Below are 57,671 nucleotides of genomic sequence, written 5' to 3'. Positions count from 1 at the left end.
TGTACTGTTCACCAGAACCGATGTTGAAAAAGTGGTTCCAGAAATCAGCACCGAGTGTGCCTTTTTCGTCTTCAAGTACAAGGTTGCACATAAGTCTGCCCGAGTCCTCAACAGTACACCATTCAAGTACACCGTTAATCGGTACATGGAACATAATAGGGTCCATATTCTTGAGAATGTTTGGATAGAGGATACCGCTCTGACGCATAACAACCCAGTTCTTAATACCGCTTTCTACGAATGTGCGTTCTGCAACAGTCTTTGAAATTGCATAGTGGTCGTAGATAGAGATTTTGATAGGGTCACCACATCTGCCCCAGTGGATAGGATAGTTTCTGTCACCTGTTTCAGCAACAGTACCGATGTAGCAAACCTTAACATCATCAGGATTTGGTTGAGCCAAAACAGCCTTGCAGATGTTCTGTGCAGCACCGATGTTTGTCTTTTGTGTTCTGTATGGCTTCCAGTCAGCTGTCGGAGATACCATACCGCCGATGTGAAGAACATAGTCAGAGCCTGTTACACCCTCAAGGATTGAGTCGTAATCGCCCAAGTCACCCCATACAACCTGAACATTTGGCTTTGCCATGATACCCTTTAATTTTTCTTCGTTCTTTGGGCTCTTTCTTGCAAGCATCTTAATGTTGATTTCGTTTGGATGCTTAATCATTTCCTGAACAGCAGCCCAACCCATGTTACCGGTACCGCCGGTAACGAATACGGTTTTCTTTGCCATTATTTTTCCTCCTTAAACAGCAAAATGTACTTATTAACAATAAGTAAAAATGTTAACGATATAATTATAAACTATTTCTAAACAAATTACAATATAAATTAACAAATATTTCAAGAAAAATTTTGTTGACACGGCATATCTTTTGTAGTATCATAAATATAATGTAGCAAAAGGGAATAGAGATTATCAAGAGTGGTTGAGGGACTGGCCCTGTGAAACCACAGCAACCTGCATTTGTAAGGTGCTAATACCTGCGGTAAGATAATACCGAATGATGAATTATCAGCATACGGTCACCGCTGTATGCTTTTTATTTTGTCTTTTGCAAGAATAAATGCTGTATTTTTTAGAAAAGAGGTAATTAATATGTCACGCTTTTTATTTACAAGCGAATCGGTTACAGAAGGACATCCTGACAAAATCTGTGATCAAATTTCAGACGCAATTCTTGACGCTATGATTGAACAAGACCCACAATCTCGTGTTGCTTGCGAAACAACCTGCACAACAGGTCAGGTTCATGTTATGGGCGAAATCACAACAAAGGCTAATGTTGACATCAACGCTATTGTTCGCAAGACTGTTTGCGAAATCGGATATGACGACAGTGCAAAGGGATTTGACGGCAACACTTGCGCCGTAATCACTTCTCTTGACAAGCAGTCACCTGATATTGCTATGGGTGTTGATAAGTCATTTGAGCTTAAAAATAACGAAGAAGATGAGGACAACCTCAACGGTGCCGGCGACCAGGGTATGATGTTTGGTTATGCTTGCAACGAAACTAAGGAACTTATGCCGATGCCTATCTCTCTTGCTCATAAGCTTGCTCTCAAGCTCACAGAGGTTAGAAAAAACGGCACATTGCCTTATCTCCGTGCAGACGGCAAAACACAGGTTACTGTTGAATATGTGGACAACAAGCCTGTTCGTGTTACAACAATCGTTGTTTCATCACAGCACAGCGCCGACGTTTCTCTTGAACAACTCAGAGAAGATATTATCGAAAATGTAATCAAAACAACTGTTCCTGCCGAGCTTATGGATGAGGATACCGTATTTTATGTAAATCCAACAGGCAGATTCGTTATCGGCGGTCCTATGGGCGACTCAGGTCTTACAGGCAGAAAGATTATTGTTGATACATACGGTGGATATGCTCGTCACGGCGGCGGTGCTTTTTCGGGTAAAGACCCAACAAAGGTTGACCGTTCGGCTGCTTATGCTTCAAGATGGGTAGCAAAGAATATCGTTGCAGCAGGTCTTGCAGATAAGTGCGAGGTTGAACTTGCATATGCAATCGGCGTTGCAAAGCCTGTTTCTGTAATGGTTGACACATTCGGCACAGGTAAGAAGTCTGATGACGAAATCAGCGAAATCGTTAATAAGGTATTCGACCTTCGTCCGTCTGCAATCATCAAGAACCTTGATTTGAGAAGACCGATTTACAAGGCAGTTGCCGCTTACGGTCATATGGGCAGAGAAGACCTCAATGTTCCTTGGGAGCAAACTAATAAGGTTGACGAAATCAAAAAGTATATGTAATATTATATTAAGAAACTATGTAGACTGTTGAGAAAGTTTCTGAATTTCGTTTTCTTTTGCGAAGGAAGATGTATATAAATACCTCGACTGAGCAAAAAACGAAAAACACCAAAATGCTGTAAGTTCAATACTTACAGCATTTTTTAACTCTCTCCGTCAACACTTCATGTTGCACTCTCTCTTAAAAAATGGAAGGATAATTCGGTTGATTATATTTTGGCGTGTTTCAGGAGCTTTATCGACAGTCTAAAACGGCTTGAAAAACTCAAGCCGTTTTTATATTACCATTTTTTAAGTGTATTCTTTGATTTAACAAGTTTCTTTATGCTCTTTGTGTGTTGTAAAGCCTTGTCTTTGCCTTTTTTGCAATAGATTTTGTTGCCTTTGATTGTAACTTTGTTGAACTTTGCTTTTGATTTTAAGTTCCACATTTTAAGTCCGGCTGTGTTGCCATAAATTTTGTTGTTGGTAATTGTTGTATTTGCCTTTGATGCGTTTCCGCCCTTTGGCACGCTGTCAAGACCTACATACATTGCAACCGAACGATAGTCCTTGAATTTCCCCGTGGTTTTGATTGTGCACTTGTTGACATTCAAACCGAGAACATCATACATATTGAGTGCTTCATTTGTTGATGTGATTGTGCAACCCTGAACCTTAATATTCTTGAAGAATGTGTTGCCGACTCTGTTTGTGCCGATACCTCTTGCAAATTTGATTTTGCAGTTTGAAACCGTGATGTTTTCGCAAGCTGTGTCATCCCACGGAGCACCCGATGGGGAATTGCTCTGCTTATATGTGTTGTCAATCTGGATAGCTTCGTTTGAGCCTTCGCCCACATATCTGCTGCCGCTCATTGCCATATTGCAGTTTTCAATTCTTGCATTTTTAACTCCTGCAAATTCAATGAAATGTCCGTTGTAATTGTTCTTGAATGAGCAGTTTTTGATAGTGATATTTTGAGCGTGCATAAATAAAAATGACGAATATCCAACATAAAATCCGTTGTCTTTCAATGTCTTTTCTGTGTTAGGCTCTGCTGTGCCAACCCAAGTTCCGCCGTTGATTACAACATTTTTGAGCGAGCCGTATCCGCCCGAACCTTTTCCGTATGAGCTGTTCATATGAAAACCGTTGATAAGCAAGCCCTTGCCGTTTGTCTTTTGATTGAACACAGCACCGTTGGCATTGAATGTTGTGTTGTCAAAAATCGGCAGGGAATTGGTCAATGTGTATTCGCCGGGTGCAAAGTTAACAACGAGCTTGTCACACATACTCTCTTTGAGAACTCTGCGAATTGAAAGCGTGTCGTCCTCCTCGCCGTTCGGTGAAATGTCAACAATTCTTGTTCCGTCATCGCTTACGATGTCAGAATCAATTTGAGCTGCAAATACGGTTGATGTGCCGAATGCAATAACACAAAACAGACAAATCGTAATTAATAATGAGTATATTTTTTTCATTAGTATCTCTCCTTTTTGTATATGTATATAAATATTTTATCATATTATACAGTCAACTGTCTATTGACAAAACAAATAAAAAAGCACCTGAGTTTTTGATACTCAAGTGCTTTGTTCTTTGCTGAATTATAATTTGCTGTCTTTGTCTACCGCTTTGTCAACCGCTTTGTGAATAGCGGAATTGAAACCGTTTTCTTGCAAAGTTGTGACAGCCTCTATTGTTGTTCCGCCCGGGGAACAAACTTTGTCAATCAAATCATATGGATGCTCGCTGCTTTCAAGAATCATTTTTGCGCTTCCAAGCACAGCCTGTGCGGAAATCTTCAATGCAATATCCTTTTTCATTCCGTTTTTCACACCGGCTCTTGCAAGCTCGTCAATGAACATATATGCAAGTGCAGGGGTGCATCCGCCGAGAACGCCGAATAAAGGGAAGAAGTTTTCATCCAAATAAATAATTTCACCGACTGCCGAAAAGATTTTTTCTGTCAAACTCTTGTCAGCTTCGGTAGCTTTGCCGTTTGTTGTGTATGCGCAAATAGCCTCCGCAACTTTGGCGTTGATGTTTGGCATAACACGGATAATTCTGCTGTCGTGTGAAAGCTGTGAAGCAATAAATTCGGTGCTTTTGCCCGCAGCAATAGAAATAACCAATGCGTCACTTTCGCCGAGTGCACCGTCGATTTTGTTGAGCACCGATGCAAGAACATTCGGCTTAACCGCTAAAACAACAGTGTCGCTGTTTTTTGCAATTTCGATTTCGCTGTCAAAAACATTGACATTGTATTTTTCTTTCATCGCCTGAGTTGCAGGTGCGTAAATGTCAAAAATGTTTACTTCTTCTGCTTTTACAGCATTGCTGTCAATAATTCCGCAGACGATGGCGCTTGCCATATTTCCGCATCCAATAAATCCGATAGACATAGCTTTTACTTCTTTCCTTTTATTAGACGATATTTCTCCCTCGTTGCTTCTCCGCCTCTGATGTGTCGCTGCGATTTATTGCATTGTAAAACATCATTCACTTTGTCGGCAAGCAGGGGAGCAATTTCGCCCAGCCGTTTTGTAACATCTATATGTACCGTGCTTTTGCTTATGCCGAAAACCTTTGCCGTTTGCCTGACGGTTGTTTTGTTTTCAACAATATATTCTCCCAGCTCAATACATCTTGACTCTACATTTTTGGTCATATCAATTACTCCTTCTAAGTAAAAGATATGACCGTTTTTTAGCTTATATTACTTTGTTTTGTTTTGCATATTATTCGTTTGATGAATCACTGTCAGAGTTTTCTTCTTGTGTTGATTCAACTATTGTGCCGAGCAAATCAGTCAGTGATTTCGTTTCGATTCTGTCAACTCTGTTATATTTTGTTGTTTGATTATTTTCAGAAAGCATTCCGTTTTCCTGTACAATGGTCATAGAAAGCGATTTCTTATCAACAGATATCTTGTAAACAACGGTGCTGTCACTTGATGGGTTTGAAAGTGTAAGTTCGTCGCCTTTAAGAGAATAGTCACCTTTGAATGAGAAAGTGCTGAAATAGCTTTCATAAGTACCGTCATCATAGAATTCATAAGCTGAACTTCTTGTTTGGTTTTGCCATTTGCCGATGAGAAGGGCAGAATTGTTTGATGAAAATGTTGAAGAAACCATTTCAACAGGGTTTATTCTTTCAACAGCGCAGTAGATGCCTGTCGGAACTAAAGTCATAACCAAAATGCTGAAGATGATGACAAATATAACTCTGCCAGCCCCTGAGTTTTTCTTGTTAGCCATAATTATTTAAGTCCTTTTTTCTTTAATAATAAATCAATTTTGTTTGAGTTGTCAAGAAGAGAAGATACAGACAAATCGTGATTAATTGTGTCAAGGAAGTATGCAAGATACTTTGAAAGTTCAACACTTTCGTACCAATCTCTTGAAAGAAGCTCAGGTGACTGATAAACACCGTTTGTTGTAAATACTTTTTCAAAAACTCCGTCTTCGTGTGCCTTGTCAAAAATTTCAAGACCGTTGCAGAAAAGACCGAATGCTGTGCAGACAAAGATTCTCTTTGCTTTGAGCTCCTTGAGTTTCTTTGCAACTTCAAGCATACTTTCGCCTGAAGAAATCATATCGTCAACAATGATGATGTCCTTGCCTTCAACGCTGTCACCAAGATACTGATGAGCAACAATAGGGTTTCTGCCGTTTACAACTCTTGTGTAATCTCTTCTCTTGTAGAACATACCGAGGTTTACGCCAAGTTGTGTTGCAAAGTAAATACATCTGTGCATTGCACCCTCGTCAGGTGAAATAATCATAAGATGGTCAGGGTCAACAGACAAATCATCAACGTTGTTAACGATTGCTTTGATCATCTGGTATGTAGGCATAACATTTTCAAATGACTTGTGAGGAATTGAGTTTTGAACTCTTTGGTCGTGTGCATCAAATGTGATGATGTTTTCAACACCCAATGTTGTAAGTTCCTGCAAAGCCATTGCACAGTCAAGTGATTCACGTGATGAACGCTTGTGCTGTCTGCCCTCATAGAGCATTGGCATAATAACATTGATTCTCTTTGCTTTGCTTGATGCTGCCGAGATAACTCTCTTTAAATCCGAGAAATGGTCGTCCGGTGACTTCGGAACATCCATTCCGTACATATTGTAGGTAACGCTGTAATTGAAGCAGTCTACAATGATGTAAAGGTCGTAGCCTCTGATTGAGTCGTTGATAACTGCTTTGCCCTCACCTGAACCGAATCTTGCAATAGATGTGTCGATAAGGTATGAGTCCCTTTGATAGCCATAAAAGGCGATGTTTTCCTTGTGAGCGGCAGCCTGCTCGGCTCTCCATTTTACAAGATAATTATCAATCTTCTGTGCGAGTCCTTCTGTACCCGGTAAAGCGATAATTCCCAATGGTCCGTAAGGGATTGTTTGTACTTCTTCTGCTGTGATTCTTGGCATTTTAAAAATACTCCTCTCAATTTATGCTTACATTTTACAACATATTACACCAAAAATAAACACTTTAATATTATTTTTAATATAAATATTTATTTAGGGGTATAATGAATTTTTATATATAATCAACAAAACCGTTGAATTATAGCTGTTCCTGTGATTTTTTTGACTTTTTAAATCGTCTGAGCAATTCGTATCCAAACACTCCGACCCACGCACAAGCGGAGATTGGCAAACCGTAGGTTAATCCTTTTGGTGAGTAAACAAGCTTGATTGTGTGTTCGCCGTGTTTGATTGTTGTGGCAAGCTGGCTGTCACCGATTTCAAAGGTCTTTACTTTGTGACCGTCAATATAAATCTTCCATCCCTCGTCATATGGAATTGATGTGTATAAATAACCGTCATATCCTGCATTTATTGTGCCCTCAAGCTTTGTGTCACTGTGCTTTTCAATCTTCATTTGACCGAGCGACAGCATTTCATAAGCAGAATCAAGCACGGTCTTGTCAACATTATAGGCATAGATGTTGAATGATGCACTCGAAGATGTGATTCCGTTCAAATCAAGAATTGCCTTGATTTCGTCACCTGCTTTGTGGTATCCGAGGTCAAGAATATACGGTTCAACAATGCTTTGATAGGTCGTCTTTGTTCCGTCACTCCAATAGTAATTTATGTTTTCGATTTCGTTTGATGTAACATAAATATACACATTTCCGTCTTTTACGGATTTGAACAAAACATCAACGCTTGCACCTGTGTTTTCCTCAATGCCGTCAACAAAGAAAGCACCGTTTTGAGTAACTTCCTCACATTCGGCATTGTAACTTTCTGTGCCTGTGTATTTAACGGGAACAAAAATATTGCTGACTCCCGTTGCCTTGTCAATCAAATCTTCCTGAACATCAAACGGGTTGCCTTCTGTCGTGTCCCATTTCTCAATGGTTTTTGATGCAACAAATGCAATAGGCAGGCTGTATTTGTTTTCAAAAACAGGGGTTTTGTCCTTGTCTTTTGTAGTGTAAATTTTCTTGTAGTATTCATCAGACAAGTCAAGACTGCTCGAATCTTTAATCAAATATTTAATGCCGTACATCATATTGTACACAGGCGTTTGGGTGTTATAAGTGTATGAGTTTATTCTGTTGCCGAACATACCAAGACTGTATTGTGTTTGACTGTATTTCTCATAAGCCATTGAAGAAAAGGTTGACATACCGTTGTAATTATAAATACACGGGTCCATACGAGTGTTGAGATAGGTCAACTCTGTTCTGTAAAAACCTTTGTCTTTTTCTTTGAGATAATTCACGGCGTTTGCCATCGTGTCCATTTTTTCAACATACGGAGTTTGCTCTTGAGTAAACAAATACGACTTGCTGTCGCCGACAATTACCTCGCAAAATGTCATACAAACAATCGTAAGACCGATTACGAATTTTGAAAAGTTTTCTTTCTTTATAACGAGCAGAACAAGTGTCCACACGATTATGAAAATCAATGAAGTATAGATTGTGAACCCGCTGATTTTGTTTGTCGGATTTTTTTGAAAATACAGCACAAGGAATATAAACGCTATTCCCGTCACCATAATATCTCGGTATTCGATTCCTTTGAAATTCATCAAGCATCTGAAAGACATAACAAGCAAAATGAATATATACAGGAATGAATATCTAAACGGCAAATCGTTCGGTGTGTGGAACGCGTGCCACATAAAGTCAATAACATTGCAGTTGAAACTTACGATGAAGAACAAAATCAAAATTACATAAGAGACCTTTTCTTTAAGTCCGATTTTTTTGTTGATTAGATATAACGGTAGCAGTATTGCCGGCAATAGTCCGCAGTAAATGTTCGGCAAAACATCGTCACCCGAAGAACGAATTGTTGTTTCAAGTCCTGCAAGGTGAGATGACAACATATCTATCAAATTGAAATTTTGCTCAAATGACGACGGAAAAGTGTCTGATGTTGCCGAGCAAGATTGCAAAATGAAATAAACGGGAATAAGAAAGCATGCACAAAGCATACCTACAAACAGCGAACTGAAGCCGAATTTAACAACACTCATAACAAATCTGTTGTTAAAAAATTCTTTTATAGGTTTTTGCTTTTCGCTGTAAATATTGATTTTTGAAGCGAAGTCCTTGTTCGCAATAAAGTAAACAAAAAAGTACAAAACCGAGAAAATACAGGTCATATAACCTGTGTAGTACGAGCTGAACAAAAGAACAGATAAAGCAATAATGTATCTTTTGCATTTTCCTTTGTTAATGATTTCTTCAATTCCGAGTGCAACGAGCGGCAACCAAATCATACCGTCAATCCACATAATGTTCCAATAGTAAGCAAGGAAGTAGCCCGAAAAAGCATAAAACACACCAAAGCACGCAGAAACATATGAGTGCGCATTAAAACTGTTTTTTAGGAAATATGTGAATGTTCCGGCAGATAAAATGCCTTTAATCAGAACTAAGAATGTGATGGCATAACCGATTTGATTTTTGTCAAACAGGAAAATTAAAAATGAAAGCGGACTTGAAAGATAATTAAAATAATTGCCCAAAAAACTTGAACCGCCGCCCGATTCCCAAGAATACAAAAAACTTTTGAAGTCGGAAACTCTGTCGTAGAATTCAACAAAAAGAGGACCGTATTGATGATATAAATCCATCCTTAAAACGGTTGTGTCACCAAACGGAAACAGCTTGAATATCATAAAAACAAAAAGTATTCCAACTGCGGCAAGACACATTGAAAGCCACACAAACCTGTTTGCAAAAAATGAACGATAGAGTTTTGTGTCGCCGTTGTTTTCAGCCTTTTCGGTGTTGTCAAAAACTATGAGCCTGTCAAAGTAAAGGTTAAATACAAAAATCAAAACAGCCGAAAATGCGTAAACGAGCATAACACTCATTTCAAGCATATCGTTTAGTGTAAAGTCGAGTATTTTGAAAAATCCCAAGTCTACCAAACATCTGAATAAATATGCCAAAATTTGCTTGGCCGATTTTGAATTTACGCTGTTTGCAAATACGAATTTTTTTTCGCAAAAAAATAAACTAAGCATAACTGCAACAAAGGATATCGACATTGATGTTCCTGCCGATATTCCAAAACCCTTGAGCATCTGCTTAATTATCAAAAAAGCAACAAATCCGATTGAATATACAAGGCTGTATGCAACGGGCTGTGCGTTGAAAATTTTGTTTGTTTTTATTATGTTTCCTGATTTGGTAATGTCCATATAGCACCTAAATTAAATAATTTTTATATATTTTAACATATTATATGTCTTGCTTCAATCCATTTTTGAATTTTTAACTTCTTTGTAATAATTTTCTTCAACAATTCATAATGTTTTATAGGTGATAGCTTGAAAGTTTTTGATTATGTAAAAAAATATTTGCCCCTTGATGTTGTTAAAACTCTTGATAAGCTCAATTCATTACAGCAGCAGGGGATAACCGAAATCCGTATTCGACGTAATATGCCTGTGACTTTTGTTATTGACAATCGAATAAAATTTGCGGACAGGTTTTGCCAAACTCTCGCGGTTCTTCCGAGAGAACCGCTGATAATATCATCATCGGAATTTGACGATATGTTAAATCGCCTGTGTTCGTATTCAATTTATAGCAATATGAACAATCTTAAAAACGGATACTTAACACTTGAAAACGGTTCACGTGTGGGCGTTTGCTCAACCGCTGTTTATGAAGATGATAGTTTGGTGTCAGTCAAGGATGTTACTTCGGTCAATATTCGCATACCTCGTCAGGCGGTGGGTTGCAGTCGAGATATAATAAATAAAGTTTTTGCAAACGGTTTTTGCAGCGTAATTGTTGCTGGCAAGCCGTCAAGCGGAAAAACAACTCTCTTGCGTGATATGGCAAAGGAAATTTCAAACGGTATAAACGGTGAATATAAAAAGGTTGTTGTGATTGACGAACGCAATGAGATTGCAGGCAAGATTGGCGATGAATTTACACTTGATGTCGGAATAAACACAGATGTGATAACGGGTTTTGCCAAACCAAAGGCAATAGAAAACGCCATCCGAACAATGTCACCGCAAGTTATTGTTTGTGATGAAATTTCTGCTCCCGGAGAACTTGACAGTATTCGTTTCGGCTTTGCTTGCGGTGTGAATTATTTGCTTTCTGTTCACATCGGCAGACGGCAGGATTTGTATACAAAACCGATTATTCGTCTTATGCTTTCAATGGGTGAATTTGAAAAAATAATATTGCTTGATGAGTATTACACCGCAAAAATTCTTGATGCACGGGAGATATTAAATGAAATTCATAGGCGTAGTAATAATAGTTGCGTCATCATTGACGATGGGAATTTATATGAGTAATTCGATAAAAAAGAAAATCAATTTATGCCGTGCGTTGATTGATGTTGCAAATTATATCTTGCCCGAAATAAAGCTTAAACAAACCCCACCGTGCGAAATTCTTGCAAGTGAACGGCTGAAATCTCTTGATTTTGTGGGACAAGATATGCTCCTTGCCGAGCAAAAAGCAAATACTCCCCTGAATGATGAGGAAAATGAAACAATAGGCAGATTTTTTTATTCTCTCGGAAAATATGATGTGCATAATCAAATAAAACAAATTGAAGAATTCAAGGAATATATGGCATCGGCTATGCGTAAATATGAAGAGGAATATAAATCAAAATCGAAAATATTCATCAGCGTTGGTTTTTCATTCGGTACAGTAATAGCGTTGGTGTTGATTTAGAGGTGTAACATTATGGAAGTGAACTTTATATTTAAAATAGCGGCAATCGGAATTATTGTTGCCGTGCTTAATACCTTGCTTGTGCGTTCGGGACGTGATGATCAAGCTATGCTTACAACTCTTGCAGGAGTCATTGTCGTTCTTATGATGCTTATTCCGCAGATTAAAGAACTTTTTTCAACGGTCAAATCTCTGTTTAATTTGTAGTTATGGCAAAGGTTATAGGTGTTTCATTTTGTGTGCTGATGTGCAGTTTGATAGTCAGGGAGCACAACAGAAGCTTTGCACTCATATTGTCGGTTGCGGGCGGTGTTCTCTCGTTCCTTGCAATATCGGACAAGGTGTCTGAACTGTACTCCGCTTTGATAGAACTTTCGGGCAGCGTTCCTTCGGGCATTGTTTATGTCAAACTTATGTTAAAGACATTATTTATTGTAATCATAACACAGTTTACCGTGGATATTTGTAGGGACAATGGTGAAAATGCACTTGCTTCTCTTACGGAAATTTCGGCAAAGGTGCTTGTACTTTCTCTTGTTATGCCTCTGATAGAAACGGTGATTTCAATGGTGGTAGGGCTTGTTAAATGAAAAAGATGATTTTATTTTTGTGTGCATTGATTTTCTTCTTGTCCTTTACCGAAACCGCTTATTCAAAGGATTTTAGCAAGGAAAAATATGATAAAACACTTGAAGCGTACGACTTGTCATCATTCGAAAATGAACTTGATGACGACACTCAAAAAATGCTTGAGGAACTTGGTTTGCTTGATTTTTCATATGACAGTATAACAAAACTTTCACTTGACGATGTTGTAGGTTTAATCAAGTCGTTGTTATCAAAAAAAGCGGAATTACCGATAAAATCAAGCGTAACCGTGCTTGTTTTTATTCTGCTGTCCGCATTGCTTCAAAGCCTGAAAAACGATTCGGACAGCTCGGTGAATACGATTTATTCAACGGCAACGGCAATCCTCATTTCAACGGTAATTCTTGTAAAACTCACAACAACAGTTTCCATGGCTTCAATGGCAATATCCGTTGCGTCAAATTTTGTATATGCTTTTATTCCTGTGTTTTGCAGTATTGTTGTCGCTTCTGGCGGTATTACGACAGGTTTTTCAACAAACACAACACTTCTTGTTTTGGCGCAGGCATTGTCATTTGTTTCGTCAAATGTGTTTATGCCGATTGTCAATTGCTATCTTGCTTTGGGTGTAACTTCGTCACTTCGCTATGAGTTGAATTTGGATAAATTGTTGTCGTCACTCAAAAGAATTATAACAACTTGTATATCTTTTTCATCCGGTGTTTTCGTGTCGATATTGTCGTTGAAAACAGCCGTGGCAGGCAGAGCCGATATGCTCGGACTCCGTTCGGTTCGCTTTGCAATAAATTCTGTTGTGCCCGTTATCGGTTCGTCAATCAGCGAGGGCTTGTTATCTATTCAAGCCTATTCGTCACTTATCAAAAGCAGCGTCGGCGTGGTTGGCGTGATTGCGGTTGTACTTGTGTTTTTGCCGTCAATAGCTGAGGTCGTTTTGTGGCGAATTTCACTGACGGTTTGTGCAATAGTATCCGATGTTTTCGGCGATAAATCAGTATCTGCGGTGCTTAATGCCTTTTTGAATACCTTGCTTTTGATGAATGTAATTTTGATTTTGTCAATGGTTACAACGGTTATATCATTTGGAATTTTAATTGCGGCAGGCGGAAGATAATGGATTTTTTTAAACAGTGGACAATCTTTGTTTGTATGACGGTTTTGATGTGTGTCGTGTTTTCGTTTTTGACTCCGAAAGGGAGTATGGGACGGTTTTATAAAATGATTATTTCGCTTTTCATTTTTCTGTCTTTTCTCTATCCTTTTTCACAGTCAAAAATCAATTTTGACCTCCCTAAAATCAAAACGGTAAATACATATAGTATAAATGATGGAATGATAGAAAACCAAATTAAAACCTGCTTATTAGAGAATAATATCATAGGTGCAAATGTGAATTGCCGTTCAAGTATTAATTCGGACAATGAAATTGTTGTTGAAAAAGTAGTTGTTTCGGTGAGTGATGATTACGACACAGCAGAGGTTCAAAAAATCATTTTTGACAATTTGTCAATCAATGCGGAGGTGGTGCATATTGGACAGTAAAATCAAATCGTGTGTTGAAAAATTCAAACAAATGAAGCATAAGGAGAAATTTCTCATTGTTGCTTGCATATTCGGTGTTGTGCTGATTTTGTTGTCTGAAATTAAACCGCCTGCAACCGCTTCAAAACAGTCTGCCCAAACCGATTATCAGCAGTATATTTCAACATTGGAGGACAAAACGGAAAGCATTATTTCATCAATTGACGGTGTTGGCAAGTGCAAAGTGATGATTACTTTGCAGGAAACCGATGAGAACTTTTACGCTCAAAATTCAGACGAAAACACAAACAGCGGTTATATTTCTAAAAAGAGCGAATATGTATTGTATGAGGATAACAACAACGATTCTCCCGTGCTGATTAAGCAGTCGTTCCCAAAGGTTATGGGCGTTGTGGTTGTTTGTCAGGGTGGCAACAATGCCAATGTAAAGGAAAAAGTCATTTCTGCCGTGTCGTCACTTTTTGGCATATCAACGGCAAAAATCAGCGTATCAAAACTTAACAGGTGATTATATGAAAAATAAAAAAGAACAAACCAATCCGCTTGATGAGCAAATCAAAACAGAAGAAGATGAATTTGCGGAATTCGAAAATGAATTCAACGCAGAAAATGTTGAAGATCAGTCGGTTGAACTCGTCAATCCCGAGGATAAAAAAGACCGCAAAAAGCGTAAAAAATACATATCAACCGTTGCCGCCTTTGTGTTGATTTTGGGTATTGGCGTTGTAGGCAATTGGTATTATCAAAACACGGATGTAGGCTCAACTATTCGGCCTCTTATTGACTCGGCAACGGAAAAAACTCTCGGCAAGGCAGAACTTGTGGACGCAACAACCGATGTCAAAGAAAACGACACTTATTTTACAAAGGCTCGTATGGAGCGTAATTCTGCTCGTGACACCGCACTTGAAAAGCTCCAAGCTGTTGTTTCCGACACTTCCGAAAACGAAAGTGCAAGAACAGTTGCGGCGGAAAACATCACAAGAATATCAAACTTTATCACTATCGAAAACAAGATTGAAACCCTTGTGTGTGCAAAAGGTGTTGACAATTGCCTTGCTGTCATCAAAGAGGACGGTTCGGGTGTCGATGTGATTGTTGATTGTAAAACACTCGATGATACCACGATTATGCAAATCAAAGACATTGCAATGTCACAGCTTCAATGCGGTTTTGAGGATGTTTCTATAATTCAGTCTAATAATAATTAAATATATCTTGTATATTCTTTTCTTTTGTGTTATAATGACAACACCAAAGGAGTTATGTATATGGAAATTACAAGTTCAAACGAAAAGGGCAACCTTATCATCAATGAAGAAGCAATTTCATCAATCGCAATCAATGCCGCAAAGGATGTTGACGGCGTGAGTTCTTTTTCAAGCAAGCCGATGGATGTTGTCGGCACAATCAAAAAGGGTAGCCTCAAGGTTATGAGTCCCGTGCGAATCACACAGGATGGCGAGGATATGGATATCAGCATCTATATCAACCTCCTTCCAAATAAAAAAATCAAGACAGTGTCAGAAAATGTACAACGCAATGTACACGAGGCAATTCTCAATATGACCGGCAAGGAAGTTTCCAAGGTTAATGTTATTATTGCCGGTATTGATTTTCCGGAGAACGGCGACTCCAATGCACCTTTAACAAGTGAAAACTGATTAAACTGCCGACTCAATACTGTTGTTATATGAGTCGGCTTTTTTATAGGAGAATATATGAACAGGACAGAACAAAGGGAACAGGCTTTTTGCCTTGTGTTCCAAAATCTTTTTAACAACGAAGAAACTCTTGCTATTTATGAGGAAAATGTTGCCAAGGTCGGCAAATATGCAAAGGAACTTTTTGAGGGCGTGGATTCCAAAATCGAGGAATTGGACGAGGTTATCAATGCTTATTCAAAGGGCTGGAAAACAAACCGACTTCCAAAGGTAAATCTTGCCATTCTTCGCCTTGCAATTTACGAAATCAAGTATGTTGACGATGTTCCTGCAAGCGTTGCAATCAATGAAGCAGTCGAGCTTGCAAAGAAGTATTCGGGCGAGGGCGACTATTCATTCATCAATGGTATTCTCGGCTCTGTTGCCAATGGAGTAGAGTAATGTATATCGGCTTTGACACAAGCAATTATACAACTTCAATTGCAACCTATGACGGCAAAACCGTTCGTCAGGCAAAGCAGGTGCTCACCGTCAAGCAGGGAGAACGGGGACTTCGTCAAAGTGATGCCGTTTTTCAACATACGGTCAATATGCCGAGGCTCTGCAAAGAATTAGAACTTGATGTGCCAAAGGCAGTCGGAGTCAGCACACGTCCGCGAAATGTAGAAGGCAGTTATATGCCGTGCTTTTTGGTTGGCGAAAACGTTGCAACCGTGCTTTCAAGCGTGAATGATGTGCCTGTGTACAAAACTTCACATCAGGTTGGGCATATCCTTGCTGCACTTTATTCGGCAAATATGCTTGAACTTATCAATCAAAGGTTCATTGCGTTTCATTTGAGCGGAGGCACTACCGAGGCGCTTGTTGTTGAGCCTGATGATGAAGAAATAATCAAAGCAACCGTTGTTGCTCAAAGCACGGATTTAAAAGCAGGACAGGCTGTTGACAGGACAGGTGTAATGCTCGGTATGACTTTTCCGTGCGGTAAAGAACTTGATGCTCTTTCACAAAAAAGCGAAAAGAATTATAAGATTAAACCCACTATGCTTGACGGCGATTGTTCGTTGAGCGGTGTTGAAAATAAAGCAAGAAATATGATTGACAAGGGCGAGCCGGCACAAGATGTTGCCAAGTTCGTGCTTACTTACATTGCCGAAACCGTGTCGTCAATGCTTGGCGGTGTTGTCGGCAAATACGGTGATTTGCCTGTTGTCTTTTCAGGCGGTGTTGCGTCAAATTCCTTGCTTCGCAAAATAATCAACGAAAGATATAAAGCGTATTTTGCCGAAAGTGAATTTTCTCTCGACAATGCGGCAGGCACTGCTATTTATGCTTATTTGAAAGATAACAGATAATGACCACACTTACAGTTTCACAAATTAATAGATATATCAAATCGTTGTTTGATGAAATTCCGCCTATTCAAAACATTTACGTAATGGGCGAAATTTCCAATTTTAAGCATTATCGTCAAAGCGGACATATGTATTTTACTTTGAAGGATAGCACTTCTCAGCTGAAATGTGTTATGTTTGCAACCGATAACTATAAATTGAAGTTCGTTCCTAAAGACGGTATGAATGTTGTTTGCTTCGGTCAAATCGGAGTGTACGAGCGTGACGGTGTTTATCAACTGTATGTTCGTGACATTCAACCAAAGGGAGCAGGCGATTTAGCTGTCGCTTTTGAACAGCTAAAGGCAAAACTTGCACAAAAAGGATATTTTGACGAGGATATAAAAAAGCATATTCCCGAATATCCCGAAAAAATCGGTGTTGCCACTTCAAATATGGGTGCTGCCGTCGAGGATATAAAAAATGTCCTCTCTCGCCGTTATCCGCTGTGTGAGATAATTATCGTGCCAACTGTTGTTCAGGGCGATTTGGCATCGAAGGATATTGCTTCGTCAATTCGTTTTTTGGATAATCTCGGCGTGGACACAATCATTGTCGGCAGGGGCGGTGGCTCAATCGAAGATTTGTGGGCGTTCAATACCGAAGAAGTAGCCGATGCGGTTTATAATTGCAAAACTCCGATTATTTCCGCTGTCGGTCACGAAACGGATTTTACCATCTGCGATTTTGTTGCGGATTTGCGAGCACCGACTCCGAGTGCAGCGGCAGAACTTGCTGTGCCGGATATAAACAACGAATTTGTCAATCTTCAAGGACTTGAAATGATGCTTGAAAGAAATATCAACAGTATTGTTCAGGATGAGGAAGCAAGGCTTGATTATATTATGAAAAAGTCACCACTTGCCAATGTTGACAAACTGTTTGATTTTCATTCATCGGTTATTGAAAATTATCAAAAAACCATTACGATGCATTTTGAAAATGTATTAAAAAGTAAAGCATATGATTTGCAAAAAAATTCTGCTATGCTCGACGCTCTCAGCCCGCTTGCCGTAATCGGCAGAGGCTACACTATAACAGAAAAAGACGGCGCTGTGCTGACTGATGTGAAAAATATCAATGTCGGCGACAGCATTGTAACAAGGCTAAAGAACGGAACATTGGTTTCCGCAATAACAGAGGTTAATGCTGATGGCAACTAAAAAAGAAATGACATACGAACAGGCAATTTCCCGACTTGAAGAAATTGTTTCAATATTAGAAAAAAACGAGGTTTCACTCGATGAGGCTTTGGGACTTTTTGAGGAGGGTACAAGACTCACTTCGTTGTGTGCCGAAAAACTCAAAAACGCAAAGTCTAAAATTACGGAAATTAATAAGGAGTAAATGATGTTTACTGTTGATTTGAAAAAGCAACTTGAGCAGTATAGCACCGACGTTTCGGAGCATTTGGTGGAGTTCTTGCCAAAGGCAAATGACGGTCAGGCTCAGGTTGTAAAGGCTATGAGATATTCTTTGCTCAACGGCGGCAAAAGATTAAGACCGATTTTTGTTCTTGAATTTTGCAAGATGTGCGGCGGAGATGTCCAAAAAGCAATGGCGTATGCTTGTGCAATCGAATACATACACACATACTCTCTCATCCATGATGATTTGCCGTGTATGGATGATGACGATATGAGGAGAGGCAATCCGTCTTGTCACAAAATGTATGGCGAGGCTACTGCTCTTTTGGCAGGTGACGCACTTCTCACTCACGCATTCGAGATTTGCGCAGGTGCAGATTTTGACGACACAAAAAATGCGACTGCTGTCAGTCTTTTGGCGCAGAATGCAGGTGTCGGAGGAATGATTGGCGGTCAGGTTATCGATTTGAAATATGAAGCTTGCGACCCAACCGTTTCAGAAATTCTGACTGTTCACAAACTAAAAACAGGTGCACTTATTTCCGCTGCTTGTTTGCTTGGTTGTATTGCTGCGGGAGCGGATGACGAAAAGATAGCACTTGCTTCAAAATATGCCTATCTCATCGGCACAGCGTTCCAAATCAAGGATGATTTGCTCGATATTTACGGGGATGAACAAAAACTCGGCAAGCATATAGGTTCGGATGCAGAAAATGACAAAACAACCTATGTTACCCTTGTAGGTGCCGAAAAAGCACAAAAGGATGTTGAAACTCTCACAGCTTCGGCAGTTGAAATTTTAAAGAACTTTGATAATAACGAATTTATGGTGGCACTTTCAAATTATCTCACCACCAGAGAAAACTGAGCACTTCGCTCATAGAAAAGAGTTGAGCTTATGTCGTATCTTGAGAATGTCAATTCTCCAAAAGATATAAAAAAACTTAATATTGACGAGCTTGACGCACTGTGTGATGAAATCAGAGAATTGATGATAGAAACCGTGTCAAAAAACGGAGGTCACCTTGCTTCCAATTTAGGTGCGGTTGAATTGACTGTTGCGATGCACAAGGTCTTTAATTCACCGAGTGACCAATTCGTTTTTGATGTCGGTCATCAGTGCTATACTCATAAGATACTTACGGGCAGAAAGGACAGCTTTTCCACCTTGCGTACTGAGGGAGGAATCAGCGGATTTACCCGTCCTTGCGAAAGTAATCACGATATTTTTTCATCAGGACATTCGTCAACCTCGATTTCAGCCGCTATCGGTCTTGCAAAGGCAAAGACTCTTAACGGTGACAAAGGCAAGGTTATTGCGGTTATCGGTGACGGTGCGCTGACAGGCGGTCTTGCTTATGAGGCGCTCAATAATGCAGGCAATGAGCATAACAATCTCATTGTTATATTAAATGATAATAATATGTCTATAAGTGATAATGTCGGCTCTATGGCAAAGAATTTGAACCATATCCGCATTTCACCAAAATATTTTACTTTTAAATCTAAAATTCAGCACGCACTTTCCAGAGTGCCGAAAATCGGTGCGCAGGTTCAAAGACTGATTACTATAACCAATACAAAAATCAGGAAAATACTTTATCATTCAACAATGTTTGAGGATTTGGGCTTTAGATATTACGGACCTATTGACGGTCACGATTTGGAAAGTCTTATTGATGTTTTGACGGTTGCAAAAGCGCATAACAACAGCGTGCTTATTCATGTTAACACTTTAAAAGGCAAAGGTTATGAGTTTGCAGAAAAAAATCCGTCAAAGTTCCACGGAATAGGAAAGTTTGATATTGAAACAGGCGAACCGCTTTCGTCAGGCGAAAATTATTCTTCTGTTTTCGGCAACTATCTTTGCGAACTTGCAAAGAAAGACAGGAGAATTTGTGCTATAACCGCCGCTATGAGCACCGGCACGGGACTTGTTGATTTTTCATATAAGTATCCCGAAAGATTTTTTGATGTCGGTATAGCGGAGGAACACGCCGTGACCTTTTCATCGGGTCTTGCAAAGAATGGTATGATTCCGTTTTTTGCCGTGTATTCAACATTTCTTCAAAGGTCGTATGACCAACTTGTGCACGATGTTGCAATGCAGGACTTAAAGGTTATTTTCGGCATTGACCGTGCAGGCTTTGTCGGTGAGGATGGCGAAAGTCATCAGGGCGTTTTTGACACGGCTTATCTTATGAGCGTGCCAAATCTGTCGGTGCTTGCTCCGTCATCATTTGACGAACTTCGCGAAATGATGTATCAGGCTGCGTACAGAGAAAATCACGCTGTCGCAATTCGCTATCCGAGAGGTGGTCAAGGCAAAATTATTGACGGCTACAAATACGAACGTGCGGATTTTGACACTTTTGGTGACATCGATGCAGAAAAATGTGTTGTCGGCTACGGCAAGGAATTTTTGAATGTTTATGACGCACTCGGCGAGCTTGACAATACGTTTGCAATAAAACTCAACAGAATTAAACCTATCAATCCGAATGTGCTTGAACTTTTGAAAAATGTCAAAACAGTTTATTTCTTTGAAGAAGGCATAAAATCAGGCGGCGTAGGCGAATGTTTTGGCTCAATGCTTGCAGAAAGTGATGTAACGGCAAAATTCCGCCATATCTGCATAGAGGATGAATTCATCAAGCAGGCAAGCGTTGAAAGTCAGTTGAAAAAATACAGACTCGACAAGGAGTCAATAATCAATATAGTAAATCAGGATTAATTATGCAAAAGAAAACAAGACTTGATGTTGCCGTATTTGAGCAAGGCTATGCTCCGAGCAGGGAAAAAGCCAAGGCAATAATTATGGCAGGTATAGTATATGTAAACAATCAAAAGGTGGACAAGGCAGGCTTTGAACTCAAAGAGGGCGATGTGCTTGAAGTCAGAGGCAAAACCCTTCAGTATGTGTCGCGAGGCGGTTTGAAACTCGAAAAGGCTATGCAGGAATTTCCTATAATTCTTGACGGCAAGGTTTGTATGGATGTAGGTGCTTCAACAGGCGGTTTTACCGATTGTATGCTCCAAAACGGTGCAGTAAAGGTGTATTCCGTTGATGTCGGCTACGGTCAGCTTGCGTGGAAACTTCGCACCGACGAACGAGTTGTCAACCTTGAACGAACAAATTTCAGATATGCAACGCGTGAACAAATCCCCGATGAAGTGGATTTTGCTTCGGTTGATGTGTCGTTTATATCTCTTAAACATATTTTGCCGAATTTGAACACACTTCTTGCATCGGACGGACAAGCTGTTTGTCTTATCAAACCGCAGTTTGAGGCAGGCAAGGAAAAGGTCGGCAAAAAGGGTGTTGTCAGAGATTTAAACGTTCATCTTGAGGTTGTTGAAAATGTAATCAATCTTGCCGTTGAAAACGGTTTCAGCGTTATGGGACTTCAGTTTTCACCGATTAAAGGTCCTGAGGGTAATATTGAATATTTGATTTATCTTAATAAAACGGAACAACCGATTGTTTCAGAAAATGTAAATGCTAAAGAACTTGTAAATATGTCACACACAGAACTTGATAAGTAGGTGAGAAAATGAAAATTGCGATTTTTCCTAATGTATATAATAAGGATGTTTCCAAACTGACCGACCAAATTGTCGCAGTCCTTTTTCAACTCGGTATTCAGGTTGAAATTGCAAAATGCAACAAGGATATTGAGGACATTTCAAAGCCTCTTTTTGCCAACCAGGAAGAACTTATCAAAAGAAATGATATTATGATTGCTGTCGGCGGTGACGGAACAACGCTTAATATTGCAAAATCATCTGCATTGCATGACAAACTGACTCTTGGTATAAACGCAGGCAGACTCGGTTTTATGAGCGGACTTGAAAGAGATGAACTTGCCCTTTTAAAATGTCTTTCAACCGGTGATTACGAGGTTGAAGAGCGTATGATGATTCGTGCGGTTGTCACCGATAAAAACGGCGTGCAAAGCGAATATCAATGCCTTAATGATGCTGTTATTTCAAGAGGCGACCTTGCAAGACTTATTGATATTTCCGTTATGTGCGGCGGCAGACTTGTGTCGGATAATAGGGCTGACGGAATGATTTTTTCAACTCCGACAGGCTCAACCGCATATTCAATGGCAGCAGGCGGACCTGTTGTCAGCCCGGATAATTCATGCGTTGTGGCAACTCCTATTTGCCCGCATTCATTAATCAATCGAAGCATTGTTTTTTCACCCGATAAAACACTTGAAATTTCCGTGATTAACGATAGGAATAATAATGCTTATCTCTCGATAGACGGCAAGGAGTCCATTCCTATTGATGAGGAAACAAAAATCACTATTTCTAAATCATCTTATACAGCCAAGCTGATTAAGATTAAACCCGATAATTTTTACGAAATTCTCAATAAAAAATTGCTCGAAAGGAGAATTTTACCTTGAAAAAAAGAAGACAGGCAAAAATTATAGAGCTTATTACACAAAATGAGATTGAAACCCAAGAGGAACTTCAAGATATGCTTGACAGCTTCGGTTTTGAAGTTACACAAGCAACTATATCCCGTGATATAAAGGAACTTCGACTTGTAAAGGAATTGTCATCAAAGGGTAGATATGTCTATTCAACAGGCAAAAAAAGTGCCGATAATATTGCTCACAGAGTCGGCGGAATTTTTAATGAAACAATTATCAGCATTGATTTTGCAATGAACATTATTGTAATCAAATGCTTTTCAGGTATGGCAAATGCCGCCTGTGCCGCAATTGATTCAATGAACCATGGTGAAATCCTCGGCACTATTGCAGGTGACGATACTATTTTTATTCTTTGCAGAAGCGAGGAAATTGCTTCACAGTTTACAGACAAATTGAGGACTATGTTAAATGCTTAAAACTTTGAGTATCGAAAATATTGCTGTTATCGAAAAGGCAGAAATAGAATTTTCAAACGGCTTCAATGTTCTGACCGGTGAAACCGGTGCGGGTAAATCCATTGTAGTCGATTCTATCAATGCAATTTTAGGCGAGCGAACATCAAAAGAACTTGTCCGTGCGGGTAGCCAAAATGCTCTTGTCACAGCATATTTTGAAGATATAAACAAAGAAGTTGAACAAAAACTTAATGAATTTGACCTGCCTTGTGATGATGACGGTGCTCTTGTTCTTTCAAGAAAAATCTCCGCACAGGGCAAATCAACTTGTAGAATTAACGGCAGCGTTTGCACCGTTTCGATGCTCAAAGAGGTTGGCAATCTTCTTGTCAATATCCATGGTCAGCACGACAGTCAAACTTTGCTTAATGCCGATTATCACTATAAATTTGTTGATATGTACGGCTCTCTTGACGGTGTTCTTGATGAATATAAGCAGTCGTTCAGACAGCTTTTGTCGGTCAGAAAGCAGTTAAAGGCTTTGACCTTGAACGCAGATGAACGAGACAGACAGATTGAACTTTTGGATTATCAAATCAAGGAACTTTCCGATGCCGAAATCAAGGTTGGCGAATGGGACGAACTCAAAAAACGCAAAAATATTATTTTGAATTCGCAAACCCTTTTGCAGTCGCTCAATTCTGCCTTGTCGGCGTTTAACGGCAGCGATGAGTATTCCGGCATTTCAACTTTGCTTTCAACAGCGGTTAAGGAAATCGGCTCTGTTTCGGATGTTGACAGCGATATAAAGGCTGTTTATGACAAGGCGGAGGCGCTCAATGACAGCGTAGAGGTTGTAAAAGATGCCTTGCTTGATAAGATTAACAGCATTGAATTTGAACCCGAAGAACTTAACAGAATAGAAGAACGGCTTGATTTGTACTATACTTTTTCAAATAAGTATGGCGAAACCGAACAAGATATGCTATACTATCTTGATGAAGCTGTAAAAAAACGAACAGCGTTTGAAAACTCCGAGGAGGAGCTTGAAAAACTTAATGTTCGGTATGACGAGATTTTTAATCAAACCGTTGCACTTGCACAAAAGCTTACCGATTTGAGAAAATCGACGGCTGAAAAGCTCGGAAACGAAATTTGCAAACAACTTGAATTTTTGGATATGCCTAAAATTAAGTTTACTACTTCGTTCGAAAAGGGTAATTTGTCGGCTAATGGCTGGGATAAGATTGAATTCCGTATTGCAACCAATGTCGGTGAAACGGCAAAGCCTCTTGCAAAAATCGCTTCGGGCGGTGAACTTTCAAGAATTATGCTTGCCATCAAGAGTATTATTGCTCAAAAAGACAGCATCGACACTCTGATTTTTGATGAGATTGATACGGGCGTCAGCGGTAAGGCGAGCAGAAAAATCGGCTTAAAATTGAAAGAACTCGGTGCATTCACACAGGTTATCTGTGTCACTCATTCCGCACAGATTGCTTCTGTTGCCGACAGTCATTTTCTTATTGAAAAGAATGTTGAAAACGATAGGACATATACTAATGTAACCGTTCTTGATTATGACGGCAGAAAGAACGAACTTGCAAGAATTATGGGTGGTATCAATGCTACCGAATCATTGCTAAAATCAGCGGAGGAATTGCTTAATAATTATGGGAATTAATGTGGAGCAAAAGGTAAAAAACGGCACATGTGCTGTTTTGTCGGCTTGATTTGTAATATATAATTTTATTTTTTGGAGGATATATAAATGGGAGTTTATGAAGAACTCGTTGAGCGTGGACTTATCGCTCAGGTAACAGATGAAGAACATATCAGAGAGCTTGTAAATAACGGTAAGGCAGTATTCTATATCGGCTTTGACCCAACTGCCGATTCACTTCATGTCGGTCACTTTATGGCACTTACACTTATGAAGCGACTTCAACAAGCAGGCAACAAGCCTATCGCTCTTATCGGTGGCGGTACTGCAATGATTGGTGACCCGTCAGGCAGAACCGATATGCGTCAAATGATGACAAAAGAAACTATCAATCACAACTGCGAATGTTTCAAAAAGCAGATGTCAAGATTTATCGACTTCGGCGAGGGCAAGGCTATGATGGTCAACAATGCCGATTGGCTTCTTGACCTTAACTATATTGAGGTGCTTCGTGAGGTTGGCGCTTGCTTCAGCGTAAACAGAATGTTGAACGCAGAGTGCTATAAGCAAAGAATGGAAAAGGGACTTTCATTCCTTGAATTCAACTATATGATTATGCAGTCTTACGATTTCTATGCTTTGTACCAAAAGTACGGTTGTAATCTTCAATTCGGCGGTGACGACCAGTGGAGCAATATGATTGGCGGTATGGAACTTATCCGCAGAAAACTCGGCAAAGAAGCAAATGCCATGACTATCACACTTCTCACAAACTCCGAGGGTAAGAAGATGGGCAAAACTCAAAAGGGCGCTGTTTGGCTTGATGCAGAAAAAACAACTCCTTATGAGTTCTATCAGTATTGGAGAAATGTTGATGACGGCGATGTTATCAAGTGTATGAAACTTCTCACATTCATCCCTATGAGCGAGATTAATGAGTATGCAAAACTCGAGGGCGCAGAGCTTAATAAGGCAAAAGAGGTTCTTGCTTATTCTCTTACAGAACTTGTTCATGGCAAGGAAGAGGCAGACAAGGCTCAAGCAGCGGCAAAGGCTCTTTTTGCAGGCGGTTCAGATGACAGCAATATGCCGACGACAACTGTTGACGATGCAGATTTCGAGGACGGCAAAGTAACTGTTCTTTCTCTTATGATTAAGGCAGGTATGATTAAGTCAAACGGCGAGGGCAGACGCCTCATTCAGCAGGGCGGTATCAGCGTAAACGATGAAAAAATCACCGATGTTTTCACCGCTGTATCAAAGGACGACATCGCAAACGGCATTGTTGTTAAGAAAGGCAAAAAAGTATTCCACAAGTTCACACTTGCATAATTGAATAGTTTTAAAATCTTTTGTGTGTCGAAAAGATTTTTCTGGCGTGTTTCAGGAGCTTTATCGACAGTCTAAAAATACCATTTCAGAAATGAAGTGGTATTTTTTTATGCCGTGTAGGTTGATAAAATGTCCTTATAATGTTATAATAATTATAATTATTGCTTTAAGGTGATTATATGGAAAATATCAAGCAAAAAATTGATGAATTAAGAAAAACTCTTCGCTATCATTCCGACCGTTATTATAACGATGACGCACCTGAAATTGAGGACTACGAGTACGATATGATGATGCGTGAACTTAAAGAATTAGAAGAAAAATATCCCCAGTATGACGCTGTTGATTCTCCGACGAAAAGAGTCGGAGGTAAAGCGGATAATTCCTTTGAAAGCGTTGAACATACTGTCAGAATGGAAAGTTTGCAGGACGCTTTTTCAAAAGAGGAAATCTTTGATTTTGACCGTAGAGTAAAGGAAAGTGTTTCGGATGTTCATTATGTTGTTGAGCCGAAAATTGATGGCCTTTCCGTAAGTCTTGAATATGTCAACGGCGAGTTTGTAAGAGGTTCAACCCGTGGTGACGGAAATGTTGGCGAGGATGTTTCGGGCAATTTGCGTGTAATTCATAACATTCCGCTCAAACTCAATGTTGCCGTTCCTTTTATTGAGGTCAGAGGCGAGGTCTATATGCCTAAAAAGAGTTTTGAACGAGTTGTTGACCGCCAGCTTATCAATGACGAAAAGCCGTTCAAAAATCCTCGAAACGCTGCCGCAGGCTCTCTCCGTCAAAAGGACAGCAGGGTTGCCGCCGAGCGTGGACTTGATATTTTCGTTTTCAATATTCAGCAAATCGAGGGCGTAACCCTTAATTCTCATAAGGAAAGCCTTGATTATCTCAAAAAGCTCGGCTTCAACACAATTCCTTATTATGAGAGAGTTGACGATATTCAAACTGCATTTTCAAAGGTTGAGGAAATCGGCGAAAGACGAGGAAGCCTCGAATTTGACATTGACGGTGCGGTAATCAAGGTTGATGATTTTGCTCAAAGAGAGATTTTGGGCTCAACCGCAAAGTTTCCAAAATGGGCAGTTGCTTTCAAATATCCGCCCGAGGAGAAGCAGACAAAAATTATTGATATAGAAATTACTGTCGGCAGAACGGGCAAACTCACTCCGACAGCAGTTCTTGAGCCTGTTCACCTTGCAGGAACAACAGTTTCGAGGGCAACGCTCCATAATCAGGATTTTATCAACGAAAAAGGCGTTAATATCGGCGATGTTGTTACTGTCAGAAAAGCGGGCGATATCATTCCGGAAGTCCTGTGCGTGAATGAAAAGCACAGTGACGGCAGTTTTGTTTATCCCGATACTTGCCCGTCTTGCCACGAAAAGGTTATCAGAGAAAACGGCGAGGTTGATATCAGATGTATCAATCCCGAATGTCCGGCACAGCTTCTTCGCAATTTGATTCACTTCTGTTCTCGTGATGCGATGGATATTGAGGGACTCGGTCCGAGTATTATTGAAACCTTTGTAAATGAGGGTATGATAAACAAGGTGACCGATATTTATCATCTTGATAAAGAAAAAATTGCTTCGTTGGACGGGTTTAAAGAAACAAGCGCAAACAACATCATCACTTCTGTTGAAAACAGCAAGAACAATGATTTGGGCAAATTGATTTTTGCTTTTGGTATTCGTCATATCGGCGCAAAGGCTGGAAAATTGTTGGCTGATGAATTTAAAAATATCGACAATATCATCAACGCTTCAAAAGAAGCAATCCTTGATATAGACGGATACGGCGATATTATGGCGGATGCCGTGTATGACTTTTTCCATACAGAAAATGCGATTGAACTTGTTAATGAACTAAAGGCGGTTGGTGTGAATATGCAGAGCAAAACCGTTGTAGTTGACAAAAGATTTGACGGTATGACCTTTGTTTTGACAGGCACATTGCCAACCTATAAACGCTCGGAAGCTTCAAAGATTATTGAATCCTTTGGCGGCAAAACTTCATCATCTGTCAGCAAAAAAACAAATTATGTCCTTGCAGGTGAGGCAGGAGGCTCAAAACTTGATAAAGCTGCGGCTCTCGGTGTTCCTGTGATTGATGAAAATGAATTTAACGAAATGATTAAGTGATATGAGAGAATTTAGAAAAATACAAAAAAGATTAAAAAAAATAATGAACTCCGTTGTCATTGTAACAGCCGTTTACCTTTTTGTTTATATCGGCGTTGAGCCTGTTATGGCTAAATCACTCGGTGCAACGGTGACTATGATTGCCGCTTATTTGAGTGATATTCTTGTCGTTGCGAGTATGGCTGTTCTGTTCCTGTATTTTTCAAAATACGGCAAGAGCGATAAATTTCTTGAATCTGTTGAGAATGAACTGTCCGACACCGGATATTATTTCACCGCAAGGCAGGAAAAGGATGTAGACAGCTATTACAACGCTGTTGTTGAGAATTTGCGACTCAATTCTTTTTCGGTTGACGAAAAGGTTGTTGTTGATGATTTTGAGTTCCCTGCTCGTGCAACAAAGGGCAAGAGCGTAATCTATATTCTCAAAGAAGATGAAGTTGACAAAAACGATTTGATTGCTTATCAAGAATCGGCAATTTATGATTTGACCTCAATCAACCTAAAGCGCAAGGCTGATGTTGTTATGCTTTATATTTGTGACCATGCCGATGACGGTGCCGTTTCGCTGTCAAAAATGATTACTCCGCTTGGCAGAAAAGAGCAAATAAAGATTGCAAATGCCGTTGTTGAGGTCTCAACTTCACGCTGTTATTTCCTCGGAAATAAAGCAACGAAGTGCCAACAGTTGATTGCAAATTATGCTATGAATGTTGAAGTTCCAATCAAGGACGAGTTCAAAGGTAATGAGCAATTGCCATTTCAGGCAGAACTTGAAGAACATATGAAAGAATTTAACATAAAAGACTTTAAAAACGGTACTTTCTATGCACATTAATTGCTGATAAAGCACCTTAATCGTACCATAAATATATAGACCGATTTGAGCTTCCTTTGAGTAAAGCAAGGTGGCAAAATTATGTGTTGACGGAGGGATTGTAAATATATTTTGTGCATCGAGCACAAAATATATTTGGTACTTTTCGTTTTTTACTCAGTCGAGGTACCATCGTACATCTTCCTTCGTAAGAAAACGAAATTTAGGCACTTTCTCAACAATCATTATACAACTTATCCGACTACAATAAGTTGTAAAATTATATATTGTAGTCGGAAAGGATAGGCGGTTTTATGACACCGGCTGAAGAGTATATTAATTCAATAAAAGGCAAAAAAGTTGCATTTGTGGGTATGGGAGTTGCGAACACTCCGTGTGCTGAATTTTTGGCAAAAAACGGGATAGAAACCTATGCTTGCGATATGCGAGACAAAAAGTATATCGGTGAGGAGGTTTGCAAGCGCCTTGAAAGTTTGGGCGTTCATTTCTCACTCGGCGAACATTATCTTGATGTTTTGCCACAGATGGACATTGTTTTTCGTTCTCATGGAATTTTGCCGTTTCAAAATCCTTGGATTGGCGAATGTATCAAAAGAGGACAAACTGTCACGACTGAAATGGAAGTGTTTTTCAAATACTGTCCGTCAAAGATTTTTGCGGTAACAGGTTCAAACGGAAAAACAACCACAACAACACTCATTTCAAAAATGCTTGAAGCAGAGGGATACAAAGTGTTTCTTGGCGGAAATATTGGCAAAGCACTTATGCCGTGCCTTGACGAAATCACAAAAGACGATATAGCCGTTGTTGAACTTTCGTCATTCCAACTTCTTACAATGGGCAATATGAAAAACAAGCCTGATGTTGCGGTTGTGACAAATATCGAGTGTACTCATCAGGACCATCACATCAGCCTTGATGAATATGTTGACGCAAAGCGTAATGTTTTGATTTATCAAAATGCTTCGCAACGCACCGTGCTCAATGCGGATTGTGATTATTCAATCGGCAACAGCGTTTATCACGATATGAGATATGATGTAAGAGGACAGCTTTTCGAATTCTCAATCAAGCACCCTGTTGAAAACGGCGCTTATATGGACGATAATGACGATATTTATTATGTTGAAAACGGCAAAAAAACACTTGTTATGAACAAGTCGGATATCATCATTCCGGGTATGCACAATGTTGAAAATTATTGCACCGCAATTTCTGCCGTTTGGGGAATGGTCGGAGTTGACACAATCAAAAAGATTGCGCAGACCTTCGGCGGTGTTGAACACAGAATTGAATTCGTCAGAGAGTTTGACGGAGTAAGATATTACAACGATTCTATTGCAACATCTCCAAGCCGTGTAATCAGCGGATTAAAGGCGTTTGGCACAAAAATAATCGTCCTTATGGGCGGAAGCGATAAGGGCAACGATATGTCAGAAATGGTGCCTTATATTTTGAAATATGTAAAACTTCTTGTTCTCAACGGTGCAACCGCAGATAAGATTTACGACACAATTATTGCTGACCCGAATTATAGGAATAGCGGTATTGTTATCGAAAAAGTGCCGACTATGGCAGAGGCTCTTGAAGTCGCAAAGTCTAAGGCACAGCCGGGTGATATAGTTTCGCTCTGTCCTGCGTGTCCTGCTTTTGACCAGTTCAAAACATTTGAATACAGAGGCAGAGAATTTAAAAGAATGGTTAACGAGTTTTAATATGAATACTATTGAACTATTGAAAAAACTGACATCTGCAGTCGGTGTTAGCGGTATGGAAAAAAATGTGTCGGTTTTGCTTGCCGATATGCTCAGGCAGTACGGTGAAGTTACGGTTGACGATATGAACAATGTTGTTTGCATCTTTGGCAGCGGAAAACACTTTTTGCTTGATGCTCATCTTGACGAAATCGGCTTTATTGTAAAGGCTGTTACAAATGACGGCTTCATCAAGGTTGACAAATGCGGCGGAATTGACGAAAGAATGCTCCTTGCAAGCGAAGTTTCCGTTTGGGGCAAAAAAGAGGTTAGGGGAGTTATTTCTAATTTGCCTCCTCATCTTCAAAAATCAGGTGAGAAAAAACCGCCAAAGATTGACGAAATCGCAATTGATGTCGGTATGACAAAGACTGAAGCGGAGGAGATTATTTCTCTCGGCGACCGTGTAACATTCAAGCGTAATTTCAATGAGCTTGTCGGTACACAGGTTTGCTCAAATGTCCTTGATGACCGAAGCGGTGTTGCTTCAATCTTGCTTGCAGTTGAAAAACTAAAGAATGTTGATGCAAAGATAACAGTTTGCTTTTCTTCCCAGGAGGAAGTCGGCACACGAGGCGCAAAGACCGTTGCTTACGGCAAGGATGTTGACGAAGCGATTGTTGTTGACGTGTCGTTCGGCTACACTCCGATGTGCAAAAAATCCGACTGCGGTGAAATCGGTAAGGGTGTAATGATTGGTGTTGCTCCGATTTTGGATAACACTATGTCAAACAAAATGCAAGAAATTGCAAAAGCAAAGAATATTCCTTATCAGGTTGAAGTTATGGGCGGTGGTCACACAGGCACAAATGCCGATGTGATTACAATCAATCAATGCGGAATAAAAACATCACTCCTTTCAATCCCCGAGAAATATATGCACTCACCGATTGAAATTGTTGATGTAAAGGATGTTGAAGCAACCGCCGATTTGATTTGCGAATATATCAAGGAAAGTGTGGGTGATGTAAATGCTTAAAGAATTGTGTCTTATTAACGGTGCTTCGGGCAACGAGGACGCTGTCCGTGATTACATCATTTCACAGATTAAGGATTGTTGCGAATACAAGGTTGACAATCTCGGTTCAATTATTGCTTATAAAAAAGGCAAAAAAACGCCTGCACAAAAGATTAGTATCAACGCTCATATGGACGAGGTCGGATTTATTGTAACAGGCATAACCGATGACGGCTATTTGCGTTTTTCAAATGTCGGCGGAATTGACAGTCGAGTTTGCCTTGACCGAATTGTTACGGTTGGCAAAAAATCTGTTAAGGGTGTAATCGGCGACAAGGCTTTTCATCTCCTTTCTTCTGATGAAAAGGACAGTTGCCCAAGTTTTGACAATTTGCTCATTGATATCGGTGCAACCTCAAAAGAGGAGGCAGGACAATATGTTTCGCTCGGTGATTTTGCATATTTTGACAGCGACTATGTCGAACTCGGCAACGGATATATCAAGGCGAAGGCACTTGATGACCGTATAGGCTGTATGCTGATGATTGAACTTATAAAAAGCGAACTTGAATACGATACAGTATTTTGCTTCAATGTTCAGGAAGAAGTCGGACTTCGTGGTTCAAAGTGTACTTCATATGCCGTTGATGCGGATATTGCAATAGTGCTCGAATCCACAACTGCGGCGGATTTGGACGGAGTCAGCGGTGCAGACAGAGTTTGTGTACTCGGTGACGGTCCTGTAATTTCATTTATGGATAACCGTACGATTTATGACCGAGAACTATTTGAACTCGGTTTTGCCGTTGCAAAAGAAAATAATATTCCTGCTCAAACAAAAACGGCAGTTGCAGGCGGAAACGATGCAGGTGCAATTCAAACAAGCGGTGACGGAGCAAGAGTTATGGCAATTTCGCTCCCAACTCGCTATATTCACTCGGGTGCAAGCGTTGTAAAAGCGTCCGATATAGATGATACAAGGAGATTACTAAAGGCATTTTTACCTAAATTATCCGATTAATCGGATAGGTACGCCTTAATGAATTTATGATAGAAATAATAGACTCGGCAGAACAATTTAACGAATGGACAAAGCGTGACATCTACTCAATCAGGGTGTTGTCATTGCTTGAGTCCTATGGAACAAAATATCACTTCGCAACATTTTACCGTCAGATTATTGATGGCAAAATTACAGCGATTCTTTCACGACTTGACAATGATATAACTCTTGCACTCGATGACGGCTTTGACAATGCCGAATTTGTCAGGTTCTTTTGCATAACAGGGCACGGTGCAATTCTTTGCGACCCGGCATTTGAATTCGGTGCAAAGTATGATGAGGGCGTAATTATGTCGTGTGAACACAAACTTGAAAGTGTTGTGCACGGAGCAGAAATTGATGAATATCCAAAACTTATGGAGCTTTTCAATTTTGTGGATTATGACGGTCAGGATTTTAAGGCTTGGTATGTTGATGTCAGCCACAGAATCAGGCATAACACGGCAAAGGCGTATACCCTCAATGTTGACGGAACAATCGTTTCAAGCGGTATTTTGTCATCAATTTATGACGGTTATGCTGTTCTCACTGCCGTCAGAACGGCTGACGATTTCAGGCGAATGGGCTATGGCGGACAGCTCGTCAAATACATTTGCTCGGATGTGAAAAACACCGTCTATATTATGCGTGAGCAGAACTTGAACGAGCATTTTTATAATAGACTCGGATTTGAAAATATTGGTGTATGGAGAATGTACAGATGAATCCTTTTTTTAATATTGATGAAAAAATAGAGGCACAATCTCAAGAGGCACTTGAAAAGTGCAAAGACGCTTTTAAATATATTGATGAAATAACAGAATATAATCAACTCAAGGTGCAAAAGGCTTTTATAGATAATTGTATTTCAGAAAGCCATTTTGCATCATCAACAGGTTACGGCTACGGTGACCGTGGCAGAGAAACTCTTGATAAGGTGTGGGCACAGGTTTTCGGTGCAGAGGACGCTCTTGTTCGTCACAACTTCACTTGCGGAACTCACACCCTTGCAACAGCTCTTTTCGGCGTGCTTCGTCCGGGTGACAAAATGCTTTGTGTAACAGGCACACCGTATGATACCATACATAATGTAATCGGTATTTCAGGCGAGGGTATGGGTTCGTTAAAGGAATTCGGAGTTGAATATGATGAGGTTGCTTTGAAAGACAATGTGCCTGATTTGGAAGCTATCAAAAATGCCGTTGATGACAGCGTGACTATGGTTTACATTCAGCGTAGCCGAGGTTATGAACTTCGTCCGTCACTCACAGTTGATGTAATTGCCGATATTGTTAAAACAGTAAAGGCTAAAAATCCAAATGTAATTGTTATGGTTGATAACTGCTACGGTGAGTTTACTCAAAAACTTGAACCTTGCGAGGTCGGTGCGGATTTAATTGCAGGCTCACTCATCAAAAATGCAGGCGGCGGTATTGCGAGCACAGGCGGTTATATCGCAGGCAGACACGATTTGGTCGAAAAGTGCGCATATAGGCTTACTACTCCGGGACTCGGCAAAGAGGTAGGCTGCACAATCGGTATGAACAGAGAACTTTATATGGGTTTGTTCTTTGCTCCGCACACCGTTGGCGAAGCACTTAAAAGCGCTGTTTATATCTCTGCTCTTTTTGAGGGCTTCGGCTATGATGTAACACCTAAATATAATGAAAAAAGAGGCGATATTGTTCAATGCCTCGGTCTTGAAAATGAAGAAAGCCTTGTTGCTTTTTGTCAGGGAATTCAAAGCGGAAGCCCTGTTGACAGCTTTGTTTCACCGGAACCGTGGGATATGCCGGGATATGACAGCAAGGTTGTTATGGCGGCAGGTGCGTTTACATTAGGCTCATCAATCGAACTGTCTGCCGACGCTCCGATTCGTGAACCGTTTTATGCTTGGATTCAGGGCGGACTTAATTTTCATTCTGCAAAAATTTGTGCTGAACTTGCCGCACAGTCAATGCTCAACAAGGGGTTGTTAAAAAGTGGAATATAACTACAAAGGTATAAAACCTGAAAGTATTGAACTTCTTTGCCTAAATCGTTTTAACGATTCAAAACCGTTTTATGAAGAACACAAGGAAGAACTTAAACAGGGTATCACCGTGCCATTAAGACAAATGGTGCTTGATATGTCTGATGTGCTGTTTGACATTGATGACAAAATGTATCTTGATCCTGTCAGAGTTCATTCTCGTATTCACAGAGATACAAGAGGCAATCGTTCAAAGATAAGATACAGGGAAAATATGTGGGTGTTCTTCAGACGATACAAAAAAGAATACCCGTCTGCACCGTTTTATTATTTTGAATTTTATCCAAACAGCTATGGTTACGGTCTTGTTTTTTGGACTTGGAAAGCAAGCGATTTCAGGCTCGTTCATCAAATGATTGTTGAACAGCCAAAAAGATTCAGAAAAGCACTAAAGGCTTGTGAGAATGCAGGGTTTACATTTGAGGCAAGGGACTTTTACAAAAAAGAAGTTTATCCCGATGCCCCAAAAGATTTGAAACCATATTTGCTTGCGAAGAACTTTTCGTTCACATATAACAGCTTTGATATGAGCAGAATTGCATCAAGTACAATTATTGACGAAATGAGACTTGTTTTTGATATTGCTCGTCCAATGTACGAGTTTATGATTGAAGCACACGAAAAAATGATGCTTGAGGGCTTGATTAAACCGGAGGAATAATTGCTATGTTACAGCTTATACTCGGTCGTTCCGGCAGCGGTAAAACAGAATATGTCTTTTCTCATATAAAGGAACTTGTTGATAATGGCGAGCAAAATATCCTTTTGCTTACTCCTGAGCAGTATTCTTTTATCAGCGAAAGGCGACTTCTAAAGGATTTGGGAGAAAGTAGGGTCAATTCGGTAGAAAATGGCTCTTTTTCCCGTTTGTCTAATGAAATTTCACGCAGATACGGTTCAGCTCCGCTTCCTGTCCTCACTAAGGGAGCAAAGGCAGTTGTGTTCAAAAAAGCATGTGAGAGTGTAAAGGACGAATTAAAATTATTTGGTAAAAACACAGATAACGTTGCTTTCATCAATTCGGCAATCAAGATTTATGACGAAATGAAATCTTGCCGTGTCGGTGCTCAAGATATTATGCAGGCTTCTGCCAATACGGAAAAAGAAACTTTGTCACAAAAACTTCACGACATTTCTCTTATAATGTCGGCTTATGATTCATATATAGACGGCAAATTCCTTGACGGTGCAAGTGAATTGACCCGACTTTATACAAAACTTGTTGACCTTGATTATTTTGTCGGCAGAACTGTTTTTGTTGACGGCTTTAATGGATTTGTGGCTCAGGAATACAAAATTCTTGAAGTTATTTTGTCGCAGGCAAAGGCAGTCTATGTGACGTTTTGCACCGATTCGTATATTAATAAAGATAAATATAATCTTTTTTCATATGTAAACAATAATATTAATTATCTTAGAGAAGCGGCTGAAAATGCAGGTACATCAATGCTTGAACCTATTTATCTTGAAGATAATTTCAGATTTAACAATGATGAACTGAGACTTAGCGAAAAATTTGTTTTTTCAAATATAAAAAACACTTCCGAGGATATTCCTAAGAACATAGAACTTTATGGTGCAAAATCAATTATTGACGAATGTGATTTTGTTTCCGACAGAATTTCAAAGCTTCTTCGTTCTGGTGTAAGAGCGTCTGATATAGCTGTTATTTGCAGAGATTTGGATAAATATCAAAAAGAACTTCAGTTTTCTTTTTCAAAATATAACATTCCTTATTTTAATGACGAAAGACAGAATGTTTCTTCCGAACCGCTCATTATGTTTGTAAATTTTTTAATGAGATGCAGCATTTATTCATTATCTTCAAATGATATCTTTTCTATGCTTAAAACGGGACTTACCGCACTTGATGACGATGATATCAACGAACTTGAAAATTATGCTTTTGTTTGGAATGTCAAAGGCTCAAAATGGAAAAAGGAATTCACCAATTCTCCAAAGGGCTTTTCCGAGGAAATGTCAGATAATGATATAAAAAAACTTCAGGCAATCAATACAAGCAGAGAATATGTTGTTGATAGGCTTCAAAAATTCAATTCAGCATGCAAAAAGAAAAGTTCTGAGGATATATGCAAGGCAATATATTTTACTCTGATCGATTTTTCTGTTGATGAAAAACTTCGTGAGCTTGCAAAATCTCTTAACGAAAGCGGAAAATCGGTGCTTGCATTTGAACAGGGCAGAGTGTGGGATTTGCTTATGGATATTCTTGACAAGCTTGCCGCAATTTCAGGTGACGAAACCATTTCTGTTAGGGATTTTTATAAGCTGTTTAATCTTATGATTATGAACGAGGATCTCGGAAATATTCCGTCAGGTCTTGACAATGTTCAAATCGGTTCGGCTGACAGAATAAGATGCAATAATCCTTATTCTGTTTTTGTTGTGGGGGCAAATGAGGGCGAATTCCCTCAAAATGTCACTTCGTTCGGCTTGTTGTCCGAAAGTGACAGAAATATTCTTATCGAAAACAAATTCAAACTTTATGCATACGGTGAAAACCTCAATGCACAGGAAAAGTATTTTGCATATATGGCTCTTTCTGCTCCGAGTGACAGATTGTTCGTTTCGTTCAGAAACGGCTCTGCTGACGGCGCCGAAAGTATTATTGTCAGCGAACTGAAAAATATTTTTCCTAATTTAGAGGTTCATTCTGCACAGGACGAATACTCTGTTTCGGTTGCCGAAACCGACGCCAATACCTTTGAAATTCTTGCTTCAAATTATGATGATAATACGGAATTTGTTGCAACACTGAAGGAATATTTTGCAGAAAAGCCTGAGTTTGAGAGTCGACTTTCAGCTGTTAAACGTCTTTCAAAAAATGAGAATATAACAATTAAAAATCCCGATTTGGCACGACAACTTTTCAAAAATGATATGTATTTATCTGTTTCAAAAATTGAGGATTACTATAAATGTGCGTTCAGATATTATTGCAAGTTCGGTCTTAATGCCCGTCCGAGAATCAAGGCGGAAATGAATCCAATGGAAACAGGTTCTGTTATTCATTTTGTTCTTGAATGTGTTGTCAGAGATTACGGCTCAAAGGGACTTATTGAACTTAACTCGGCACAAATTGAGTCGATTGTTAAAAAATATCTTAAAGAATATCTTGAAAGCAAAATTGGTGATTACAGTGAGTTTACAGTAAGATTTAAGTATCGCTTTATGTATCTTTCAAGGCTTATTTCGTATGTTGTTTTGAGACTTCGTGAGGAATTTAAAAACAGTGATTTTGAACCGAGAGCATTTGAACTTTCAATAGGCAACGGTGAAAAGGGCGAAAGCGTCAAATCTCAGATAATCAAACTCCCTGACGGCGGAACAATTCAAATACGCGGTTCTATTGACCGTGTAGATACATATTCCGAAAACGGTGAGCAGTATGTTCGTGTTGTAGATTACAAAAGCGGAATAAAAAAATTTAAACTTAGCGACATTCTCTACGGTCTTAATCTTCAAATGTTTGTTTATCTTTTTACTCTTTGTAAAAGCGATAACGAGCTTTCGGGCAAGGAAGCGGGTGTGCTGTATCTCCATTCTGCAAGAAGTATTTATAATGTGTCAAGAAGTTCTGCGGATTCAGAGGTTTTGTCAGGTGACGATAAGGCTTATAAGATGGTCGGCGTGGTTCTTAACGATGATGAACATCAAATTGCAGAACGTATGGAGCACGATTTGAACGGCAAGTTCATTGATGTAAAATGTTCGGCTAAAAACGGTGTCTGCGGAAGCATTGTCAGCCTTGAAGATATGGGCAGAATTTCGCATAAAATAGACAACTTGATTGAACAAATGGGCGTTGAACTTCATATGGGCAGAATTATGCAGAATCCCGTCAATTCACCAACGCATAATAACACTTGTGAGTTTTGTGATTATTCTTCTGTTTGTGCAAACCGAAAGAAAATAGAAGCAAAAGAAATTGAAGAACTTTCGTTTTCCGACACCCTTGAAAAGCTAAAGGAGGATGATGCAAATGCCTAATTGGACAATATCGCAACAAAATGCTATTGAAGCACGTAACAGCAATATCCTCGTCAGTGCCGCAGCAGGTTCGGGAAAAACCGCGGTTTTGGTTGAACGCGTTATAAGACTTATTACCGATGTCAATCTTAATGTAGATGTTGATAAGCTTCTTATCGTAACATTTACTAATGCTGCCGCCGCAGAAATGAAAAGCAGAATTGCAAAAGCATTGTTAAAAATAATAAAAGCTGACCCAAACGACACGAATGCACACAGGCAGCTTGCTCTTTTGCCGAATGCAAGAGTTTCAACTATTGATTCTTTTTGTATCGGTCTTGTTAGAGAAAATTTCTTTAATCTTGACATTGAACAGGATTTTAAAATTCTTGATAATTCGGAAAATGCCGTTTTGGAGCAAACCGCAATGGATGAGGTGCTTGATTTTCTGTATGAAAATGACGGTGATGACTTTAAGACTCTTGTTGATATGTTTTCATCAACCAAAGACGATAAAGGTTTTGCCGAGGTTGTCAACAGAATCAGTCATTTTATTTCTTCTCAGGCCTTTCCTGAAAAATGGCTTGATGAAGTTTGCGAGGCATACAATCCTGATGTGAAATTTGAGGATTCGTTTTGGTCAAAATATGTTGTTGATGAGGTGAATTCACTTTTGACGGTCGTTGACGATTTGTTCAAACAATCAAAAGATGTTTTGAATGTCGCTGATGACAAACATAAAAAGCTGCTTGATGTTCTCGGCAGTGACCGTTTGCTGATTGACAATTTGATAGAGAATGCAAAAACGGATAAATGGGACGAAATGCTTGACGTAATTAACAATATTTCGTTTTGCAGATTTCCGTCGGTTAAATGTGATGAAAAAGATTTTGTAAAGTCAAACAGAGATTTATACAAGGACATCATCACAAAATCAATCGCGCCTATGTATTCCGCAACAAGTGACGATTATTTGAACGATTGCGAGGTTCTTTATCCTGTAATTAAACATTTGACCTCTGTTGTTAAAATGTATAATCAAAAATTGTTTGAAATGAAAAAGGAAATCAATTCTTTTACTTTTTCCGATATAGAACATTTTGCAATTAATCTTTTGTTTTATCCTGATGAGTTCGGCAAGATATTCAGAACACCTCTTGCAGATGAACTTGAAGATTCTTTTTACGAAATTCTTGTTGATGAGTATCAGGACACTAACTCTGCACAGGACAAATTGTTTGAGATTTTGTCAAATGGAAAAAATAGATTTATGGTTGGAGATGTAAAACAGAGTATTTATAAATTTCGACTTGCAATGCCTTTTATTTTTACAAATAAAAAGGACAGATATGCTCATTATGAAAACGGAAGTGAAGAAACATGTCAGAAAATTATTTTAAGCAATAATTTCCGTTCGCGTAAGGGTGTGTGCGATTATGTAAACTTTGTTTGCTCAAATGTTATGTCAAAAAAAGTAGGCGGTATTGATTATAACAATGAGGAAATGCTCAATTCTTCTGCCGATTTCAACGAATCGGATGTGCCGTCTGCTCAAATAAAATATATTTCAACTCCTGATGACGAGGATTCAATAGAATACGAAGCTCATCAAATTGCAAATCTTATATTGAAGAAGATTGCAAGCAAGGAAAAAATCAAAGACGGAGATACATACAGGAACATCTGCTATGGTGATTTTGCAATTCTGTTGAGAAGTGCAAAGACAAAAATCAACGCCGTTACCAATGTTCTTTCTCAGTATGGTATTCCAACAGTGGCAAATAACAAAGTCAATCTTTTTGATAATAACGAGATTGTAATTTTGCTTAACTTCCTGAGAGTTATTGATAACCCAACTCAGGATATTCCGCTTCTTGCCACTCTTATGTCTGTTTTTTATGGCTATACAGCAGATGATATTTCTCAGGCGAGAGTGGACTGCCCTTATGGTAATTTGTTTTCTGCTGTTTCAAAATCTGATGTTTTTTCGAGATTTGTTGATGATTTAAAAAAGTATAGGGAATATGCTTCATCAATGAGTGTTGAAAACCTTGTCAGACAAATTATAGGCGATACATCTTATCTGTCTGTGATTTCAGCTATGGGCAATCACGAGCAACGCGTTCAAAATGTTATGCTTCTTGTTGATATTGCCAAAAGATTTGATAATGGCGAAAATGTCGGATTGACAGCATTTATAAGATATGTTGATTCAATTATTGAAAACAAATTTAATGTAGAGAGTGCTTCTGTAAATGAAGCCGGCAAGGACGCAGTTGCAGTTATGACTGTTCATCGTTCAAAAGGTCTTGAATTTCCGGTTTGTATTCTTGCGGGAGCAAGCGGTAAATACAATAAGGACGATATAACAAAAGGAATTATTCAGCTTAATCCTCAAAAAGGTATAGGCTTAAAGGTTTATGACGATAAAAGGCTTTGTAGATTTGATTCGCTTCAATTTAGCGTTATTAAAGATATTAACACATATGAAACTATGAGCGAAAATTTACGTGTCCTTTATGTTGCGATGACAAGGGCAAAGGAACAGTTTATAACTTTCATTTCCGTCTCGTCAAAAGGCGTGGAAGCTTATGTTGATTCTGTATCAAAAAAACTTATTTCGTCAAGTGCGTCATCGATTCCCGTTATTTCACCTTTTGTTGTTAAAAAGGCAAATACCGATGCAGAACTGTTGACTCTCTGTGCACTCATTCACAAAGACGGAAAAGTTTTACGTGATATGTGTTCAAAGAATGATATAGGCTTTGATGCACTCGCCGATTTTAAACTTGATATAGAAATCTTAGATGAAAATGAAAAGCCGCAACAGCAGGAAGAACAACTTGTTCTTGCCAATGCCGAATTGCTTGATGAACTTAGAGATAAGCTTCGGTTTAAGTATGATAGGCTCAAATTGTCTGCTTTTACATCAAAACGCACCGCTTCGTCACTTGATGTTGCGGAACAAGATTTCAAGTATCTCACTTCCTCAAAACCTGCATTTTTGAGCAAAGCAAATATGACTTCTGCTCAAAAAGGAACGGCTATGCACACTTTTATGCAGTTCTGTGATTATTCTGAGTCAAAGAATAATCTTGAAAATGAAATTGAACGATTGGTTTCGATGTCGTTTTTGACCGAGGAACAGGCAAACAGCCTTGATAGAAAAAAATTGACAACATTATTCAATGGCGAATTTGCTCAGCGAATGTTTTGCAGTGATAATATTTATCGAGAAATAAAGGTTTCTTCTTTTGTTTCCGTTAATGAAATCGAGGAAACAGATTATACCGATGAAGTTTTAATTCAAGGTATAGCCGATTGTGTGTTTGAGGAAAACGGAGAACTTGTGCTTGTAGATTATAAAACAGACCGGGTAGACTCTGAAGAAGATTTACTCGAAAGATACAAAAATCAAATTGCTTTTTACAAAAAAGCAGTAGCAAAAACACTGAATAAGCCGGTAAAAGAGGCACTTCTTTACTCGTTTTCACTAAATAAAGTGTGTATTTACAAATAAATTGAAAAAAACACTTGCATTTTGTGTTAAACTTTGTTATAATTCTTGCGTTATAAGATTTAGTTGATAACAGCTATATTCTTTCGACTATCGGCAATTTAAGCGAGGTGAAAGTAATGAAAGACGGAATTCATCCTGAATATAAGGCATGCACAGTTAAGTGTGCTTGCGGTGCAACATTTGAAACAAAGAGCACAAAGGGCGATATGAAGGTTGATATTTGCTCAAAGTGTCACCCATTCTATACAGGTAAGCAAAAGCTTGTAGATACAGGTGGACGTGTTGAAAGATTCAACAAGAGATTTGCTAAGAAGGGCTAATCAAAAAATAACGGCAACAGTTGGTATGACCTCTGTTGCCTTGTTTTTTCTTTTGGAGGAAGTATGGAAGAATACAGAACCGTGGAAATAGCTGCCGATGATTTTTTTATAGAAAAAAAGTCAAAGTTCATCGGTTATGCAAAACCTGTTAAAACCGTTGAAGAAGCAACAGAATTTATTTCTCAGATCAGATCAAAGCATTGGGATGCAACACACAATGTTTATGCCTATGTTTTGCGTGAAAACAACACCCAACGATATAGCGATGACGGAGAACCGAGCGGAACTGCAGGAGTTCCTATGCTTGATGTTTTGCTCAAGGAAAATCTTGTTGATGTTTGCGTTGTCGGCACACGATATTTTGGCGGAACTCTCCTCGGTGCGGGCGGTTTGGTTCGTGCATACAGCCACACTTCAAAAATTGCCGTTGAGGCGGCACATATCATCACTATGGCAGAATGTGATGTGATGAGCGTTGCGGTTGATTATTCGTTCTATGAGAGAATGAATATTCTTTTGTCCGATTTTTCCGCAAATATCAAGGACAGCGATTTTGCAGACAATGTAAAAATCACTTTTTCAATAAAAAAAGACAGGGTAGAGGCTTTGCAAGCAAAACTCACCGATGTCAGCAACGGAAAATATATTCTTGAATACATCGGTTCTGAATTTGCACAGATATAATAAAAAACAGGAGGTCGAGTGACTTCCTGTTTTATCTGCTTTATCAGTTGATGTTGATTACATTTATTTCGGGATGATTGAACAGCCTGAAAGGAAATTCTGCGTTTCCGAGTCCTCGTGAAACAATCAGCTTCGGTCTGTCACCAAAAGAGCCTTTTGCGTATTTGGGAAACAGTCCTTGTCCCGGTGAAAATACAGGACCTATGAACGGTAAACAAAATTGACCGCCGTGTGCGTGTCCTGATAATTGTAGGTCAAAGTCATATTGACTGTAATTCATTTCTCTTACATTTTCAAAATTTTCCGGGAAATGCGACAACACAATTTTAAATCCGTTGTTTCTTTCCAATTCTGCAAAATACGGCGACATATCTTTGTAAACAAAAGTTCCGTTCTTGCGTGCTTTGTAGTCGTCAAAATCCGCTTGGTTTTCATCAAGTCCGAGTATGCTGACGTCAAAGCCTTTATCATCATAAACAGAAACTCGGTTCAGCAAAACAATAAAACCGATGTCAGACAGTTCTTGCATTATGCTGTCAAAGTTTTCAAGCCGTCTTTCGTGGTTGCCTGTGATGTAGTAGACCTTTGCAATTTTCACAAGTTCTTTGCCAAAGGCGAGCATTTTTTCTTTGTTTTTGCATCGGTCGTTTATATAGTCACCCGTTATGCAGATGATGTCAGGATTGAGTTCTTGCGTTTTTTTCAGCACTTTGTCAAAAGGTTTTGAGTGTAGGTCGCTTAACTGAACAATTTTCAAATTTCCGCAGTCGTCGGATTTTATATTATATTGAGTTATGTCAATAATATTGTTTTGCAGATATAAAAAAATAATTATGCCTGCAAGAACAATCAAAGCAATTGCCGTAATCAAGATATATTCCATAAAACACCTCTTAATTATGATACATTTTTATTTTTTGTCCGTCAAGATAAAAAAATAAAGGATTTTTGATATTTTTTGAGTATAGAATATATGGATAGAAATTTTAAGTTATATTTTGTCGAAAGGAGAGAGTAAAATGGAAAAGTGTATTCGTCAAATTTCCGAGGAAAACGAAAAGAAAATTTTGTCACCGCTTGCGTGCCTTTCATCGCAAACTAAGGGCAGATTGAGAGAAGAACCCGAATGTGAAATAAGAACCGCATTTCAGCGTGACCGTGACAGAATTATTCATTCACAGTCTTTTAGACGATTGAAACATAAAACCCAGGTGTTTCTTGCTCCGTCAGGTGACCATTACAGAACCCGACTTACACATACTCTTGAAGTTTCGCAAATTGCAAGAACTATTGCCCGTGCACTTCAACTCAACGAGGATTTAACCGAGGCAATCGCACTCGGTCACGATTTGGGTCATACACCTTTCGGACACGCAGGTGAAAGAGCACTTGCAAAGCTATCTCCAAACGGGTTTAAACATTATGAGCAGAGTGTTCGTGTTGTTGATATTTTGGAAAAAGACGGCAAGGGTTTGAACCTAACCGAAGAAGTGAGGAACGGCATTTTGTGCCATACGATAGGCGAAGACTCTTACACCCTTGAAGGTCAAATTATTCGCATTGCGGACAAAATTGCGTACATCAATCATGATATAGACGATGCTATAAGAGCAGGTGTTATGAATGAGGAGGACATTCCTCTTGATATAAGAATGAGCCTTGGTATGACAAAGAGCGAGCGTATTAACAATATGGTGCTCAATGTAATTAAAAATACCGATGACAAAAAAATTCTTATGAGTGATGACTTTTGGGAATTGTTCAACGATTTGCACGACTTTATGTTTGTTGCTGTTTATAAAAATCCTGTTTGCAAAGGCGAAGAAGTTAAAGCTGTTGCAATGCTTGAGCAGATTTATGATCATTATTCAAAGCAACCCGAAGAAATGCCGGAACAGTATGTGGGCATTGCCGAAAAAGAGGGAGTTGACCGTGCCGTGTGCGATTACATAGCAGGTATGAGCGATAATTATTCTGTCAAAGTGTTCAATCAGTTATATGTTCCTAAATTTTGGATAGAATAATTTATATGTTTTAATTTACGTAAAGGAGTTTTGATTATGCCGTCACTTTCGGATAGCTTTTTGCAGGAACTTCGGCTTAAAACAGATGTTGTTGATTTGATTTCAAGCTATGTTTCTCTCAAAAAACGAGGCAATACCTATGTCGGTTTGTGCCCGTTTCATAATGAAAAAACTCCGTCATTTACCGTTTATGAAAATACGCAGAGCTTTTATTGCTTCGGTTGCGGAGCAGGCGGCGACGGCGTAAGTTTTATGCGTAAGATAGAAAATCTTGACTATATCGATGCCGTCAAGGTTCTTGCCCAAAGAGCAGGTATGCAAATGCCCGATGACGGCTACGATGATTCTCTGTCAAAAAAACGCAGAACTGTTTTGGAAATCAATCGAGAAACCGCAAGGTTTTATCACAACTATATGATGAGCGAGCAGGGAAAGGTCGGTTTGCAGTATTTTTTGAATCGTGGACTTTCTCAAAAGACTATTCGCCATTTTGGTTTGGGCTACGCTCCAAATAAGTGGGACGAGCTGTTGAAGCACCTCAAATCAAAGGGATATAATGTTTCCGATATGCTTGCGGCGGGTGTTGTCAGAAAAGGCGAAAAGGGATATTACGATTATTTCAGAAACCGTGTTATGACGCCTATAATTGATGTCAGGGGCAATTTTATTGCTTTTGGCGGTCGTGTTCTTGACGATTCAAAACCGAAGTATATCAACACCTCCGATACTTTGGCATACAAGAAAACAAATGAGGTTTTCGGTCTTAATTATGCAAAAGACAGCGGAAATGACAGCCTGATTTTATGTGAAGGTTATATGGATGTCATCGCTATGCACCAAGCAGGATTTACAAACGCTGTTGCAGGTTGTGGCACTGCTTTGACCAATGAGCAGGTTAGGCTTCTTTCCCGATATGCAAAGGAAATCATACTTGTTTATGATAACGACGAGGCAGGTCAAAAAGCACTTAACAAAGCTATTTCGCTGTTTGATCAGGTCGATATTGAAATAAGTATACCAACACTCAGCGGTGGCAAAGACCCTGATGAAATTATAAAAAATGTAGGACGGGCACGGTTTGCCGATATGCTCGAAAATTCGTCAAATGAGGTTGAGTTTGCAATTATGAAACTTCGCAGAGGCTTCAATCTTCAAACCACTCAAGGTAAAAGTCAGTTTGCAGGCGAGGCTGTAAAGATTCTTGCAAATGCAACGCCGATTGAACAGGATTTGTATTTGTCCCGTCTTGCCGATGAACTCGGAATTGAAAAGAGAGCACTTCAAACACAGCTTGTTGAATACAGCACTCGTGTGGCAAAGGGCAGAAAAAAGCGAGAGTATAATAAAATCATTGATGACGATTTGCGTAAAACTCGCAAGGAAAGTTTTGAGGCCGATACTTCAACCGTGTCGCTCAAGGCGCAGTCAAGAGTTATCGGACTTCTTATGACTTATCCCGATTGCTATTCTCTGTGCAAGGATTTAAGTCCCGACGAATTCACGGCAGGCTTTTATAAAAAGGCTTATGAATCCGTTTTGCAACGAATCAGGGATAACTTATCGCTTGAATTGATAATGTTCAACGAAGTGTTCACAGATGATGAAATGGGCAAGTTTACACGCCTTGTTTCGGCTTCGCAGAACAGCTCGAACCCCAAAAAGGAATTTACCGATTGCATCAATGTAATTGATAAAGAGTACAAAAAACAAAATTCAAAAAGTACCTCTGAAATGAATGATGATGATTTCAGAAACTTTTTCAATAAAAAGAATACATAACACGAGGAGATTATTATGGAAAAAAAGCAAGCACCTATGACAGAAGCTGAAAAGAAAGAAAATGCGTTTAAAAAAATAATCGAAAAGGGCAAGCAGGCAGGTCACCTCACAGCACAGGAAATCGACAACCTTATCGTTGAACTTGACCTTGATGTTGATGAACTTGAAAAGCTTAACGACCAAATTGATTCAAATAATATCAGCATTATTGATGACTTCTCATCAGAAGCACTTGACGGTATTTCTCTTGAAGTTGACCTTCCAAAGGAAACAGACGCCGCCGATTCTGTTGCCGTAAACGACAGCGCTCAGATGGATGACCCGGTAAAGGTTTATCTTAAAGAGATCGGAAGAATTCCTCTTTTGACAGCCGAGGAAGAAATTGAACTTGCTATGAAAATAGCAGATGATGACGAAAATGCAAAAAAGCGTCTTGCAGAAGCAAACCTTCGTTTGGTTGTTAGTATCGCAAAGAGATATGTGGGCAGAGGTATGCAGTTCCTTGACCTTATTCAAGAGGGCAATCTAGGTCTTATCAAAGCTGTTGACAAGTTTGATTACACAAAGGGCTTTAAGTTTTCAACATATGCAACATGGTGGATTAGACAAGCCATCACAAGAGCTATTGCCGACCAGGCAAGAACAATCCGTATCCCAGTTCATATGGTGGAAACCATCAACAAAGTAAAGAAAGCACAGTCACAACTTCTTCACCTTAACGGTCATGAAGCAACACCTGAAGAAATCGCTGATTATCTTGAACTTCCTGTTGATAAGGTAAGAGAAATCATACGTGTTTCACAAGAACCTGTATCACTTGAAACCCCTATCGGTGAGGAGGAAGATTCACATCTCGGCGACTTCATTCCTGATGACGATGCTCTTGCACCAGCTGATGCCGCATCTATGAGCCTCCTTAAGGAGCAACTTGCAGAGGTGCTTAAAACTCTCACCCCAAGAGAGGAAAAAGTGCTTAAACTTCGTTTCGGTCTTGAGGACGGAAATCCAAAAACACTTGAAGAAGTCGGCAAGGAATTCAATGTAACTCGTGAGCGTATTCGTCAGATTGAAGCTAAGGCACTTCGCAAGCTTCGCCACCCAACAAGAAGTAAAAAATTAAAGGACTTTTTAGACTAATGACAGAAGATAAAATTAAAAGAATAAATGAGCTTGCTCACAAATCCAAAACTCCTGAGGGACTCACCGAGGAGGAAAAGGAAGAACAGGCGATTTTAAGACAGGAATATATCAATTCATATAAAGCGAGCCTCATCGGTCAGCTTGAAAACACATATATTGTTCGTCCTGACGGAACAAAAGAACATCTTGAAAGAAAAAAGAAAAAATGGGAAAACTAATTATTATGGAGGGTTTGGACGGTAGCGGAAAATCTACCCAAACCGACCTTCTTGAAAAATATATTCTTCAAAATAATATTGAATACAAAAAGATTAAACTTCCGGATTATGACAGTCCGTCAAGCACGCTTGTAAATATGTATCTTGGCGGAGAATTCGGCACGGACGCTTCAGATGTAAACGCTTATGCCGCGTCTGCATTTTATGCCGTTGACCGTTTCGCTTCTTTCAAACTGAAATGGAAAGAGGATTACGAAAACGGAAAACTTATTCTTGCCGATAGATACGCAACTTCAAATCTTATTTATCAAACAGAAAAGATTGATGAAAGCAAGTGGGATGAATATATTGAATGGTCAGAGGATTTTGAGTATAACAAAATCGGAATTCCTTGTCCCGACCTTGTAATTTTTCTCGATATGCCTGTTGAAATTTCTCAAAGGCTTATGACCTCACGCTATAACGGCGATGAAAACAAAAAAGATGTTCACGAGGCAAATGTGGCATTTCTCAATGCTTGCAGAAAATCTGCACTTTATGCCGCCAAAAAACAAGGCTGGGCTATTGTTGAATGTTCAGACGGTGAAAATCCTTTGCCGATTGATGTTATACACAACAAAATCGTTCAGATTGTAGAAAAGGAAATTAACAATGCTTGATTTTAAAAAGCCTGAAATCACAGATAAACAATGGGTAAACGATTGCCTTGCCCATGCAAACAGTATGAATTGCGAATACACTTTTGGCAATTTATTTATTTGGAGCTCTGCATATTCAACGGAGATTTGCAGATATAAAGATTTTTTGATTTGCAGATGGGGCAATGACAATGATATTAATTATTCTTTGCCGCTCGGCGAGGGTGATTTTACCGACGCTGTTTCTGCAATAATTGAATATGCAAAATCAAATGGTGAAACTCCTGTTATTTATGGCATTACCGAGGGCTATCTCGGTCTTATGCAGGAGGCTTTCACAGGCAAATTTACTTATAAATATGACGAGGGCAATAACGATTATATTTATTCAACTGAAAAAATGGCTTCTCTTTCAGGCAAGAAGTATCACGGTAAACGTAATCATATAACTAATTTTAAGAAAAACAATCCCGATTGGTCGTTTGAAAAAATCTCAAAGGATAATATAGATGAATGTCTTGCGCTTCATTCGAAATGGATTGAAAACAAAGACCCCGATGATGAAGATTATTCGTGGGAATTCGAGGCAGTAAAAAAGGCTTTTGAGTATTTTGACGAGCTTGATATGGTTGGCGGTCTTATCAGAGTTAACGGCGAAGTTATCGCTTACACTCTCGGTGAGCCGCAAATGAACGCTCATTGCTTCGTTTCTCATTTTGAAAAAGCACCTGCCGATATGATTGGAGCTTATCCTATCATCAATCAGGAATTTACCAAAAACTGCCTTATGCAGTATGAGTATGTAAACAGAGAAGAAGATTTGGGTATTGAGGGACTCCGCAAAGCAAAGCAATCCTATCATCCCGAAATTTGGCTTGAAAAGTGTACGGCGATTTATAATGATTAAGATAACACAAAACGCAAATGATATTGTTCCGTTATGGAATGAAGCTTTCGGTGACAGCAAGGAAGATATTGTGTTTTTTATTGAAAATATAAAAAACGCAAGATGCTTTGCATATTTTAAAAATGGAAAAGCAGTCAGTATGCTGTATCTTGTTGATTGTGCTCTTGACGGCAAACAGTCGCATTATATTTATGCGGCTTGCACAACACAAAGTTGCCGAAAAAAAGGATATATGAGTGCTCTCATCGAGCATTGTATTGCAGAATTTGATGAAGTGTGCCTTATTCCGGCTAACGAGAAATTAATTGAATACTATAAAAGGCAAGGATTGAACTTTGAGTATTCTGTTGATAAATTAAAATTTGATGAGTGCAAGGAGTTGGTTGACGAGTATCTCTATGCAGGCTGCTCGCTTGACACACCGCTTGTGCTTTCAAACAAAGGGGAATAATTATGGTTTATGTATTTTTAGCAGACGGTTTTGAAATTATCGAGGCATTGTCACCGGTTGATATGCTTCGCCGTGCAGGAGTTGAGGTTAAACTCGTCGGAGTTACAAGCGAGATTGTTTCATCATCTTGCGGTGTTGCAGTCAAAACCGATATGATGATTGATGACTTCGATTTTTACGATGTAGAAGCTATTGTGCTTCCTGGCGGTATGCCGGGCACACTTAATCTTGAAAATTCGCAGTCTGTGCAAAAAATCATTGATAATGCAAATAACACAAATGCGTTTATATGTGCAATTTGTGCTGCTCCGTCAATTCTCGGACACAAGGGACTTTTGAAAGAAAAAGAAGCTACTTGCTTCCCCGGATTTGAAAACGCTCTTGAGGGTGCTACGCTTTCCGATAAATACGTTGTCACAGACGGCAAGTATATCACTGCAAGAGGGGCAGGCGTATCAGTTGACTTCGGTCTTGAAATCATAAAACAACTTCGCACAGAGGAGCTTTCAAATGAAATCAGAAGCCAAATTCAGTGCAGATAAAAAAGAGCTTCGCTCATATATAAAATCTAAGCGAAAAACTATTGAGAACAAAGCTGAAAAAGACAGCCTTATTGCACAAAATCTTTTGTCGCTTGACGAAATAAAAAATGCCGACACAGTTTTGTGTTATTTTTCTCTTGATGATGAAGTTTGCACAGACGGAATCGTCACCGCTTTGCTCAATATGGGCAAAAAAGTCGGTGCGCCTTATTGCGTTGATAACGACGGAAATATGGATTTTTATTACATAACCGATTTTGACGATTTGAGGATTCAGTCGTTCGGTGTTCGTGAACCTGTGCTTGAAAAATGCGAAAAGATTACATCTTTTGATAACGCTGTTATTATATTGCCCGGTCTGTGCTTTGATAAAAACGGCAATCGTCTTGGCTACGGAAAAGGGTATTATGACAGATTTTTGCAAATTCACTCTTTAATTTCTGTTGGTTTGTGTTATAATAGCCTTATTGTAAAAAAAGTACCAACAGATATGTACGATAAAAAAGCGGACATTATCGTTACTGAAAATGATATAATAAAAACAAACGGAGGGAAAAATGGATAAATTCGGTTTTAACTCAAATGAAAATAAGAACAACCCTGATTTCTATTTTTCAAACAGCGAGAGTGCTCCTGTTAAACATACAAATAACACTCCGACCAAAACAAATGCAAGAAAAAAGAAAAAGTCGTCAAGCGGTGTAGGCTCAACCTATCTTTTCTTTATCATTGTTATTTGCGTGTCGGTGGTTGTTTCTATTTATGCAATCTTTTGTATGAATGATATTTTTGCTATTACCAAGACAAAATCAAATGTAACCGTGTCTTATTCTCAAAAGATTGAAGATGCCGATGAAGCAATTGATATTCTTTCTGATAAGGGACTTATCAAATGCAAGAATTTCTGCAAGTTTTTTGTTAAACTCAGAGATAGCCTTATCAAAAGTAAGCCACTCGGAGGCCCGTATGAAGCCGGTGTATATTATCTCAACGGAAAAATGGGACTTGAGGGTATGCTCGTAACACTCAAAGGTAACACTTCATCAAGCGAAACCGTAACTTTGACATTTCCTGAGGGGTATACTGTCCCTGAAATTGTAAACAAACTGTCAGAAAATGACGTTTGTGATAAAACAGCGCTTTTGTCAGTTATTCAGTCAACGGATTTTCCATACTCTCTTGTAACAAATCTCAAAGCAAGCGATTCTGTTCCATACAGACTTGAAGGATTTATGTTCCCTGATACTTACGAGTTCTTCATTAATGAAAGCGCTTCAAGTACAGTTCGCAAATTCCTTGAAAACGGCGATGCCAGATTTACAGAAAAATATAAACAAAGAGCAGAAAAAATGGGCTATTCAATCTATCAGATTATGACCATTGCATCTATTGTTCAAAAGGAAGCTGCAAATGATGACCAAATGAAAACCATTGCGGGCATTCTTTATAATCGTTTGGATGATACCGTAAATTTCCCGACTCTCGGTTGTCAGTCAACAGCCGACTACATCACAAACAAGGTTGCACCTAATTTGTCGTCAACCTCGTCGCATACATCGGAATATTATATGACTTATTATAACACTAATTCGTCATCAACTGTTGTCGGCTTGCCGGCAGGCCCTATTTGTAATCCGGGCTTAACAGCAATTCATGCCGCATTGTATCCAAAAGAAACTTCTGCAAAATTCTTCTTCCATGATACAAAACGAAATATGTACACTGCAAAAACATACAGTGAATTTAAACAGAAAGTTAGAACTTACGCACCTTATTTGGAATATTAACATGAATCAAAAATTAGAATTACTTTCTCCGTCAGGAGATATTGACAGATTAAAATTAGCAGTAAAGTTTGGCGCAGACGCAATATATGTCGGTGGAGAAATGTTCGGAATGAGAACAAATCCTTCAAACTTTAACGCCAACCAATTAAAAGAAGCAGTGAATATTGTTCACTCCGCAGGCAAAAGATTATATTTGACTTGCAACACTTTGCCAAGAAATTATGAACTTGGTGCATTGCCTGATTATCTTAAATATGTTGCCGAAATCGGTGTTGATGCGCTTATTATTGCTGATGTGGGCGTACTATCTTTAGCAAAAAAATATGCGCCCGATACCGAAATTCATATGTCAACGCAGGTCGGCATTGTCAATTATGCCGCTGCAAATGCATTGTATGAAATGGGTGCAAAGCGTATTGTTACAGCAAGAGAACTTTCACTTGACGAAATCAAAACTATTCGTGACAAAACCAATCCCGATTTGGAAATTGAGGTTTTTGTTCACGGCGCTATGTGTATGTCATTTAGCGGAAGATGTATTTTGTCGGATTATTTGGTCGGCAGAGATGCTAACAGAGGCGATTGTGCACAGCCTTGCAGATGGAAATATCATCTTGTTGAAGAAACTCGACCGGGACAGTATTTTCCAATTAATCAGGATGAAAACGGCACTTATATTTTCAATTCTCGTGATCTTTGTATGATAGACCATATCCCTGAGCTTGACCGTGCGGGCATAGATTCTTTTAAAATTGAGGGCAGAGCAAAGAGTGAATATTATACCGCTATTGTTACATATGCCTATCGTCATGCTATTGACGAATATCTTGCTTCGGGCAGAAAGGCAGAGTTTGTTCCGTCACAATGGATTCTTGATGAAATGGAAAAGATGAGCCATCGTGAATACACAACAGGCTTTAATTTTGGTCCAATCAAAAACGGTCAGGTGCTCAACACAGGCGGATACATTCGTAATTGGGACGTGTGTGCACTTTATAAGAGCCAACAAAACGGCAGGCTAACAGTAACTCAACGCAATCGTTTTTATCAAGGCGATACCCTTGAAGTAGTTGAGCCTTTCAAGATGCCGTATCAAATTACGGTAGAAGAACTTTACAATGAAAAAGACGAGGAGTTCGTTGATGTTGCAAACAAGGCAACAGATGTATATTCCTTTAAGTGTGAGAAAGAAATATCACCCGATGCAATTTTCAGAGTTGAACGCAAATAAACAATAACCCTTTTGTACATAAATAGTACAAAGGGGTTGTTGTTATGTATAAGAGAATTATGTCGTTTTCTCTTGCTGTATGTCTGCTGTTTTTGGGAATTTGCGGAAGAATAGGCTATATAATTTTTAGTAAAAACTATGTTGTATCGGGCGGTAAAAACTCATATTCAATTACGATTGACCGCAAACAGCCGACTCTTTATTATCGGACAGGAATTGTTGCAACAAATAACAGCTGTAAATATGTTGCTGTTATTCGTCCAAACCCTCGTTCAATCGGCGAACTTGAAAAGATTTTTTCAAAATCCGAGAAAAAAGAAATTATTAATGAATTGAAAAACGGAAAGCCTGTTGTTCGTTTGCTTGATGAGTATCCGTCACAAACGCTCAAATCAATTAAGGTATATAAGAGATATGACGCTGATAATAATCTTCATCAAATAATTGCAAAGCAGTCAAACGGATTGCTGAACCACACAGGTGAAGAAATTGGCAAAAGCACTGCGATTTTCAGTATTGATGCAAATGGCAGACTTCTTGACGGTGACAGCGGTATGGTTGAAAATATAAACTACGATTCTCCCGAGGGTTATGTCCTTTCAATTGATAAAAAAATTCAACAAATTGCCATTGACGCTTCATCAAAAATGAAAAGTGGATGCGTTGTCGTGATGAATACCGATGACCATTCAATTCTTGCTTGTGTAAATAAGCCGTTTGACAGTTATATTATCAAGGCTTTTCGTCAGTACTCTGTCGGTTCTGTGTTCAAGATTGTTGTCGCAGTATGCGCACTCGAAAACAATGTGCAAATTAATTATAATTGCAAGGGCAGTATTAGGGTTGGCGATACCGAATATTCTTGCCAAAACAATCATATTCATATGGCTCAAAATTTGAAACAAGCACTTGCCAATTCCTGTAATTGCTATTTTGTGAATCTTGCAAATGTTCTCGGAAGTGAAAAATTGCTTGATACCTGCAATAAATTAGGCTTCAACGATTATACCGAATTGTTTGCTGATTGGAAGATTAAAAACGGAAATCTTCCTACTGAATACGAATTGTTGTCAAAGGGCGAACTGTCTCTTTTCGGCTTTGGACAAGGCAAACTCACTGCTTCTCCATTGCAAATAGCCTCGGTAATTTGTACTGTGGCAGATAACGGTCGTTTTGCTCAACCAAAACTTGTTATGTCGAATGTTAATAATAAAAATGATAAAAACGATGTTTCCTATCCTCCAAAGAAAAAAGTCTTAAAACAAAATACTTGCAACAAACTGATTGAATATATGAGATATGTTGTTACAGACGGCACGGCGCATATAATTATGCACGGTGATAAAGGTTCTGTCGGCAAAACCGCAACGGCTCAAACGGGTCAATATGAAAACGGTGTTGAAAAACTAAACACTTGGTTTGTAGGATTGTATCCATATGATGAACCCAAATATGTAATTGTGATTATGACAGAAAACGGAAAGTCAGGTGCAGGGGATTGTTGTCCGATTTTTAGTACCATAGTTGAACAACTTGGTAAAATGTGATATAATTATGCCATAGAAAATGTTAAGGGGAAATATTTATGGCAGAAAAAAAGCTAAAAACGCTTCTTGTTTTTAAATATCTTGATGAGTTTTCAGATGAGGCACATCCGCTTTCAACAAGTCAACTTATTGAAATGCTTGCAAATGACGGTATAAAATGTGAAAGAAAATCAATCTATGCCGATGTAAAAACTTTAAAAGAAATCGGATATGATATTGTTTCTATAAAATCACCGACCAATGGCGGATTTTTTATGGCAAGCAGAAAGTTTGAAATTCCGGAGGTGCGTTTGCTTATTGATGCTGTAACATCTGCCGGATTTATAACACCTAAAAAGACTCAAGGACTTATTGAAAAACTCGAATCTTTAGTGTCAAAAAATCAAGCTAATTCTATTGTAACGCAGGTTTATATCGACCCAAATACAAAGTGTGATAATGAGGAAATCTATTATATTATTGACGCACTCCACACTGCTATTAAAGAAAAGAAAAAGGTTAAGTTTTTCTATAAGCGTCGCAATATAGATGTTGAGAATAGGAAGAACTATACCGAAAAAACATTTACCGTTTCTCCTTATGCACTCATTTGGAAAGAAGACCATTATTATTTGCTTTGCAATAATCAAAAGTACGATAATATTATGAACCTTCGTGTTGACCGTATAAGAAAGGTGCAAACTCTTGATGAACCTGTAAGACCTTTTTATGAAGTCAGCGAATATAAGGAAGTGTTCGATGTTGCAGATTATTCAAGCAAGATGTTCAATATGTTCAGCGGTGCTTCCGATAAGGTTCGAATTATGTGCGACCTTGAGCTTCGTGAGCAGATTATGGATAGATTTGGCGCTAAAGTTCCGCTTATTGCTTATGATAGCACTCATTTTGAAACAACGGTTGATGTTGCCGTGTCCGATGGACTCGTTTCGTGGCTTATGTCATTTGGAAACAAAGCAAAAGTGCTCGAACCTCAATATCTTGCCGATGCAGTTAAAGAGCGTGCTCAGCAAATCGCAAAACTATATGAATAAAAATGCCTCTTGATGAATTGAAGTGTGTCATCAAGAGGCGTTTTTTTATAATGTATTCAAATCATAAGGCGTCTTTTGGTAAACAAAGTAGTTCAACCAATTGTTAAATAAGATGTTCGCCGTGCCTTTCCATTCCATTTGAGGAGTTAATTTGCAATCGTCATTAGGAAAGTAATTGTATGGAATGTCAATATCAAAACCTTTTTCCTTGTCACGGAAGTATTCTCTTGCAAGTGTATCTCTGTCGTATTCACTGTGACCGGTAACAAAGAACTTTCTGCAATCCATATCTGCAACAATATGAATACCTGCCATATCACTATAAGAAAGAATTTGCAAATCTTTGACTTGTGCAATATCTTGCGTTTTTATTTCTGTGTGTCGTGAATGCGGCACATAGTAGATATCGTCAAGTCCTCTCATCAAAGGATGGGTTTCATCAAGGCTTTTGTGTGGGAAGATGCCAAAAATCTTTTTCTTTGTCGGATATTTCTTTATACCGTAGTGATAGTAAAGTCCTGCTTGCGCACCCCAGCAAATATGAAATGTAGAGTAAACATTCGTTTTGCTCCATTCCATAATCTTGCAAAGTTCGTTCCAATAGTCAACTTCTTCAAATTCCATTTGCTCAACAGGAGCACCTGTAATTATCATTCCGTCATATTTTCTGTCTTTAACATCATCATATGTTTCGTAGAACTTTTCCATATGGCTCTTTGAAACATTCTTTGCTTCGTGTGTTGCAACTTGCAAAAATTCCACATCAACCTGAAGCGGAGAATTACTCAAAAGTCGAAGCAGCTGTGTTTCTGTTTCCAATTTAGTAGGCATCAGGTTGAGTATCAATATTTTAAGCGGTCGAATATCTTGCGTGTCTGCACGCATATTGCTCATCACAAATATATTCTCAATTTCAAGTCGCTGTTTTGCGGGTAATTCATTATCTATTCTGATTGGCATAACTCAACCTCCTTATAAAAGTGTTTTAATATTATATCAAATTAATTATATTAATTCAAGTATATATTATATATATACATTATACATGCGAGCAAATTTTGCTCGTACTTTTTACACAAAAACTATATATATATTCAATGGTTTATGTGAATATTGTTGTAATTTGAAAAAAATGAAAATTTTTTCAAAAAAAGTGTTGACATTTGGGTAATGAGGTGGTAAGATGTACAAGTCGTCAGCGAGAGAGCGAGACGGCAAG

General features: G+C 39.0%; 55 protein-coding genes and 1 riboswitch (1 of these 56 running past the window's edge). Of the genes, 46 read left to right on the top strand and 9 right to left on the bottom strand.

The features are described from left to right. Positions 1–736: the beginning of an NAD(P)-dependent oxidoreductase gene (locus Q0E03_RS00275; protein ID WP_294834643.1), read on the bottom strand. The gene continues 827 nt to the left of window position 1, outside the view; 736 of the gene's 1,563 nt are visible here — the first part of the coding sequence; the start codon lies at positions 734–736; the stop codon falls past the left edge of the window. A 180-nt stretch (positions 737–916) separates the two neighbouring features. Further along, positions 917–1,017: riboswitch (SAM riboswitch) on the top strand. Positions 1,018–1,102: 85 nt separating this feature from the next. Between Q0E03_RS00275 and metK the strand changes: the two genes are divergently transcribed. Then, a complete protein-coding gene (gene metK / locus Q0E03_RS00270) occupies positions 1,103–2,281 on the top strand; it encodes a methionine adenosyltransferase (RefSeq protein WP_290907052.1) in 1,179 nt (392 codons plus the stop codon). A gap of 281 nt (positions 2,282–2,562) precedes the next feature. Here metK and Q0E03_RS00265 read toward each other — a convergent pair whose 3' ends face one another. From Q0E03_RS00265 to Q0E03_RS00240, 6 genes are all read right to left on the bottom strand, one after another. Further along, entirely contained in the window at positions 2,563–3,744 is a 1,182-nt protein-coding gene (locus Q0E03_RS00265) for a hypothetical protein (RefSeq protein ID WP_297127974.1), read from the bottom strand. 126 nt (positions 3,745–3,870) lie between these two features. Further along, complete coding sequence (gene proC, locus Q0E03_RS00260; RefSeq protein WP_297127970.1) at positions 3,871–4,668, bottom strand: pyrroline-5-carboxylate reductase; 798 nt, start codon at positions 4,666–4,668, stop codon at positions 3,871–3,873. A 5-nt stretch (positions 4,669–4,673) separates the two neighbouring features. After that, complete coding sequence (gene spoIIID, locus Q0E03_RS00255) at positions 4,674–4,934, bottom strand: sporulation transcriptional regulator SpoIIID (RefSeq protein ID WP_294834630.1); 261 nt, start codon at positions 4,932–4,934, stop codon at positions 4,674–4,676. A 70-nt stretch (positions 4,935–5,004) separates the two neighbouring features. After that, a complete protein-coding gene (locus Q0E03_RS00250) occupies positions 5,005–5,523 on the bottom strand; it encodes a DUF5640 domain-containing protein (RefSeq protein WP_297127965.1) in 519 nt (172 codons plus the stop codon). A gap of 2 nt (positions 5,524–5,525) precedes the next feature. Then, positions 5,526–6,692, bottom strand: coding sequence for a ribose-phosphate pyrophosphokinase (locus Q0E03_RS00245; protein WP_367270210.1), 1,167 nt, complete (start codon positions 6,690–6,692; stop codon positions 5,526–5,528). A 148-nt stretch (positions 6,693–6,840) separates the two neighbouring features. Beyond that, positions 6,841–9,948, bottom strand: coding sequence for a YfhO family protein (locus tag Q0E03_RS00240; protein WP_297127960.1), 3,108 nt, complete (start codon positions 9,946–9,948; stop codon positions 6,841–6,843). 129 nt (positions 9,949–10,077) lie between these two features. On the opposite strand from Q0E03_RS00240, the gene Q0E03_RS00235 reads away from it, so the two are divergent. From Q0E03_RS00235 to Q0E03_RS00080, 32 genes are all read left to right on the top strand, one after another. After that, on the top strand, positions 10,078–11,067 hold the full coding sequence (locus Q0E03_RS00235) for a hypothetical protein (protein ID WP_297127958.1): 990 nt from the start codon (positions 10,078–10,080) through the stop codon (positions 11,065–11,067). Next, positions 11,060–11,455, top strand: a complete 396-nt coding sequence (locus Q0E03_RS00230) for a stage III sporulation protein AB (protein WP_297127955.1) — start codon at positions 11,060–11,062, stop codon at positions 11,453–11,455. The genes Q0E03_RS00235 and Q0E03_RS00230 overlap by 8 nt, the downstream gene beginning before the upstream one ends. Positions 11,456–11,467: 12 nt before the next feature. After that, entirely contained in the window at positions 11,468–11,662 is a 195-nt protein-coding gene (spoIIIAC, locus tag Q0E03_RS00225; protein ID WP_078768393.1) for a stage III sporulation protein AC, read from the top strand. A 2-nt stretch (positions 11,663–11,664) separates the two neighbouring features. Then, on the top strand, positions 11,665–12,045 hold the full coding sequence (locus Q0E03_RS00220) for a stage III sporulation AC/AD family protein (RefSeq protein ID WP_297127952.1): 381 nt from the start codon (positions 11,665–11,667) through the stop codon (positions 12,043–12,045). Beyond that, a complete protein-coding gene (locus tag Q0E03_RS00215; RefSeq protein ID WP_297127949.1) occupies positions 12,042–13,175 on the top strand; it encodes a stage III sporulation protein AE in 1,134 nt (377 codons plus the stop codon). Before Q0E03_RS00220 ends, Q0E03_RS00215 begins: the two co-directional genes overlap by 4 nt. Further along, the gene (locus tag Q0E03_RS00210; RefSeq protein ID WP_297127947.1) at positions 13,175–13,603 is read left to right on the top strand and encodes a hypothetical protein; all 429 of its coding nucleotides are present in this window, start codon (positions 13,175–13,177) and stop codon (positions 13,601–13,603) included. Before Q0E03_RS00215 ends, Q0E03_RS00210 begins: the two co-directional genes overlap by 1 nt. Continuing rightward, a complete protein-coding gene (locus Q0E03_RS00205; RefSeq protein ID WP_297127944.1) occupies positions 13,593–14,111 on the top strand; it encodes a hypothetical protein in 519 nt (172 codons plus the stop codon). Before Q0E03_RS00210 ends, Q0E03_RS00205 begins: the two co-directional genes overlap by 11 nt. A 4-nt stretch (positions 14,112–14,115) precedes the next feature. After that, positions 14,116–14,814 carry a SpoIIIAH-like family protein gene (locus tag Q0E03_RS00200; RefSeq protein WP_297127941.1) on the top strand — a complete coding sequence of 233 codons (699 nt, stop codon included), beginning with the start codon at positions 14,116–14,118 and terminating at the stop codon, positions 14,812–14,814. A gap of 60 nt (positions 14,815–14,874) precedes the next feature. Next, the gene (locus tag Q0E03_RS00195; RefSeq protein WP_297127939.1) at positions 14,875–15,267 is read left to right on the top strand and encodes an Asp23/Gls24 family envelope stress response protein; all 393 of its coding nucleotides are present in this window, start codon (positions 14,875–14,877) and stop codon (positions 15,265–15,267) included. Positions 15,268–15,324: 57 nt separating this feature from the next. Continuing rightward, a complete protein-coding gene (gene nusB / locus Q0E03_RS00190) occupies positions 15,325–15,708 on the top strand; it encodes a transcription antitermination factor NusB (protein ID WP_297127936.1) in 384 nt (127 codons plus the stop codon). Further along, positions 15,708–16,622 (top strand): peptidase M22, encoded by a 915-nt coding sequence (locus Q0E03_RS00185; RefSeq protein ID WP_297127934.1) that lies wholly within the window; start codon positions 15,708–15,710, stop codon positions 16,620–16,622. Before nusB ends, Q0E03_RS00185 begins: the two co-directional genes overlap by 1 nt. Further along, on the top strand, positions 16,622–17,824 hold the full coding sequence (xseA, locus tag Q0E03_RS00180) for an exodeoxyribonuclease VII large subunit (protein WP_297127931.1): 1,203 nt from the start codon (positions 16,622–16,624) through the stop codon (positions 17,822–17,824). Before Q0E03_RS00185 ends, xseA begins: the two co-directional genes overlap by 1 nt. Next, a complete protein-coding gene (xseB, locus tag Q0E03_RS00175) occupies positions 17,814–18,008 on the top strand; it encodes an exodeoxyribonuclease VII small subunit (RefSeq protein WP_297127928.1) in 195 nt (64 codons plus the stop codon). The genes xseA and xseB overlap by 11 nt, the downstream gene beginning before the upstream one ends. Next, positions 18,009–18,896, top strand: a complete 888-nt coding sequence (locus Q0E03_RS00170) for a polyprenyl synthetase family protein (protein ID WP_297127924.1) — start codon at positions 18,009–18,011, stop codon at positions 18,894–18,896. Between the two features lie 30 nt (positions 18,897–18,926). Then, positions 18,927–20,762, top strand: coding sequence for a 1-deoxy-D-xylulose-5-phosphate synthase (gene dxs / locus Q0E03_RS00165; protein WP_297127921.1), 1,836 nt, complete (start codon positions 18,927–18,929; stop codon positions 20,760–20,762). Between the two features lie 2 nt (positions 20,763–20,764). Next, on the top strand, positions 20,765–21,574 hold the full coding sequence (locus Q0E03_RS00160; protein ID WP_297127918.1) for a TlyA family RNA methyltransferase: 810 nt from the start codon (positions 20,765–20,767) through the stop codon (positions 21,572–21,574). Positions 21,575–21,582: 8 nt separating this feature from the next. Next, positions 21,583–22,446: an NAD(+)/NADH kinase gene (locus tag Q0E03_RS00155; protein ID WP_294834608.1), complete on the top strand. Its 864-nt coding sequence runs from the start codon at positions 21,583–21,585 to the stop codon at positions 22,444–22,446. Continuing rightward, positions 22,443–22,895 carry an arginine repressor gene (locus tag Q0E03_RS00150; protein ID WP_297127914.1) on the top strand — a complete coding sequence of 151 codons (453 nt, stop codon included), beginning with the start codon at positions 22,443–22,445 and terminating at the stop codon, positions 22,893–22,895. Before Q0E03_RS00155 ends, Q0E03_RS00150 begins: the two co-directional genes overlap by 4 nt. After that, a complete protein-coding gene (gene recN / locus Q0E03_RS00145) occupies positions 22,888–24,558 on the top strand; it encodes a DNA repair protein RecN (protein WP_297127911.1) in 1,671 nt (556 codons plus the stop codon). The genes Q0E03_RS00150 and recN overlap by 8 nt, the downstream gene beginning before the upstream one ends. An 87-nt stretch (positions 24,559–24,645) precedes the next feature. Next, a complete protein-coding gene (gene tyrS, locus Q0E03_RS00140; protein ID WP_297127907.1) occupies positions 24,646–25,869 on the top strand; it encodes a tyrosine--tRNA ligase in 1,224 nt (407 codons plus the stop codon). A 179-nt stretch (positions 25,870–26,048) separates the two neighbouring features. After that, positions 26,049–28,019, top strand: a complete 1,971-nt coding sequence (gene ligA / locus Q0E03_RS00135) for an NAD-dependent DNA ligase LigA (protein WP_297127904.1) — start codon at positions 26,049–26,051, stop codon at positions 28,017–28,019. Position 28,020: 1 nt separating this feature from the next. Next, entirely contained in the window at positions 28,021–28,857 is an 837-nt protein-coding gene (locus Q0E03_RS00130; protein WP_297127901.1) for a hypothetical protein, read from the top strand. A 293-nt stretch (positions 28,858–29,150) separates the two neighbouring features. Then, positions 29,151–30,572, top strand: a complete 1,422-nt coding sequence (gene murD, locus Q0E03_RS00125; protein ID WP_297127898.1) for a UDP-N-acetylmuramoyl-L-alanine--D-glutamate ligase — start codon at positions 29,151–29,153, stop codon at positions 30,570–30,572. 1 nt (position 30,573) lies between these two features. Next, positions 30,574–31,590, top strand: a complete 1,017-nt coding sequence (locus tag Q0E03_RS00120; protein ID WP_297127894.1) for a M42 family metallopeptidase — start codon at positions 30,574–30,576, stop codon at positions 31,588–31,590. Beyond that, positions 31,583–32,590, top strand: coding sequence for a M42 family metallopeptidase (locus Q0E03_RS00115; protein ID WP_297127891.1), 1,008 nt, complete (start codon positions 31,583–31,585; stop codon positions 32,588–32,590). Before Q0E03_RS00120 ends, Q0E03_RS00115 begins: the two co-directional genes overlap by 8 nt. A 26-nt stretch (positions 32,591–32,616) precedes the next feature. Further along, positions 32,617–33,336: a GNAT family N-acetyltransferase gene (locus tag Q0E03_RS00110; RefSeq protein WP_297127888.1), complete on the top strand. Its 720-nt coding sequence runs from the start codon at positions 32,617–32,619 to the stop codon at positions 33,334–33,336. Further along, complete coding sequence (locus Q0E03_RS00105; protein ID WP_297127885.1) at positions 33,333–34,604, top strand: methionine gamma-lyase family protein; 1,272 nt, start codon at positions 33,333–33,335, stop codon at positions 34,602–34,604. The genes Q0E03_RS00110 and Q0E03_RS00105 overlap by 4 nt, the downstream gene beginning before the upstream one ends. Beyond that, positions 34,594–35,304 (top strand): DUF2461 domain-containing protein, encoded by a 711-nt coding sequence (locus Q0E03_RS00100; protein ID WP_297127882.1) that lies wholly within the window; start codon positions 34,594–34,596, stop codon positions 35,302–35,304. The genes Q0E03_RS00105 and Q0E03_RS00100 overlap by 11 nt, the downstream gene beginning before the upstream one ends. A 5-nt stretch (positions 35,305–35,309) precedes the next feature. Then, entirely contained in the window at positions 35,310–38,654 is a 3,345-nt protein-coding gene (locus tag Q0E03_RS00095; RefSeq protein WP_297127879.1) for a PD-(D/E)XK nuclease family protein, read from the top strand. Further along, positions 38,647–42,153, top strand: coding sequence for a helicase-exonuclease AddAB subunit AddA (addA, locus tag Q0E03_RS00090; RefSeq protein ID WP_297127876.1), 3,507 nt, complete (start codon positions 38,647–38,649; stop codon positions 42,151–42,153). The genes Q0E03_RS00095 and addA overlap by 8 nt, the downstream gene beginning before the upstream one ends. Before the next feature lie 116 nt (positions 42,154–42,269). Then, positions 42,270–42,473 carry a 50S ribosomal protein L31 gene (rpmE, locus tag Q0E03_RS00085; RefSeq protein ID WP_078768421.1) on the top strand — a complete coding sequence of 68 codons (204 nt, stop codon included), beginning with the start codon at positions 42,270–42,272 and terminating at the stop codon, positions 42,471–42,473. Positions 42,474–42,536: 63 nt separating this feature from the next. Further along, positions 42,537–43,157: a YigZ family protein gene (locus Q0E03_RS00080; RefSeq protein WP_297127872.1), complete on the top strand. Its 621-nt coding sequence runs from the start codon at positions 42,537–42,539 to the stop codon at positions 43,155–43,157. A gap of 43 nt (positions 43,158–43,200) precedes the next feature. Here the strand turns inward: Q0E03_RS00080 and Q0E03_RS00075 are convergent, their stop codons facing one another. Continuing rightward, positions 43,201–44,040: a metallophosphoesterase gene (locus tag Q0E03_RS00075; protein WP_297127869.1), complete on the bottom strand. Its 840-nt coding sequence runs from the start codon at positions 44,038–44,040 to the stop codon at positions 43,201–43,203. Between the two features lie 136 nt (positions 44,041–44,176). On the opposite strand from Q0E03_RS00075, the gene Q0E03_RS00070 reads away from it, so the two are divergent. The 13 genes from Q0E03_RS00070 to Q0E03_RS00010 are packed head-to-tail and all read left to right on the top strand — an operon-like array spanning position 44,177 to position 56,452. Then, positions 44,177–45,181 (top strand): deoxyguanosinetriphosphate triphosphohydrolase, encoded by a 1,005-nt coding sequence (locus Q0E03_RS00070; protein ID WP_297127866.1) that lies wholly within the window; start codon positions 44,177–44,179, stop codon positions 45,179–45,181. 36 nt (positions 45,182–45,217) lie between these two features. Continuing rightward, positions 45,218–46,960 carry a DNA primase gene (gene dnaG, locus Q0E03_RS00065; RefSeq protein WP_297127863.1) on the top strand — a complete coding sequence of 581 codons (1,743 nt, stop codon included), beginning with the start codon at positions 45,218–45,220 and terminating at the stop codon, positions 46,958–46,960. A gap of 15 nt (positions 46,961–46,975) precedes the next feature. Further along, on the top strand, positions 46,976–48,097 hold the full coding sequence (gene rpoD, locus Q0E03_RS00060) for an RNA polymerase sigma factor RpoD (RefSeq protein ID WP_297127860.1): 1,122 nt from the start codon (positions 46,976–46,978) through the stop codon (positions 48,095–48,097). Next, entirely contained in the window at positions 48,097–48,318 is a 222-nt protein-coding gene (locus Q0E03_RS00055; protein WP_297127857.1) for a DUF896 domain-containing protein, read from the top strand. The genes rpoD and Q0E03_RS00055 overlap by 1 nt, the downstream gene beginning before the upstream one ends. Next, complete coding sequence (locus tag Q0E03_RS00050) at positions 48,306–48,977, top strand: deoxynucleoside kinase (RefSeq protein ID WP_297127853.1); 672 nt, start codon at positions 48,306–48,308, stop codon at positions 48,975–48,977. The genes Q0E03_RS00055 and Q0E03_RS00050 overlap by 13 nt, the downstream gene beginning before the upstream one ends. Continuing rightward, positions 48,970–49,863: a DUF2156 domain-containing protein gene (locus Q0E03_RS00045; RefSeq protein WP_297127850.1), complete on the top strand. Its 894-nt coding sequence runs from the start codon at positions 48,970–48,972 to the stop codon at positions 49,861–49,863. Before Q0E03_RS00050 ends, Q0E03_RS00045 begins: the two co-directional genes overlap by 8 nt. Next, positions 49,856–50,314: a GNAT family N-acetyltransferase gene (locus Q0E03_RS00040; RefSeq protein ID WP_297127847.1), complete on the top strand. Its 459-nt coding sequence runs from the start codon at positions 49,856–49,858 to the stop codon at positions 50,312–50,314. Before Q0E03_RS00045 ends, Q0E03_RS00040 begins: the two co-directional genes overlap by 8 nt. 2 nt (positions 50,315–50,316) lie before the next feature. Next, complete coding sequence (locus tag Q0E03_RS00035) at positions 50,317–50,856, top strand: DJ-1 family glyoxalase III (protein ID WP_297127843.1); 540 nt, start codon at positions 50,317–50,319, stop codon at positions 50,854–50,856. Continuing rightward, on the top strand, positions 50,825–51,421 hold the full coding sequence (locus tag Q0E03_RS00030) for a 5-formyltetrahydrofolate cyclo-ligase (protein WP_297127840.1): 597 nt from the start codon (positions 50,825–50,827) through the stop codon (positions 51,419–51,421). Before Q0E03_RS00035 ends, Q0E03_RS00030 begins: the two co-directional genes overlap by 32 nt. Further along, on the top strand, positions 51,414–52,643 hold the full coding sequence (mltG, locus tag Q0E03_RS00025) for an endolytic transglycosylase MltG (RefSeq protein ID WP_297127837.1): 1,230 nt from the start codon (positions 51,414–51,416) through the stop codon (positions 52,641–52,643). Before Q0E03_RS00030 ends, mltG begins: the two co-directional genes overlap by 8 nt. A gap of 1 nt (position 52,644) precedes the next feature. Beyond that, the gene (locus tag Q0E03_RS00020) at positions 52,645–53,874 is read left to right on the top strand and encodes a U32 family peptidase (RefSeq protein WP_297127834.1); all 1,230 of its coding nucleotides are present in this window, start codon (positions 52,645–52,647) and stop codon (positions 53,872–53,874) included. Between the two features lie 44 nt (positions 53,875–53,918). Beyond that, positions 53,919–55,421 carry a penicillin-binding transpeptidase domain-containing protein gene (locus Q0E03_RS00015; protein ID WP_297127831.1) on the top strand — a complete coding sequence of 501 codons (1,503 nt, stop codon included), beginning with the start codon at positions 53,919–53,921 and terminating at the stop codon, positions 55,419–55,421. Positions 55,422–55,459: 38 nt separating this feature from the next. Continuing rightward, a complete protein-coding gene (locus Q0E03_RS00010; RefSeq protein ID WP_297127828.1) occupies positions 55,460–56,452 on the top strand; it encodes a YafY family protein in 993 nt (330 codons plus the stop codon). Between the two features lie 45 nt (positions 56,453–56,497). Here Q0E03_RS00010 and metA read toward each other — a convergent pair whose 3' ends face one another. Beyond that, positions 56,498–57,412, bottom strand: coding sequence for a homoserine O-succinyltransferase (gene metA / locus Q0E03_RS00005; RefSeq protein ID WP_297127825.1), 915 nt, complete (start codon positions 57,410–57,412; stop codon positions 56,498–56,500). Positions 57,413–57,671: the final 259 nt, after the last annotated feature.

It is taken from the genome of uncultured Eubacterium sp., from assembly GCF_934525195.1.
Taxonomy (GTDB): Bacteria; Bacillota; Clostridia; order Oscillospirales; family Acutalibacteraceae; genus Eubacterium_R.
The sequence above is the reverse complement of the archived record's forward strand: the minus strand, read 5'-3'. Positions and strand labels throughout refer to the sequence as shown.

Coding starts and splice junctions, on each gene's coding strand:
- Q0E03_RS00115 (WP_297127891.1), top strand. CDS start 31,583: ATGCTTAAAGAATTGTGTCTTATTAACGGTGCTTCGGGCAACGAGGAC.
- spoIIIAC (WP_078768393.1), top strand. CDS start 11,468: ATGGAAGTGAACTTTATATTTAAAATAGCGGCAATCGGAATTATTGTT.
- addA (WP_297127876.1), top strand. CDS start 38,647: ATGCCTAATTGGACAATATCGCAACAAAATGCTATTGAAGCACGTAAC.
- dnaG (WP_297127863.1), top strand. CDS start 45,218: ATGCCGTCACTTTCGGATAGCTTTTTGCAGGAACTTCGGCTTAAAACA.
- Q0E03_RS00010 (WP_297127828.1), top strand. CDS start 55,460: ATGGCAGAAAAAAAGCTAAAAACGCTTCTTGTTTTTAAATATCTTGAT.
- Q0E03_RS00215 (WP_297127949.1), top strand. CDS start 12,042: ATGAAAAAGATGATTTTATTTTTGTGTGCATTGATTTTCTTCTTGTCC.
- Q0E03_RS00020 (WP_297127834.1), top strand. CDS start 52,645: ATGAATCAAAAATTAGAATTACTTTCTCCGTCAGGAGATATTGACAGA.
- Q0E03_RS00030 (WP_297127840.1), top strand. CDS start 50,825: ATGAAATCAGAAGCCAAATTCAGTGCAGATAAAAAAGAGCTTCGCTCA.
- Q0E03_RS00105 (WP_297127885.1), top strand. CDS start 33,333: ATGAATCCTTTTTTTAATATTGATGAAAAAATAGAGGCACAATCTCAA.
- Q0E03_RS00265 (WP_297127974.1), bottom strand. CDS start 3,744: ATGAAAAAAATATACTCATTATTAATTACGATTTGTCTGTTTTGTGTT.
- Q0E03_RS00095 (WP_297127879.1), top strand. CDS start 35,310: ATGTTACAGCTTATACTCGGTCGTTCCGGCAGCGGTAAAACAGAATAT.
- recN (WP_297127911.1), top strand. CDS start 22,888: ATGCTTAAAACTTTGAGTATCGAAAATATTGCTGTTATCGAAAAGGCA.
- Q0E03_RS00170 (WP_297127924.1), top strand. CDS start 18,009: ATGATGTTTACTGTTGATTTGAAAAAGCAACTTGAGCAGTATAGCACC.
- xseA (WP_297127931.1), top strand. CDS start 16,622: ATGACCACACTTACAGTTTCACAAATTAATAGATATATCAAATCGTTG.
- Q0E03_RS00050 (WP_297127853.1), top strand. CDS start 48,306: ATGGGAAAACTAATTATTATGGAGGGTTTGGACGGTAGCGGAAAATCT.
- Q0E03_RS00220 (WP_297127952.1), top strand. CDS start 11,665: ATGGCAAAGGTTATAGGTGTTTCATTTTGTGTGCTGATGTGCAGTTTG.
- Q0E03_RS00040 (WP_297127847.1), top strand. CDS start 49,856: ATGATTAAGATAACACAAAACGCAAATGATATTGTTCCGTTATGGAAT.
- Q0E03_RS00200 (WP_297127941.1), top strand. CDS start 14,116: ATGAAAAATAAAAAAGAACAAACCAATCCGCTTGATGAGCAAATCAAA.
- mltG (WP_297127837.1), top strand. CDS start 51,414: ATGGATAAATTCGGTTTTAACTCAAATGAAAATAAGAACAACCCTGAT.
- Q0E03_RS00250 (WP_297127965.1), bottom strand. CDS start 5,523: ATGGCTAACAAGAAAAACTCAGGGGCTGGCAGAGTTATATTTGTCATC.
- nusB (WP_297127936.1), top strand. CDS start 15,325: ATGAACAGGACAGAACAAAGGGAACAGGCTTTTTGCCTTGTGTTCCAA.
- murD (WP_297127898.1), top strand. CDS start 29,151: ATGACACCGGCTGAAGAGTATATTAATTCAATAAAAGGCAAAAAAGTT.
- Q0E03_RS00195 (WP_297127939.1), top strand. CDS start 14,875: ATGGAAATTACAAGTTCAAACGAAAAGGGCAACCTTATCATCAATGAA.
- xseB (WP_297127928.1), top strand. CDS start 17,814: ATGGCAACTAAAAAAGAAATGACATACGAACAGGCAATTTCCCGACTT.
- Q0E03_RS00045 (WP_297127850.1), top strand. CDS start 48,970: ATGCTTGATTTTAAAAAGCCTGAAATCACAGATAAACAATGGGTAAAC.
- Q0E03_RS00160 (WP_297127918.1), top strand. CDS start 20,765: ATGCAAAAGAAAACAAGACTTGATGTTGCCGTATTTGAGCAAGGCTAT.
- Q0E03_RS00130 (WP_297127901.1), top strand. CDS start 28,021: ATGAGAGAATTTAGAAAAATACAAAAAAGATTAAAAAAAATAATGAAC.
- Q0E03_RS00230 (WP_297127955.1), top strand. CDS start 11,060: ATGAGTAATTCGATAAAAAAGAAAATCAATTTATGCCGTGCGTTGATT.
- Q0E03_RS00185 (WP_297127934.1), top strand. CDS start 15,708: ATGTATATCGGCTTTGACACAAGCAATTATACAACTTCAATTGCAACC.
- Q0E03_RS00110 (WP_297127888.1), top strand. CDS start 32,617: ATGATAGAAATAATAGACTCGGCAGAACAATTTAACGAATGGACAAAG.
- Q0E03_RS00120 (WP_297127894.1), top strand. CDS start 30,574: ATGAATACTATTGAACTATTGAAAAAACTGACATCTGCAGTCGGTGTT.
- Q0E03_RS00080 (WP_297127872.1), top strand. CDS start 42,537: ATGGAAGAATACAGAACCGTGGAAATAGCTGCCGATGATTTTTTTATA.
- rpoD (WP_297127860.1), top strand. CDS start 46,976: ATGGAAAAAAAGCAAGCACCTATGACAGAAGCTGAAAAGAAAGAAAAT.
- tyrS (WP_297127907.1), top strand. CDS start 24,646: ATGGGAGTTTATGAAGAACTCGTTGAGCGTGGACTTATCGCTCAGGTA.
- Q0E03_RS00210 (WP_297127947.1), top strand. CDS start 13,175: ATGGATTTTTTTAAACAGTGGACAATCTTTGTTTGTATGACGGTTTTG.
- Q0E03_RS00015 (WP_297127831.1), top strand. CDS start 53,919: ATGTATAAGAGAATTATGTCGTTTTCTCTTGCTGTATGTCTGCTGTTT.
- Q0E03_RS00070 (WP_297127866.1), top strand. CDS start 44,177: ATGGAAAAGTGTATTCGTCAAATTTCCGAGGAAAACGAAAAGAAAATT.
- metA (WP_297127825.1), bottom strand. CDS start 57,412: ATGCCAATCAGAATAGATAATGAATTACCCGCAAAACAGCGACTTGAA.
- Q0E03_RS00240 (WP_297127960.1), bottom strand. CDS start 9,948: ATGGACATTACCAAATCAGGAAACATAATAAAAACAAACAAAATTTTC.
- Q0E03_RS00035 (WP_297127843.1), top strand. CDS start 50,317: ATGGTTTATGTATTTTTAGCAGACGGTTTTGAAATTATCGAGGCATTG.
- rpmE (WP_078768421.1), top strand. CDS start 42,270: ATGAAAGACGGAATTCATCCTGAATATAAGGCATGCACAGTTAAGTGT.
- Q0E03_RS00155 (WP_294834608.1), top strand. CDS start 21,583: ATGAAAATTGCGATTTTTCCTAATGTATATAATAAGGATGTTTCCAAA.
- Q0E03_RS00055 (WP_297127857.1), top strand. CDS start 48,097: ATGACAGAAGATAAAATTAAAAGAATAAATGAGCTTGCTCACAAATCC.
- spoIIID (WP_294834630.1), bottom strand. CDS start 4,934: ATGACCAAAAATGTAGAGTCAAGATGTATTGAGCTGGGAGAATATATT.
- Q0E03_RS00075 (WP_297127869.1), bottom strand. CDS start 44,040: ATGGAATATATCTTGATTACGGCAATTGCTTTGATTGTTCTTGCAGGC.
- metK (WP_290907052.1), top strand. CDS start 1,103: ATGTCACGCTTTTTATTTACAAGCGAATCGGTTACAGAAGGACATCCT.
- ligA (WP_297127904.1), top strand. CDS start 26,049: ATGGAAAATATCAAGCAAAAAATTGATGAATTAAGAAAAACTCTTCGC.
- dxs (WP_297127921.1), top strand. CDS start 18,927: ATGTCGTATCTTGAGAATGTCAATTCTCCAAAAGATATAAAAAAACTT.
- proC (WP_297127970.1), bottom strand. CDS start 4,668: ATGTCTATCGGATTTATTGGATGCGGAAATATGGCAAGCGCCATCGTC.